This window comes from Mesorhizobium sp. P2_A12, from assembly GCF_056405075.1.
The window spans coordinates 1-57,215 of the sequence record NZ_JBFUCU010000017.1; the positions used below are offsets into that span (position 1 = coordinate 1).

At 63.2% G+C, this 57,215-nt stretch carries 48 protein-coding genes, 1 tRNA gene, 1 pseudogene and 1 riboswitch (1 of these 51 running past the window's edge); of the genes and pseudogenes, 30 read left to right on the plus strand and 20 right to left on the minus strand.

Features of this window, described 5'->3' with window-relative positions:
- Positions 1-139: pseudogene (locus AC1DZU_RS27750) on the plus strand (IS630 family transposase); the annotation flags it as partial.
- A 6-nt stretch (positions 140-145) separates the two neighbouring features.
- On the opposite strand, the gene AC1DZU_RS27755 reads toward AC1DZU_RS27750, so the two are convergent.
- Positions 146-967 carry a tetratricopeptide repeat protein gene (locus AC1DZU_RS27755; RefSeq protein ID WP_477289878.1) on the minus strand — a complete coding sequence of 274 codons (822 nt, stop codon included), beginning with the start codon at positions 965-967 and terminating at the stop codon, positions 146-148.
- A 124-nt stretch (positions 968-1,091) separates the two neighbouring features.
- On the opposite strand from AC1DZU_RS27755, the gene AC1DZU_RS27760 reads away from it, so the two are divergent.
- The 5 genes from AC1DZU_RS27760 to pdeM all read left to right on the plus strand — a co-directional run bounded on the left by AC1DZU_RS27760 (position 1,092) and on the right by pdeM (position 7,151).
- Positions 1,092-2,456 (plus strand): leucyl aminopeptidase family protein, encoded by a 1,365-nt coding sequence (locus AC1DZU_RS27760; RefSeq protein ID WP_477289816.1) that lies wholly within the window; start codon positions 1,092-1,094, stop codon positions 2,454-2,456.
- Positions 2,457-2,528: 72 nt separating this feature from the next.
- Positions 2,529-2,879, plus strand: a complete 351-nt coding sequence (locus AC1DZU_RS27765; RefSeq protein WP_056588405.1) for a MarR family winged helix-turn-helix transcriptional regulator — start codon at positions 2,529-2,531, stop codon at positions 2,877-2,879.
- A gap of 95 nt (positions 2,880-2,974) precedes the next feature.
- Positions 2,975-3,835 carry an NlpC/P60 family protein gene (locus AC1DZU_RS27770; protein ID WP_477289817.1) on the plus strand — a complete coding sequence of 287 codons (861 nt, stop codon included), beginning with the start codon at positions 2,975-2,977 and terminating at the stop codon, positions 3,833-3,835.
- A 66-nt stretch (positions 3,836-3,901) separates the two neighbouring features.
- Positions 3,902-6,421, plus strand: coding sequence for a ligase-associated DNA damage response DEXH box helicase (locus AC1DZU_RS27775; protein ID WP_477289818.1), 2,520 nt, complete (start codon positions 3,902-3,904; stop codon positions 6,419-6,421).
- A gap of 13 nt (positions 6,422-6,434) precedes the next feature.
- Positions 6,435-7,151 (plus strand): ligase-associated DNA damage response endonuclease PdeM, encoded by a 717-nt coding sequence (gene pdeM / locus AC1DZU_RS27780; protein ID WP_477289819.1) that lies wholly within the window; start codon positions 6,435-6,437, stop codon positions 7,149-7,151.
- Positions 7,152-7,174: 23 nt separating this feature from the next.
- Here pdeM and AC1DZU_RS27785 read toward each other — a convergent pair whose 3' ends face one another.
- The 3 genes from AC1DZU_RS27785 to AC1DZU_RS27795 are packed head-to-tail and all read right to left on the minus strand — an operon-like array spanning position 7,175 to position 11,777.
- A complete protein-coding gene (locus AC1DZU_RS27785; RefSeq protein WP_477289820.1) occupies positions 7,175-8,110 on the minus strand; it encodes a dimethyl sulfoxide reductase anchor subunit family protein in 936 nt (311 codons plus the stop codon).
- Between the two features lie 5 nt (positions 8,111-8,115).
- Positions 8,116-8,850, minus strand: coding sequence for a 4Fe-4S dicluster domain-containing protein (locus tag AC1DZU_RS27790; RefSeq protein ID WP_477289821.1), 735 nt, complete (start codon positions 8,848-8,850; stop codon positions 8,116-8,118).
- Complete coding sequence (locus tag AC1DZU_RS27795) at positions 8,847-11,777, minus strand: molybdopterin oxidoreductase family protein (protein WP_477289822.1); 2,931 nt, start codon at positions 11,775-11,777, stop codon at positions 8,847-8,849. Before AC1DZU_RS27795 ends, AC1DZU_RS27790 begins: the two co-directional genes overlap by 4 nt.
- Positions 11,778-12,055: 278 nt before the next feature.
- Between AC1DZU_RS27795 and AC1DZU_RS27800 the strand changes: the two genes are divergently transcribed.
- Positions 12,056-12,964 carry a LysR substrate-binding domain-containing protein gene (locus AC1DZU_RS27800; protein ID WP_477289823.1) on the plus strand — a complete coding sequence of 303 codons (909 nt, stop codon included), beginning with the start codon at positions 12,056-12,058 and terminating at the stop codon, positions 12,962-12,964.
- A gap of 10 nt (positions 12,965-12,974) precedes the next feature.
- On the opposite strand, the gene AC1DZU_RS27805 is transcribed toward AC1DZU_RS27800, so the two are convergent.
- The 4 genes from AC1DZU_RS27805 to AC1DZU_RS27820 form a co-directional block, all read right to left on the minus strand.
- On the minus strand, positions 12,975-14,231 hold the full coding sequence (locus AC1DZU_RS27805) for an Hsp70 family protein (protein WP_477289824.1): 1,257 nt from the start codon (positions 14,229-14,231) through the stop codon (positions 12,975-12,977).
- A 112-nt stretch (positions 14,232-14,343) separates the two neighbouring features.
- Complete coding sequence (locus AC1DZU_RS27810) at positions 14,344-15,135, minus strand: TIGR02186 family protein (RefSeq protein WP_477289825.1); 792 nt, start codon at positions 15,133-15,135, stop codon at positions 14,344-14,346.
- Positions 15,135-16,058 (minus strand): sulfite exporter TauE/SafE family protein, encoded by a 924-nt coding sequence (locus tag AC1DZU_RS27815; protein ID WP_095082339.1) that lies wholly within the window; start codon positions 16,056-16,058, stop codon positions 15,135-15,137. The genes AC1DZU_RS27810 and AC1DZU_RS27815 overlap by 1 nt, the downstream gene beginning before the upstream one ends.
- 192 nt (positions 16,059-16,250) lie before the next feature.
- Positions 16,251-20,222, minus strand: a complete 3,972-nt coding sequence (locus AC1DZU_RS27820; protein WP_477289826.1) for a peptidoglycan-binding protein — start codon at positions 20,220-20,222, stop codon at positions 16,251-16,253.
- Positions 20,223-20,675: 453 nt separating this feature from the next.
- On the opposite strand from AC1DZU_RS27820, the gene AC1DZU_RS27825 reads away from it, so the two are divergent.
- From AC1DZU_RS27825 to AC1DZU_RS27860, 8 genes are all read left to right on the plus strand, one after another.
- Positions 20,676-21,137, plus strand: coding sequence for a MerR family transcriptional regulator (locus AC1DZU_RS27825; RefSeq protein ID WP_095082335.1), 462 nt, complete (start codon positions 20,676-20,678; stop codon positions 21,135-21,137).
- A 276-nt stretch (positions 21,138-21,413) separates the two neighbouring features.
- Positions 21,414-23,204: an acyl-CoA dehydrogenase gene (locus AC1DZU_RS27830; RefSeq protein ID WP_477289827.1), complete on the plus strand. Its 1,791-nt coding sequence runs from the start codon at positions 21,414-21,416 to the stop codon at positions 23,202-23,204.
- Positions 23,205-23,254: 50 nt separating this feature from the next.
- On the plus strand, positions 23,255-24,427 hold the full coding sequence (locus AC1DZU_RS27835) for an acyl-CoA dehydrogenase family protein (protein WP_477289828.1): 1,173 nt from the start codon (positions 23,255-23,257) through the stop codon (positions 24,425-24,427).
- Between the two features lie 84 nt (positions 24,428-24,511).
- Positions 24,512-25,720, plus strand: coding sequence for an acetyl-CoA C-acetyltransferase (locus AC1DZU_RS27840; RefSeq protein ID WP_477289829.1), 1,209 nt, complete (start codon positions 24,512-24,514; stop codon positions 25,718-25,720).
- Positions 25,721-25,735: 15 nt separating this feature from the next.
- Positions 25,736-27,955 (plus strand): 3-hydroxyacyl-CoA dehydrogenase NAD-binding domain-containing protein, encoded by a 2,220-nt coding sequence (locus tag AC1DZU_RS27845; RefSeq protein ID WP_477289830.1) that lies wholly within the window; start codon positions 25,736-25,738, stop codon positions 27,953-27,955.
- Positions 27,956-28,154: 199 nt separating this feature from the next.
- Positions 28,155-28,460: a hypothetical protein gene (locus AC1DZU_RS27850; protein ID WP_477289831.1), complete on the plus strand. Its 306-nt coding sequence runs from the start codon at positions 28,155-28,157 to the stop codon at positions 28,458-28,460.
- Positions 28,461-28,619: 159 nt separating this feature from the next.
- Positions 28,620-29,261: a S24 family peptidase gene (locus AC1DZU_RS27855; RefSeq protein WP_477289832.1), complete on the plus strand. Its 642-nt coding sequence runs from the start codon at positions 28,620-28,622 to the stop codon at positions 29,259-29,261.
- A 9-nt stretch (positions 29,262-29,270) separates the two neighbouring features.
- Complete coding sequence (locus AC1DZU_RS27860; protein WP_477289833.1) at positions 29,271-30,122, plus strand: thermonuclease family protein; 852 nt, start codon at positions 29,271-29,273, stop codon at positions 30,120-30,122.
- Here the strand turns inward: AC1DZU_RS27860 and AC1DZU_RS27865 are convergent.
- A complete protein-coding gene (locus AC1DZU_RS27865) occupies positions 30,088-31,734 on the minus strand; it encodes a lysine--tRNA ligase (protein ID WP_477289834.1) in 1,647 nt (548 codons plus the stop codon). The genes AC1DZU_RS27860 and AC1DZU_RS27865 overlap by 35 nt on opposite strands.
- Positions 31,735-31,890: 156 nt before the next feature.
- Here AC1DZU_RS27865 and AC1DZU_RS27870 point away from each other — a divergent pair, with 156 nt between their 5' ends.
- Positions 31,891-32,304 carry a tellurite resistance TerB family protein gene (locus tag AC1DZU_RS27870; protein ID WP_477289835.1) on the plus strand — a complete coding sequence of 138 codons (414 nt, stop codon included), beginning with the start codon at positions 31,891-31,893 and terminating at the stop codon, positions 32,302-32,304.
- 19 nt (positions 32,305-32,323) lie between these two features.
- Here AC1DZU_RS27870 and AC1DZU_RS27875 read toward each other — a convergent pair whose 3' ends face one another.
- The gene (locus AC1DZU_RS27875) at positions 32,324-33,184 is read right to left on the minus strand and encodes a transporter substrate-binding domain-containing protein (RefSeq protein ID WP_477289836.1); all 861 of its coding nucleotides are present in this window, start codon (positions 33,182-33,184) and stop codon (positions 32,324-32,326) included.
- A gap of 258 nt (positions 33,185-33,442) precedes the next feature.
- Between AC1DZU_RS27875 and AC1DZU_RS27880 the strand changes: the two genes are divergently transcribed.
- From AC1DZU_RS27880 to AC1DZU_RS27890, 3 genes are all read left to right on the plus strand, one after another.
- Complete coding sequence (locus AC1DZU_RS27880; protein ID WP_477289837.1) at positions 33,443-34,174, plus strand: helix-turn-helix transcriptional regulator; 732 nt, start codon at positions 33,443-33,445, stop codon at positions 34,172-34,174.
- A 97-nt stretch (positions 34,175-34,271) separates the two neighbouring features.
- Entirely contained in the window at positions 34,272-34,910 is a 639-nt protein-coding gene (locus AC1DZU_RS27885; RefSeq protein WP_095082315.1) for an acyl-homoserine-lactone synthase, read from the plus strand.
- 14 nt (positions 34,911-34,924) lie between these two features.
- Complete coding sequence (locus AC1DZU_RS27890) at positions 34,925-35,674, plus strand: enoyl-CoA hydratase-related protein (RefSeq protein WP_477289838.1); 750 nt, start codon at positions 34,925-34,927, stop codon at positions 35,672-35,674.
- A gap of 67 nt (positions 35,675-35,741) precedes the next feature.
- Here the strand turns inward: AC1DZU_RS27890 and ppk2 are convergent, their stop codons facing one another.
- Complete coding sequence (ppk2, locus tag AC1DZU_RS27895) at positions 35,742-36,650, minus strand: polyphosphate kinase 2 (RefSeq protein WP_184877674.1); 909 nt, start codon at positions 36,648-36,650, stop codon at positions 35,742-35,744.
- A gap of 180 nt (positions 36,651-36,830) precedes the next feature.
- Between ppk2 and AC1DZU_RS27900 the strand changes: the two genes are divergently transcribed.
- The 3 genes from AC1DZU_RS27900 (at position 36,831) to AC1DZU_RS27910 (ending at position 40,039) form a co-directional block, all read left to right on the plus strand.
- Positions 36,831-38,096: an ATP-binding protein gene (locus tag AC1DZU_RS27900; protein WP_477289839.1), complete on the plus strand. Its 1,266-nt coding sequence runs from the start codon at positions 36,831-36,833 to the stop codon at positions 38,094-38,096.
- A gap of 115 nt (positions 38,097-38,211) precedes the next feature.
- Positions 38,212-38,937: a phosphate signaling complex protein PhoU gene (gene phoU / locus AC1DZU_RS27905; protein ID WP_184877678.1), complete on the plus strand. Its 726-nt coding sequence runs from the start codon at positions 38,212-38,214 to the stop codon at positions 38,935-38,937.
- 91 nt (positions 38,938-39,028) lie between these two features.
- Positions 39,029-40,039: a magnesium and cobalt transport protein CorA gene (locus tag AC1DZU_RS27910; protein WP_184877679.1), complete on the plus strand. Its 1,011-nt coding sequence runs from the start codon at positions 39,029-39,031 to the stop codon at positions 40,037-40,039.
- Between the two features lie 147 nt (positions 40,040-40,186).
- Here AC1DZU_RS27910 and AC1DZU_RS27915 read toward each other — a convergent pair whose 3' ends face one another.
- Positions 40,187-40,705: a GcrA family cell cycle regulator gene (locus AC1DZU_RS27915; protein WP_095082299.1), complete on the minus strand. Its 519-nt coding sequence runs from the start codon at positions 40,703-40,705 to the stop codon at positions 40,187-40,189.
- 356 nt (positions 40,706-41,061) lie between these two features.
- Here AC1DZU_RS27915 and AC1DZU_RS27920 point away from each other — a divergent pair, with 356 nt between their 5' ends.
- From AC1DZU_RS27920 to AC1DZU_RS27930, 3 genes are all read left to right on the plus strand, one after another.
- Entirely contained in the window at positions 41,062-42,261 is a 1,200-nt protein-coding gene (locus AC1DZU_RS27920; RefSeq protein WP_477289840.1) for an acetylornithine transaminase, read from the plus strand.
- A 17-nt stretch (positions 42,262-42,278) separates the two neighbouring features.
- Positions 42,279-43,190, plus strand: a complete 912-nt coding sequence (gene argF / locus AC1DZU_RS27925; protein WP_457152060.1) for an ornithine carbamoyltransferase — start codon at positions 42,279-42,281, stop codon at positions 43,188-43,190.
- A gap of 78 nt (positions 43,191-43,268) precedes the next feature.
- Positions 43,269-44,303, plus strand: coding sequence for an Hsp33 family molecular chaperone (locus tag AC1DZU_RS27930; protein WP_457152061.1), 1,035 nt, complete (start codon positions 43,269-43,271; stop codon positions 44,301-44,303).
- 42 nt (positions 44,304-44,345) lie between these two features.
- Here AC1DZU_RS27930 and apaG read toward each other — a convergent pair whose 3' ends face one another.
- A complete protein-coding gene (gene apaG, locus AC1DZU_RS27935; protein WP_095084266.1) occupies positions 44,346-44,738 on the minus strand; it encodes a Co2+/Mg2+ efflux protein ApaG in 393 nt (130 codons plus the stop codon).
- A 223-nt stretch (positions 44,739-44,961) separates the two neighbouring features.
- Between apaG and AC1DZU_RS27940 the strand changes: the two genes are divergently transcribed.
- Positions 44,962-46,113 (plus strand): ceramide glucosyltransferase, encoded by a 1,152-nt coding sequence (locus AC1DZU_RS27940; RefSeq protein WP_477289841.1) that lies wholly within the window; start codon positions 44,962-44,964, stop codon positions 46,111-46,113.
- Between the two features lie 14 nt (positions 46,114-46,127).
- On the opposite strand, the gene AC1DZU_RS27945 is transcribed toward AC1DZU_RS27940, so the two are convergent.
- Positions 46,128-47,318, minus strand: a complete 1,191-nt coding sequence (locus tag AC1DZU_RS27945; RefSeq protein WP_477289842.1) for an O-succinylhomoserine sulfhydrylase — start codon at positions 47,316-47,318, stop codon at positions 46,128-46,130.
- A 57-nt stretch (positions 47,319-47,375) separates the two neighbouring features.
- Positions 47,376-47,453, minus strand: a riboswitch (SAM riboswitch).
- Between the two features lie 78 nt (positions 47,454-47,531).
- On the opposite strand from AC1DZU_RS27945, the gene AC1DZU_RS27950 reads away from it, so the two are divergent.
- Entirely contained in the window at positions 47,532-48,626 is a 1,095-nt protein-coding gene (locus AC1DZU_RS27950) for a 2'-deoxycytidine 5'-triphosphate deaminase (RefSeq protein WP_477289843.1), read from the plus strand.
- A gap of 100 nt (positions 48,627-48,726) precedes the next feature.
- On the plus strand, positions 48,727-49,500 hold the full coding sequence (locus tag AC1DZU_RS27955; protein ID WP_095084265.1) for an ABC transporter substrate-binding protein: 774 nt from the start codon (positions 48,727-48,729) through the stop codon (positions 49,498-49,500).
- A 45-nt stretch (positions 49,501-49,545) separates the two neighbouring features.
- On the opposite strand, the gene araD1 is transcribed toward AC1DZU_RS27955, so the two are convergent.
- The 4 genes from araD1 to chvE form a co-directional block, all read right to left on the minus strand.
- Positions 49,546-50,538, minus strand: a complete 993-nt coding sequence (gene araD1, locus AC1DZU_RS27960; RefSeq protein ID WP_477289844.1) for an AraD1 family protein — start codon at positions 50,536-50,538, stop codon at positions 49,546-49,548.
- A gap of 193 nt (positions 50,539-50,731) precedes the next feature.
- The gene (gene mmsB, locus AC1DZU_RS27965; protein WP_095082262.1) at positions 50,732-52,024 is read right to left on the minus strand and encodes a multiple monosaccharide ABC transporter permease; all 1,293 of its coding nucleotides are present in this window, start codon (positions 52,022-52,024) and stop codon (positions 50,732-50,734) included.
- Positions 52,021-53,553 carry a multiple monosaccharide ABC transporter ATP-binding protein gene (mmsA, locus tag AC1DZU_RS27970; RefSeq protein ID WP_477289845.1) on the minus strand — a complete coding sequence of 511 codons (1,533 nt, stop codon included), beginning with the start codon at positions 53,551-53,553 and terminating at the stop codon, positions 52,021-52,023. The genes mmsB and mmsA overlap by 4 nt, the downstream gene beginning before the upstream one ends.
- 121 nt (positions 53,554-53,674) lie before the next feature.
- Positions 53,675-54,745, minus strand: coding sequence for a multiple monosaccharide ABC transporter substrate-binding protein (gene chvE, locus AC1DZU_RS27975; protein WP_184877702.1), 1,071 nt, complete (start codon positions 54,743-54,745; stop codon positions 53,675-53,677).
- A gap of 311 nt (positions 54,746-55,056) precedes the next feature.
- On the opposite strand from chvE, the gene AC1DZU_RS27980 reads away from it, so the two are divergent.
- The gene (locus AC1DZU_RS27980; protein ID WP_477225371.1) at positions 55,057-56,046 is read left to right on the plus strand and encodes a LysR family transcriptional regulator; all 990 of its coding nucleotides are present in this window, start codon (positions 55,057-55,059) and stop codon (positions 56,044-56,046) included.
- 143 nt (positions 56,047-56,189) lie between these two features.
- On the plus strand, positions 56,190-56,441 hold the full coding sequence (locus tag AC1DZU_RS27985) for a hypothetical protein (RefSeq protein ID WP_477289846.1): 252 nt from the start codon (positions 56,190-56,192) through the stop codon (positions 56,439-56,441).
- On the opposite strand, the gene AC1DZU_RS27990 is transcribed toward AC1DZU_RS27985, so the two are convergent.
- Both AC1DZU_RS27990 and AC1DZU_RS27995 read right to left on the minus strand, forming a co-directional pair.
- Positions 56,430-56,503 (minus strand) — tRNA-Gly (locus tag AC1DZU_RS27990). The two genes, AC1DZU_RS27985 and AC1DZU_RS27990, sit on opposite strands and share 12 nt — an antisense overlap.
- A 93-nt stretch (positions 56,504-56,596) precedes the next feature.
- Positions 56,597-57,215: the final stretch of an acyltransferase family protein gene (locus AC1DZU_RS27995; protein ID WP_477289847.1), read on the minus strand. It continues 1,271 nt past the right edge of the window; the window shows 619 of its 1,890 coding nt (coding positions 1,272-1,890); the start codon falls outside the window, past its right edge; the stop codon is at positions 56,597-56,599.

Below are 57,215 nucleotides of genomic sequence, written 5' to 3' on the forward strand. Positions count from 1 at the left end.
CAAACACTGGATGCGCCAGGCTCAGAAACGCACCGTCGAGGAAACTTGGCGCCACATCGGCCACCTCGTCGAAACGATCGAGGCAGCCGAATGCAAGAACTACTTCGTAAATGCCGGATACGCTTCCGTCAAAACGTGAAGGACTCTAGTTGGTCGCGGACTTTGGCTTGTCCTGATCCTTGAGTTGGCTCCAGGCATTCTGCTGGGCCAGCATCTGGCGCAGATAGGCTGCGTTTGCCTTTGCCTGTTCGGGCGAGAGTTCCTGCGAGGCGATCTTCTCGGCTTCGTCGAAACGGCCCTGCAGGCCGACGACCAGCGCCAGGTTCTGGCGCACCCGGCTGTCTGCGTTCGGCTGTTGCGCGGCGGAACGCATATAGGTTTCGGCGGTGCGCAGGTCACCTTCCAGCACATAGGACATGCCGAGATTGGAGAGCACCGAAGGCTCGTTCGGCTTCAGTTCGAGAGCCTTGCGATAAAGCTGGCGCGCGTCGTCCTTCTGGCCGATCTGGTCGAGAATGGCCGCTTCGGCCGACACCAGCCTCCAGTCGGGATATTCCGGTGTCTGGGCGCGGCGCACGGCGTCCAGGGCGGCCTCGAACTGGCCATTGGCAGCCAGAGCCTTGCCATAGGAGGCGAGCACGTCGCGATCCTTCGGCAGGGCGATCGCCAGCTTGCGCATCACGGCGAGCGACTGGTCGGCGTCGCCATCCATCTGCAGCGCCGCCGCATAATTGGTGGCGATACGCTTGTCGGTGGGGTTCCTGGCGTAGGATTGGCCAAGTGCCGCCGTTGCAGTGTGCAGTTCCCCGCCCGACATGGCCTCCAGCGGTTTGCCGCTGTTGCGTCCGATCGAACCGGTGGTGAACTTGTCGGTTGCGCAACCGGCGACACCGGCCGCGAGCGCCAGCACGAGGGCCGTGGTGATGAACCGTTTTCCCGTGGCATTGATCGTGCGGTTGGTCGGCATCGGCACCGGGCCTCCATTCATACGCGGCCATTGCGTGGCCATCTTCCCTCCCGAAGAAATATTCTGTTAACCCTAACGGACGGTTAAGAATGGCGACTCAAAGGCGCCGCACGGAGAACATCGAATGCCTGTCGAACTCGTCGAAAAGAAACTGCCGCGCGCGCTGCCGGTCCATCTGGTCGGCAGGGATGGGCTGGACGCAGCCGGTCTTGCGCCTGCCGCGGTCGCCTGGGCCAGGGCAAACGGCTTTTCCGGCGAGGCAGGCAGGACGCTAGTTTTGCCGGGCGAAAACGGAGCCCTCGGCGGCGCCTTGTTCGGTATCGGCGATGGCGAGGGCGCACTTGCTCTTGGTGCGTTGTCGAAAGCCTTGCCGGAAGGCGACTGGCATTTCGCCTCCGCGCCGGCCGAGCCGGAGCTGGTGGCAACCGCGCTGGTGCTCGGCGGCTATGTCTTTACCCGTTATGGCAAGAAATCCGGCAAGGCGCTGCGCTTCGACTTGCCGGCCGGCGTCGACGCCGCGCATGTTCGCCGCATTGCCGATGGGGTCTTCCTGACACGCGATCTGGTCAACACGCCGACCAGCGACATGGGTCCGGAAGAATTGGAGAAGGCGGTGCGGAGCCTGGCCGCGGCGCACAATGCCGAAATCTCGGTGGTAAAGGGCGACGATCTCCTCGACTGGAATTTCCCGATGATCCATGCCGTCGGTCGCGCGTCGACCGGCGCGCCGCGCCTGATCGACATGACATGGGGGCAGCAAGGCGCGCCGAAGGTGACGCTGGTCGGCAAGGGCGTCTGTTTCGACACGGGCGGTCTCGACATCAAGCCGTCGTCCGGCATGCTTTTGATGAAGAAGGACATGGGCGGCGCGGCCAATGTGCTTGGTCTCGCCTCGATGATCATGGCCGCCGGGCTGAACGTGCGTTTGCGCGTGCTCATTCCCGCGGTCGAGAATTCGATCGCCGGCAATGCCTTCCGGCCCGGCGACGTGCTGACGAGCCGCAAGGGCATCACCGTCGAGATCGGCAACACGGACGCCGAGGGGCGGCTGGTGCTGGCCGATGCGCTGGCCTTGGCCGACGAGGAGGAACCGCAGCTTCTGGTCGATATGGCGACGCTGACCGGGGCAGCCCGTGTCGCGCTCGGTCCCGACCTGCCGCCCTTCTATGCCGGCGACGAAGCGCTGGCGTCCGACCTGGCGGCGGCTTCCGTCGCGGCCGAGGATCCGCTGTGGCGCATGCCGTTGTGGCGGCCTTACGACGCAAAACTGTCATCGAAGATCGCCGACATCAACAACGTCACCACGGACGGTTTCGCCGGCTCGATCACAGCGGCACTGTTCCTCAAGCGCTTTGTCGAAAAGACCGCGGGCTGGGCCCATTTCGACATCTTCGCCTGGAACCCCGCCGACCGTCCGCATGGCCCCGCGGGCGGCGAGGCGCAAGGCATTCGCGCGCTGGAGCGGATCATCTCGAAACGCTTTGGTTGATAGCGACAAGCAAAGCCAGCAAATTGCAGAAACTGAAACGGAACCGAAACAATTTGCCGTCATGCTGCTCGGATGTCGATTGCCATGCGCCCGAGCCAGGCCTTGCGACTGTGGCAGCAAGTGATGCTGTCGCAGGTGCGCGACGACGCGCCCGACCTGACCATGCGCCAGACGGCGATCCTGTTCACCATCTATCTCGATCCGCCGCCCCACACGGTGCGCGGGCTCGCCGCCCGCCTCAATGTCACCAAGCCGGTGATCACCCGTGCGCTCGACACGATGGGCGCGTTGAAGCTGGTGTCGCGCCATCGCGACGAACTCGACAAGCGCAACGTTCTGATCAGGCGCACGGTCGAGGGCGCGCTCTTTGTCGAGCGCTTCGGCGATGGTATCATTGCCAAGGCCCACGAATTGCCCATCTAAAGCACGATCCCGAACCGCAGGTCAGCGCAGCAAAAAGCGGGAACCGGTTTTTCGGACAAGATTATGCGTCAACAAGATAAAACAGAGTTGCTGATTTGACCGCCAGGGATGCCCGCCTTCACGCTTTCCGTTCCGACCTAGCCGATGCACGGCTGAAGGGCGAGGTCGCCGCCGACAGCTTCGTCGCCGGCCGGCCGGCGCGGATCACCGCCTCGGTGGCCGATGTGCGCAAGGCGCCGCGGCCGGATGCCGGCGTCAACACGCAAGCCCTGTTCGGCGATGATGTCCTCGTCTTCGAGGTCGCCGAAGGCTGGGCCTGGATCCAGGCCGAGCGCGATGGTTATGTAGGTTATGTCGCCGACACCATGCTTGGCGGGCGGGACCATGCGGCGACCCATATCGTGTCGGTGCCGCGCACCTTCCTCTACCCCGGGGCGGATCTGCGGTTTCCGATCACAGGACAATTGTCGATGGGATCGACAGTTACGGTGACGGGTGCAGCCGAAACGCGCGGCACGCATTATGCCGTCCTGCCCTCCGGCGAGGCGATCATCGCCGGCCATCTGCGGCCTGTCGGTGAGACGGCCGCCGACTATGTTGCGGTGGCCGAGATGTTTCTCGGCACACCGTATCTGTGGGGCGGCGCTTCGGGTTTCGGCATCGACTGTTCGGGCCTTGTGCAACTGGCGATGCGCATGGCCGGCAGCGACGTACTTCGCGATTCCGACATGCAAGCGGCGAGCCTTGGCGAACCGCTCGATCCGGATCCGGATTATGGCGGCCTGAGACGCGGCGACCTCGTCTTCTGGAAAGGCCATGTCGCCATCATGACCGACGCCGATACTATGATCCATGCCAATGGCCACACCATGCTGGTGTCGCGCGAAGGGCTGAAGGAGGCGATCGCCCGCATCGGCTATCTCTATGGCGGCCCGACCGGTTTTCGGCGGCCTTAGGGGCTTCGATCCCCTTTTGTTCCGATTCTTCTTGGCGATTGCCCGCCTTCGCGCTACCTCTGGCGCGTGACAGAGCAGCCGCGCCTTGCCGAGCAGAATGCCACCGTGGCCCTGCCCGAACCATTCGTCAGGTGGTTCGGCGAGAAAGGCTGGTCGCCGCGAGCGCACCAGATCGAACTGCTGGCAAGGGCCCAAGGCGGGCAATCGGTGCTGCTGATTGCCCCGACCGGGGCAGGCAAGACGTTGGCCGGGTTTATGCCATCGCTGACCGAACTGGCCAACCGGCCAAGGCGAAAACCGGGGCAGGCGCATCGTGGCATCCATACCCTCTACATCTCGCCGCTGAAGGCGCTGGCGGTCGACATCGAGCGTAATCTCGGCAAGCCGGTTGAAGAGATCGGCCTGCCTGTAACCATCGAGACGCGCACCGGTGACACGCCGTCGCACAAGCGTCAGCGCCAGAAACTGGTGCCGCCCGACATTTTGCTCACCACGCCCGAGCAACTGGCGCTGCTGATCGCGGCGCCCGATGCCCGACGCTTCTTCGAGGATCTGCGCTATGTCGTGCTCGACGAGCTGCACTCGCTGGTGACGTCGAAGCGCGGGCATCTGCTGGCGCTTGGCCTGGCGCGGCTGCGCAGCTACGTGCCTGGCCTGCAGACGATAGGCTTGTCGGCGACGGTCGCCGAGCCCGACGAATTGCGGCGTTGGCTGGTCGCCCAGAATCCGCCAGGCGACATGGCCGGCCTGATCACCGTGGCGGGCGGAGCCAAGCCCGACATCTCCATTCTCGACTCCGAGCAGCATGTGCCGTGGTCCGGCCATTCGGCCCGGTATGCCATTCCTGAAATCTATGAGGCGATCAAGCGGCACCGGACGACGCTGCTGTTCGTCAACACCCGCAGCCAGGCCGAATTGCTGTTCCAGGAACTGTGGCGGGCCAATGAGGACTCGCTGCCGATTGCCTTGCATCACGGTTCGCTCGATGTCGGCCAGCGTCGGCGGGTCGAGAAGGCGATGGGCGAGAATGCGTTGCGCGCCATCGTCGCGACGTCGACGCTCGATCTCGGCATCGATTGGGGCGATGTCGATCTGGTCGTGCATGTCGGCGCGCCGAAGGGCGCGAGCCGCCTGGCGCAGCGCATCGGCCGCGCCAACCACCGCATGGACGAGCCGTCCAAGGCGATCCTCATTCCGGCCAACCGTTTCGAGGTGCTGGAATGCCGGGCCGCACTCGACGCCAACTATCTCGGCGCGCAGGACACGCCGCCGCTGATCACCGGCGCCCTCGACGTGCTGTCGCAGCACGTTCTGGGCGTCGCCTGCGGCGCGCCCTTCGATGCCGACCATTTGTTCGAAGAAGTGCGCGGCGCCGCGCCCTATGCCGGGCTCTCGCGCGAGACCTTCGACCGTGTCGTCGATTTCGTCGCCACCGGCGGCTACGCACTGAAGAACTACGAGCGCTACGCCCGCATTAGAAAGACGGTCGGCGGGCTGTGGCGCGTCTCGCATCCGCGTGTCGCCCAGCAATACCGGCTGAATGTCGGCACCATCGTCGAAATGCCTGAACTCAATGTCCGCTATGTCCGGCAGGGCCGTGGCATGGCTGGGCGCGGCGGGCCTGTGCTGGGCAAGATCGAGGAATATTTCGCCGAGACGTTGCGGCCCGGCGACAATTTCCTGTTTGCGGGCAAGGTGCTGCGTTTCGAGGGCATTCGCGAGAACGAATGCGTCGTCTCCAACGGCGCCGGCGCAAACATCATCGTCCCGTCCTATGCCGGCGGCAAGTTTCCGCTATCGACCTATCTCGCCGATCAGGTGCGCGGCATGCTGGCCGACAGCAACCGCTGGCAGGCGCTGCCCGAGCAAGTCGCCGACTGGCTGCGGCTGCAGAAGGAAAAGTCGGTGCTGCCGAAACGCGGCGACCTTCTGGTCGAGACCTTTCCGCGCGGCAACCGCCACTACATGGTCGCCTATCCCTTCGAGGGCAGGCTAGCGCACCAGACGCTCGGCATGCTGCTCACGCGGCGGCTGGAGCGCGCCAACGCTCGTCCGCTCGGCTTCGTCGCCACCGACTATTCGCTGGCCGTCTGGGCGCTGGACGACATGGCGGCGCTGTTCAAGGCCAAGAAGCCTTCCTTGGCCGCCTTGTTCGACGAGGACATGCTCGGCGACGACCTCGAGGCCTGGCTGAACGACAGCTGGATGCTGAAGCGGACGTTTCGCACCTGCGCGGTTATCGCCGGGCTGATTGAAAAGCGCTTTCCCGGCCAGGAGAAGAGCGGCCGGCAGGTGACCGTCTCGGCCGACCTGATCTACGACGTGTTGCGCAGCCACGAACCGGACCACATCCTGCTACAGGCAACGCGCACCGATGCATCGGCGGGACTGCTCGATGTCAGCAGACTTGCCGAGATGCTCTCGCGCGTTCGCGGTCGAATCATGCATAAGCATCTTGAGCAGATATCGCCGCTGGCCGTGCCGATCATGCTGGAGATCGGCAAGGAATCGGTGAATGGCGGCGCCAACGAGTCCTTGCTCATGGAAGCCGCCGACCTGGTCGAGGAGGCCATGGGCCAAAGATGAAACTGATTTCGAGATGAATTTTTCGCTGGCGCGCACATCGCTGATCACCGAGGCTGACCTTGTCGGCATCGCCGGCGAGCGTGCCGTCTGTGATCCGCGCGGCGTGCTTTATTTTCCGGATCTGCGGCTTCTGACCGTTTCCGACCTGCATCTCGAGAAGGGTTCGTCGCTGGCGCGGCGCGGCGCGCTGATCCCGCCTTACGACACCGGCGCGACCTTGCTGAGACTGCAGGCCGTGATCGCCGACTACCAGCCATCCATCGTCATCAGCCTGGGCGACAGCTTCCACGATGGCGGCGGCGCCGAGCGCATGCATGCGAGCTTCCGCGAACGGCTGGAAGCGCTGATATCAGGCCGCGACTGGTTCTGGGTTGCCGGCAATCACGATCCGGAAGCGCCTGCCGACCTGCCCGGCGAGACGGTGCGTGAGCTTGCCATAGGCTCGCTGCTGTTCCGGCATGAGCCGTCGAAGGAGCGTGTCGAAGGCGAAATAGCGGGCCATCTGCACCCGTGCGCGCGCATCGTGCAGCGCGGCCGTTCGGTGCGGCGGCGCTGCTTTGCCGGCGATGGCGGCCGCATGATCATGCCGGCCTTCGGCGCCTATACCGGCTCGCTCAACGTGCTCGACCGCGCCTATGCCGGGCTGTTCCGGCTGGACACGCTGATGGCTTACATGCTCGGCACTGACCGCATTTTTGCGATCTCCCGCTCGATGCTGCGGCCCGGCTGAAGCCGCCCTTTCGCCAAGAGTCCCTACCGCCCGTAATAGAGCGTTACCGTGTGCTTCGCCTCGGCGAAAAACAGCCATCTTTCGACAAGCATGCCGGCGAACTGAGCAATGGCGGCGAGGACCGACAGCAGCGCCGCGAAGGGCCACGGCAAGGCAAATGCGGCGGCCAGCAGCAGGACGGGCAGGGCGAAGGCCAGAACCTGCGCGATCTGGCGCAGGCGCGCGCTGTGCTTGCGCGCGATGCGGAACCCCATTTCCTTGAGCAGGTAGTTCTCTTCGGTATGCGGCCATTCCAGCGATCGTACCGTGCCGCCGGCCAGCCCGGTCGCGGTGTTGGCATTGGTCGGGATTTCCAGCCGGTCGTTGTAGCGCCAGGTCGCCAGCTTCCAGCCCCAGCCGAGCAAGGTCAGCAGTGCGGAAGTTGCCAGAAGCTTTTTCGAGCCGAGAGCAAATCCCTGTAGCAGCGCGTTCAACAGCACGCTGCCGGTCATCGCCGAAAAAAAGAGGTAACCGGGCAGCGTGAAGCGGCTGTGCCACTGGGCGATCGGCTTCAGCGAAGCATAGATCATGCCTGTGGTGCAGACGGTGACGACCGCGCCACAGGCTGCCAGCAATCCGGCCACAGTCACCCAGCCGCCGCTGCGGCCGAAAAACACCCAGCCGATGCCGAAAAGGCCTGCCGGAACGAAAGTGATGACAGAGGCAACGCCTTCGCGCGACAGCCATGAACTGCGCCATTGCGAGAACGCCCGCCAGGCGCGTTCGGGTCTGCCGAGATGACCTGTCGAGGACAACAGCCCGGCCACGATCAGGCCAAGCGCAAGGCCAATGCCGATGAGGCCAAGCCAGAAATCGGGTGGGATGATCTGGAGACCTCCGAGCACCCCAAGCAGCGCCAGCAACCCATAGCCGGCGCCGGTGGCGGTGGTGAAGAAGACGACGGAGAAGGCTGGATGCATGGATGTCAGTTCGAAAGCATGCGGTCGACCCAGCCGAGGAAGCCGCCTTCGGCCCGCACCGGTTCGAGTGCCGGCGCGGCCACCGATGCGGCGCGCTTGGTGTGGGCGCGCGGCGGCAGGTATTTGTTGGTCGGGTGATAGCCGAGTTCCGGCATCAGGTCGACGCCTTCACGCTCCGCCACCAACTGCGAGACGGCCGACGCGGGATCGCCGAGATCGCCGAAATGCCGGGCGCTGGTCGGGCAAGCGGCGACGCAGGCCGGCACGCGGTCTTCCTCGGCCAGATTGTCATTGTAGATGCGGTCGACGCACAGCGTGCACTTCTTCATCACGCCGACGTCGGTGTCGAATTCGCGCGCCCCATAAGGGCAGGCCCAACTGCACAATTTGCAGCCGATGCACTTGTCCTCGTCGATCAGCACGATGCCGTCCGAGGCCCGCTTATAGGAGGCGCCGGTCGGGCAGACCGTGACGCAGGCCGGCGTCTCGCAATGCAGGCAGGAGCGTGGGAAGTTCACGGTCCGCCCACCCATCTCGGTGGTGTGTTCGTAGCTGTGGACGCGGTTGAACCAGACGCCGTCGACATGGCCGCCATAGGGGTCGATGTCGGTCAGCGGCGCCATGTGGCCACCGGTGTTCCATTCTTTGCAGGCAGTGACGCAGGCCTGGCAGCCGACGCAGGTGTCGAGATCGATGACGAGGCCGAGCTTCTTGCCGCCTTGACTTGGCAGACAGGTCATTTTGCCGCCTCTCTTGCCCGGCGGAATTCAGCGCCGAAGGTCAGTTTGTCTGGCGAGGGTTCGAAATGCGGCGGTTGCTGGAAACGCTCGAATTGCGGCTCGGTGAAGCCGGCTTCTTCGGTCGCGCATTTGACAATGCGCACGCGCAGGTCGAACCATGCCGCCTGGCCGGTCACCGGGTCGGAATTCGAATAGCGCTTGCCGCTGCCGTCAGCCGAGGTCTGGTCGCCGATGATGTGGTTGAGCAGGAAGCCGCGGTTGGATTCGGCGGCGTCATCCTTCAGCCCCCAGCTGCCGCGCCGTTTGCCGATCGCATTCCAGGTCCAGACCGTGCTTTCGTTCACCCCGTCGACCAGCTTGATCTGCCCCTTGACCTTGCCGTTGATGCTTTCGATCCACACCCAGTCGTCATCGACGAGGCCGAGACCAGCGGCGGTCCGGTGATGCACGAACAGCCGGTTCTGGCTGGTGATCTGCCTCAGCCACGCGTTCTGCGAACCCCAGGAATGGTACATGTGCATCGGCCGCTGCGTCAGCGCATGCAGCGGATAGTTTTGCAAATCGACGGTCGCTTCCTCGAACGGCATGTACCAGAACGGCAGTGGGTCCATATAGGTCTCGATGCGCTGGCGGTCGCCTTCTGGCGGCACCACACGGCCGTGGCCGCGCGCGGCCAGCCTGAAGCGCTGCAGAGGTTCGGAGTAGAGCTGGAAGACGATCGGCTCCGCCTTGGGGATGAAGCCCATCTGCACCGCGAAGTCGAGATAGGAGCGGTTGGCCATCTTGTAGTAGCGCTGGTCTTCAGCGAAATCGTGGTGCCAGAAGCCGCCATTGTCGATGTAGCGCTGCAATTGGTCCGGATTGGCCTCGCCCGTGCCGAACGAGGCGCCATCCTTGCCGCGCCAGCCGGCAAGCGGGCCGATGCCGGGCGTCCGCTCATGGTTGACGATGTAATCGGCATAGTCGCGGTATCTGGCCGAGCCATCGTCATTGACGAAGCACGGCAGGCCAAGCCGCGCGCCGAGTTCGATCAGCACCGACTGGAATGGCCTGACATCGCGATCCGGCTCGACGACGGGATGGCGGATAGCGTCCCCTGGTCCGTCGGCATGGCTGATCGGCCGGTCGAGCAGGCTGATGCAATCATGGCGTTCGAGATAGGTTGTGTCCGGCAGCACGAGATCGGCGAACGGCACCGTCTCGGAATAGTAGGCGTCGGAATAGATGATGAAGGGGATCCTGTAATTGCCCGCTTCGTCCCTGTCGGTCAGCATCGCCATGGTCTCGACGGTGTTCATCGAGGAATTCCAAGCCATGTTCGACATGTACATCATCAACGTGTCGATCGGGTACGGGTCGCCGGCCCACGCATTGCGGATGACGGTGTGCATCAGGCCATGTGCCGCCAGCGGCGCATCCCAGGAATAGGCCTTGTCGATGCGAACGGGCGTACCGGCCTCGTCGACCAAAAGGTCGTCCGGCCCGCAGACGAAGCCGAGCGGCATGCCGTCGAGCGGCGTCATCGGCTTGACGGTCTTGCCTGAAGGCTTTGGGCCTGGCGGCGCCGATCTCGGGTAGGGCGGCTTAAAGCGGAAGCCGCCGGGGACATCCACGGTGCCGAGCAGCACCTGCAAGAGATGGATGGCGCGGCAGGTGTGAAAGCCGTTCGAATGGGCGGAGATGCCGCGCATGGCATGCATCGATACTGGCCGCCCCTTGATCGTCTCGTGCCGGCGCCCGGCCCAGTCGGTCCAGGCAACCGGCAATTCGATCGTCTGTTCGAAGGCGACATGGGCCAGTTCGGCGGCGATCCTGCGGGTCGTGTCGGCGGGAATGCCGCAGCGCTCCGCCACCGCATCGGGTGCGTAGCCCTCATCGAGGTAGCGGTCGGCGATAAGTTGGAACACCGGCACGCAGCGGCGGCCGTCGATGGCAAAACTGCCCGTCAGCGCAGGCTTGGCCTCGGTATCGGTGCCGCAGACGGGCGTCTTCGCAACCCTGTCCCAGGCCAGCGGATTGCCGCCGGGATCACGCATGAACAGCCCGTCATCCGCCGCGCCCGGCTCCTGGATGACGAGCAAATGCGCATTGGTATAGCGCAGGAGATAGTCGAGATCGACGCGCCCGGCCTTCAGCAATTCGTGGATGAGGGCGAACACGAACAGGCCATCGGTGCCGGGCCGGATGCCGATCCAGTCGTCGGCAATGGCGTTGTAGCCGGTGCGGCACGGATTGATCGACACCACCTTGGCGCCGCGCGCCTTGAGCTTGCCGAGGCCGATCTTGATCGGGTTGGAATCGTGATCCTCGGCGACGCCGAACAGCATGAAGTATCTGGTGTTGTCCCAGTCGGGCTCGCCGAACTCCCAGAACGAGCCGCCGATCGTATAGAGGCCTCCGGCCGCCATGTTGACCGAACAGAAGCCGCCATGCGCGGCGAAGTTCGGTGTGCCGTACTGGCTTGCCCACCAGCCGGTGAGCGACTGCGACTGGTCGCGGCCGGTGAAGAAGGCGAGTTTTTTCGGATCGGTCCGGCGGATGGCCGAAAGCCGTTCGGTCGCGATCGAGAAGGCTTCTTCCCACTCGATCTCGCGGAATTCTCCGGAGCCGCGCGGGCCTGTGCGCAGCAATGGTTTTTTCAGCCGGGCCGGGCTGTAGTGCTGCATGATGCCGGAACTGCCCTTGCCGCAGATCACGCCGCGATTGACCGGATGGTCCTTATTGCCGTTGATGTAGCGGACCTTGCCGCCCTTGATGTGCACGTCGATGCCGCAGCGGCAGGCGCACATGTAGCAGGTCGTCTTGGCGATGCTGTCGGAAATGTCCGGCGAGGTGTCGACGCCGTCGCCTTCATCGGGCGCGCGCGTGTCGGCCAGCGGGCGTTGAGATGGAGCCGAATTCGCGCCGCGCGGCGGTCGGTGCATCATGATCCGCTGCTGCCCGCACGGTCGGCGGACTTGGCTCGAGTCTTCGGCCCGGGGCCGCGCATATAGTGCTCTTCCGGGTGGTATCGGTCACCGGCCAGCCGCCGCCGGATGCCGCGGGTCCAATGGGCAAGCAGGGATCTGAACCGCCCGATCATTTTGTTCTCTGCGATTCGATGGCGAATTTTTTCTAACTTCACTCGAAAACGTAGAATAAAGCTATCGATCTGTCTAATCAGTTGTTCTTGTAAATTCGATCGATATTGGTTCTTAATGCAAGCATGACCCTGGACCAATTGCGGATTTTTGTCGCCGTTGCCGAGCGCGGCCACATGACCAAGGCGGCCGAGCTGCTGGGCATTTCCCAATCGGCCGCGTCGGCCGCTATTCGCGCGCTTGAAGAGCAGCACGGAGTCCATCTTTTCAACCGGGTCGGTCGCAACATCGAGCTCGCCCAGACCGGACACCGCTTCCTGCCGGAAGCCAAGGCCGTGCTGGAGCGGGCGGCTGCCGCGCGCAATGTGCTGGAGCATGTCTCGCAGACGGTCACCGGCAGCCTCTCGATCGCCGCCAGCCAGACCATCGCCAGCTATTGGCTGCCGCGCCGGCTGGCTTCCTTCCACGAGGCCTATCCCGCCGTCAGGTTGAGCGTCACCATCGGCAACACCAGGCAGGTCGAGGCCAATGTCCTCGATGGCGCGGCGGATCTCGGCCTGGTCGAGGGGCGCACGGAATCCGACATCCTGCGCCGCGCCAAGGTTGATGTCGACAGGCTGTTGCTGGTCGTCGCCAGTGCCCATCCGGAGATCGCCGAAGTCTCGCAGGGCCGGCCCGACATCAAGGGCCTGCGCTGGATCATCCGCGAGGGTGGTTCGGGCACGCGCGAGGTGTTGGAAGATCTGGCGCGCCGCGAAGGAATTTCGCTTGCCGACCTGCAGATATTCCTGGTGCTGCCGAGCAACGAGGCTATCCGCCAGGCGGTCGAGGCGGGGGCCGGCGCCACCATCATTTCCGAACTCGTCGTCGGCGGCGCGATTGCCGAAGGCAGTTTGCGCGCGGTGCCGATTGACCTGCCGAAGCGCGACTTCGCCATCATCACCCACCGCGACCGGCAGGCGAGCCTTGCCCAGATGGCGCTCAAGGCGCATCTCAGCGCCAGCGCCGATGAAGCAGTGCCCGCCCGCCCGTAAGTGGGCCGTGTCAGCCAAACTTTCGCTGGGCGTCGAGCGCCAGGCCAAGCCCGACCGAGCCGAACACGTCGCCTTCGATGACGGATGCCTGCGGCACCAAGGAGAGAATCTCTCGTCTTGCCAGCGGGATTGCGGTCGACCCGCCGGTCAGGAACACCGCGGTGATGTCGGATGGCTTGACCTGGGCGTCGCGGATGGTCTGCCCGACCGTTGCGGTGACCCGCTCGATGTCCCTGGCAATCGTGGCGTCCAACCCGGTGCGCGTGATTTCGGCGGCGAACGCCGCCCCCGGCAGCTTCACCGCCACCTGAGCCGATGATCTGTCGGTCAGCTCGATCTTGGCCTTTTCGACAAGGGCTGCCAGCGCATGTCCGTAGCGATGCTCGACGATGTGGATGAAGCGGTCGACCAGGTCGGCGCGCTCGGCCTCGTAGCGGATCTGGCGCAGATGCGTCATCGCCTTGGCGGTGTAGACCAGGTTGATGCGCTGCCATGTCGCGAGATCGATGAAGTAGCTGGCTGGGAGATTGCGCTTGCCGTCCTTGGTCGGGGTCAGATAGCCGAGCTGCGGCATCACATGGGCGATGCTCAACAACCGGTCGAAATCTGTGCCGCCGATATGGATGCCGCGGCTGGCCAGGATGTCGTCCTTGCGGTCGAGCGACCGCGAGCGCTGCGGTGAGACGCGCACGATCGAGAAGTCCGAGGTGCCGCCGCCCATGTCGACAATCAGCGCCAGTTCCTCGCGCGTGACCTTCTGCTCATAGTCGAGCGCCGCCGCGATCGGCTCGAACTGGAAAGCGATGTGTTTGAAGCCCTGGGCGCGCGCGGCCTTCTCAAGTTCGCCCTGGGCGTTTGCATCGGCCTCGGGATCGTCGTCGACGAACTGCACCGGGCGGCCGAGCACCACCGTCTCGACCACGCCGCCGGCATCTTCCTCGAGTTTTCTGCGGAGGTGGCCGAGGAACAGGCCGACGATCTCCATGAAGCCGATCGAGCGGGACTTGATGCGGGTCTTCTCGTGGGCAAGCGAACTGCCGAGCACGCTCTTCAGCGAGCGCATCAGCCGGCCTTCGATGCTGTCGGTGTAGTTGGCAATGGCGTGGCGTCCGAAACAGGTGCGGTTGTCCTCGAAGTTGAAGAACACGGTACTGGGCAGCGTGACCTGCCCATCTTCAAGTGCGACGAGGCGCGGCTGCCCGTTGCGGACCACGCCAACGGTGGAGTTTGAAGTGCCAAAGTCGATACCGCCGAATGCTGGTCGCATGGCAAGTTTCCTGATTTTGTCTTTGGGGAGCGGCAACTCGTGTCCGGTCGGGCCGGGGGCGTGCTCTAACGCATGACGCCGGAAAGGGAAACCCTTTTTGGAAATCCGGCGCCTAATCCTTTCGGAAGATCACCCTACCGAGCCAGCCCGTCAGCATGGCCAGCGATATCGCGAAGACGCCATAGAGGAAGGAATAATTGTGCGCGACACGGAAGATCGACTGCTCGAAACCGGATTTTCGGATTTCGAGCTGGGCTGAGCTTTCCTTGATGAACACGCCGCTCTTGAACAGGAAGGCGCGTGCCTTGTGGGTGCCGACCGGAACATTCGGTGCCAGCCTGACGGTGGCGCGGAACAGGTTCTGCGACAGGAATTGCACGCCGCCGACATTCTCGCTGTAGAGGCCGGTCGCTGTTTTGCGGCTGCGCAGCGCCGCGGTGAATTCCTCGATGGTCGCCGGGTTGTCGCCAGCGTCGGCCGGCTGCATGTAGAGGTTGGAGGCACCGAGCGACAGCTGCTTGTAGCTGTTCGGTTCGGTGATGTCCTGCAGCGGGCGCGTCGTCGCCACCGAATACGACATCGGCACATTCTCGAAGGTTTCGGACTCCAGGTTGACCCAGACGCCGAGCACCCGGTCCTTGCGGCGCACCACGACCGGGCGCGGCGGACCCTCGAGCACGACGATGACATCGTATCTGCCTTGACGGGCAACCAGCGGGTCGGGATTTTCCAGCGAACCGAAAATGGTCAGGTCGGCACCGGAAAAGCCGGCGGTGATCGAGACATTGTCGGTGGAGAGCCCGATCTGGATGCCTTCTACCGGTGGTGTCTGTGCCTTGACCGGAACGACGGCCGCAAGCAACGACAGGAGAATGGCGGTTGCGAACGCTTTCAGGCCCCTCATCAGTTGAGGCCCGTGGCGGTCAGCGAGTAGAGATTGGGCGGGGTGACGAAGAGGTCGATGGCGAGGCGGATCGCCACCGCCAGCACCAGCAGTGCCAGCAAGGCCCTGAGCTGCTCGCCGCGCAGCCTCTGGCCGGCCTTGGCGCCATATTGCGCCCCGGCAACGCCGCCCGCCATCAACAGGAAGGCCAGCACGACGTCGACCGTCTGGTTGGTGGTGGCATGGACCAGCGTCGTGTAGGCGGAGGTGAAGATGATCTGGAACAGCGAAGTGCCGATGACGACGTTGGTCGGCACTTTCAGCAGATAGATCAGCGCCGGCACCATGATGAAGCCGCCGCCGACGCCCATGATCGACGACAGGAAGCCGATGCCGGCGCCAAGACCCAGCACCGGGATGACGCTGACGAACAGTTTCGAGGCCCTGAACCGCATCTTCAGCGGCAAGCGGTGGATCCAGTTGTGCTGGCCGGATTTCTTCAGGACCGGTGCCGCACCGCTGCGCGTGGCTCGCAGCGCATTGACGCTTTCGACCAGCATCAGCCCGCCGACCGTGCCGAGCAGCACGACATAAAGCAGCGAGATGAACAGGTCGAGCTGGCCGAGCCTGCGCAGGAAGGCGAAGACGAAGATACCGCCGGTGGAGCCGACGATGCCCCCGGCCAGCAGCACGCCGCCGAGCTTGAAGTCGAGCGTACCTCGCTTCATGTGCGAAAGGACGCCGGAGAAGGAGGAGGCGATGACCTGGTTGGCGCCGGTGGCGACGGCGATCGCCGGGGGGATGTTGTAGAAGATCAGCAGCGGCGTGATGAGGAAGCCGCCGCCGACGCCAAACATGCCCGACAGGAAGCCCACTGCCGCACCCATGGCCAGCAGCACGAAGACGTTGACGGAAATTTCCGCGATCGGGAGATAGATGCCCACCCGTCAGTCTCGATCAGTTTTGCCTGTCGGTGAATGCAACCGTTGCGGGCATCTTGACCCGACAAGCCGATTTGTTCTTGCGCCGGAGGTGCTACGAAGTCAAACCGCGCAGCATTGCCGAAACAAAAAACATCTCAATCAGTTAACAGGCAAATGTGTGGCAAGGGCGTCGTGGAAGCGACGCATCTGCCGTTATTTGCGCGCCAGCAGCGCCTTGACCAGTTTTTCGTCGACCGTGCCGGTCGCCGGCAGCTTGTTATCGGTCTGGAAAGCCATGATCGCGGTCTTCGTCTTCTGGCCCATCCTGCCGTCGGCGTCGCCCGCATCGTATCCATTCTTGTTGAGAATGCGCTGGATGTTCTCGACGGCCTTCTTCATGTCGACGCTGGCGGTCGTCTGCGGCGTGCCGTTCTGCCAGGATTCGGGAATGTCGACCGAATTGGCTGCCGCATCCAGCGGCTTGGCCTTCCACAGTTCGGCTGCGGCGCGGGCGCGTTCGAGCTGCTCGGGCCGCATCGCATTGGCGATCTCGTCTCGCTTGGCCGACGCATCCTTGTCGCCGGTCTTGGCGACGAGCGCGAACCATTTGTAGGATTCCTCGAGGTTCTGCTTCATGCCGACGCCCTTGGCGGCGAGGATGCCGAGGTTGAACTGGCTGTCCTTGACGCCGACGTCTGCCGCCGCCTGGAACCAGTGCGCGGCCGACTCATTGTCGGTGACGCCATCCGCGGCCATGGCGAACAGCACGGCCAGGTTGTGCATGGCGCTGGCGTTGCCCTGCTCGGCGGCGAGCTGGTACCAGGTCTTCGCCTTCTTGATATCGCGCGCGACGCCAATGCCCTTCTCGAAGAAATTGCCGATGCGGTATTCAGCCGGCGCGAAGCCGAGTTCGGCCGACTTCTCGTACCATTTGGCCGCTGCCGCCATGTCTTCCTTGACGCCGCGCGACTCGGCGTAGCGCGAACCGACCTCGAACAACGCCTTGGCGTCGCCATTGCCGGCGGCATCGCGCAAGGCGAGTGGGCCAACGTCGGTGGGAATGTCGAACTTCGCCGTGGCCTCCGCCGGCGAAGCGTCCGCGGGTGGAACCGCGCCCGTCGTGTCCTTGGCAGTGTTCGGCTCGGCCGTCGTAGGCTGGGTGCCGGTATCGGCATCGGTCGCTTCCGGGACAGGAGCCGGACCAGCCGGGAGCGCTGCAGCCGAAGCTGTCATGTCGGGCGCTGCCGGGCTTGCGTCGGCAGGCGTCGCCGAAGCAACAGGCGCGGGAGCAGGCTCGGTTGTCGGTGCCGCATCCATCGAAGGCTCGATGCTTGGCGGCGTGGCCATCGTGCCTTGCGCGCCCATGTCATCCTTGGCAGCCGGTTCGGACGGCTCGGCCTGTCTGACGGCACGGGCCGGTCCGCTTTCCACGGCCTGCGGCTGAACGTCCGTCTTCGGCTGGCTAGCGGCATCGGCCGAGGCGGTTTGCACCGGTTGCGAGGCGACGATCGGCGCGGCGTCGTTGCTCGCCACCTGCGCGGGATCGGCGAAGAAGGCCTTGCCCAGCTGCAGGCCGGCGAGCGCCAGCATGATTGCGGCGGCCGCCATCAGGATCGGCTTGCGCCGCGCCTTGAGCAGGTCGCCGATCCGCAGTGCCTTCACCGGTCCGGTCATCGTCGATTGGCGCTTCAGCGCATCGGCCTCGGCGGCCGCCGCTTGCGCCGCGCGCCGCGCTGCGGCGATGAAATCCGATTTAGCTGCATCGGTGTCGCTTGGCTTGGCCGGCTGGCCGCGCTCGTCGCGCACGCGCTTCATGATGGCATTGAGGTCAGGTGCGCCGGAGCCGGGCTCCAGCGGCCGGTTGGCCAATTTCGGGTCGAGCGGTTCGTCGAGGTCGACGCTCGGTGTCGGGGCAATCGGCGCCGAGCCGGCCAGCGGCGGAATGTCGGCCTCCTTCTTGCCCCTGAATGCACGTGCCAATCCGCCGAACAACGATTTGCGGCCACCTGCCTGTTCGCTTTTCTCGGCGATGGTGTCGGAACTGAGGGCAGCCAGGGCTGCGGCAGCGGCGGCTTCGGCCGGTGAGCGCATGCCCGGATCATCGCGCAGGATAGCGGCGGCGCGGCCATCGAGATCGGCCATGTCCCCGGTCAGCGGCATCGGCTGATCGATATCCATTGACGGTGCCTCGACGGCCATCTTGGATCGGCGCGCACCGCGCCGGCTGTTCGGTTCGACCGCAGCTGCATCCAGGAGTTCGCTCACCGCCTCGACCGGTTCGCCGGGTTCCAGCGACCCCAGCCGGTCGACGATCTTGAGCAGCGTGTCATGGATGGCTTCGAATGTTCTCGAATTGCGCTCGTCCGAGCGCCGCGTCAGCGTTTCGAGTGTCTTCAGGTCCTGGGCGAGGCCGGAAACGGCCGTCGCGTTGGCACTCGACCCGGCCAGCGAACGCACCGCGTTCTCGGCCGCTTCGCGCGCCGCGCCGAGGATGGAATCGCGGGTTCCGGACAGCGACTTCTCGATCTCGTCGAGACGCGGGCTGATGTCCTCGAATTCCGGCAACGGCGTGCTGGGCCTTGAAAGGTGAGCGGACAGGCCGGCGACCTGCGCCTCCAGGCTGCGGATCAGCGCCGGATCGATGCCGGCCACCTGCGCGGCCGATGCGTCCAGCCGGCTTGAAATATCTTCGAGCCGGCTTTCCAGGCCGCGGATCGCGGCTTCGCCCGCGGGATCGGGAGCACGCGTTTCCAAGCGCTTGGCCAGCGCGGTGAAGCGGGCGTCGATGGCTTCCATGATGCCGGCGCTGTCGACGTGCGGCATGCGCTGGTCCAGCCTGTCGGCAACCTCGTCCAGCCGCCGTTCGAGATCTCGAAACAGCATGTTGCCCTGTTCGATGGCGTCACCCTGGCGACGTTCCATCATGCCAGACAGCACGTCAAAGCGTTGCTCCAGGCCATGGAAGATATAGTCGGCGTCGGGCATCGCAGGCGCCTGGTCGATCTTGTCGGCGATGAGCGCGATCTGCTTGGCCAGGCGCTCCATCGCCTGCTCGGGCAGGTTGGCGCGACCGGCGAGCTCGTCGACACGGCTCGACAGCGTGCTCAGCCGGTCCATGACCGCGTTGCCTGGGCGATCCTGCGCCACTTCCTCGATCTGTTGGGCAAGCGAGTCGATCCGCTTCTCGATGCGCTCGAATGCCTCGTGGTCGAATGTATTGGCTTGCGCGGCAACCGTCGAGGCGACGATGGCGCGGGAGATCTCGTCCAGCCGCTCGTCGATCATGCCAAGCGTGTCGCTGCCACGATTGTCCTGCTGGCTGGCGAAATGATCGACGGCGCCGGCAAGCGTGCGGACCTTTTCCTCGAGCGAGCGCAGCGACAGCGATTCCGGCAGGTTGTTGACGGCGTTGCTGATCTGCTCCAGCCGGTCGGTCAGCATTGATAGGCCGGGGTCGTCGGAGCGCTTGCGCTGGTCGGCGTCGACGCGATCCTCGAAGGCGGTCCAGCGGCGATCGAAATCGTCCCAGCGGCGGTCGACTTTCTGCACGCTCTCCTCGCGCGCCAGCGTGTCGAGCGCGGCCTTGACCTGTTCGAGTTCGAGCCGCAGCATGTTGACGCTTCTGTCGTCGCTCTTCTCGGCCAGTGTCTGGATGGCGCCGGAGAGTCGTTCGAATTCAAGGCCGAGTTCGGCGCTGCCCTTGGCCGAGGCGCCCGGCCTGGCGCCCGACTGGAAAGCCCGCTCGATGTCCTTGCGCAGCGCTTCGAATTCCCGCTGCAGCCCAGCCGTCATCTGGTGGCGCAGTTCCTCGCGCATGCCGCGCAACTCGCCGGCGATCTTGCCGACCATGGCAACGCCGTCCTCCTGGCCACGCACGCGATCGATGTCGCGGGCGATGGCCTGGTAATTCTGCCCGAAGGCGGCGGCGGGCTGCGCCGGGCTCGTCGGGCGCGGCGCCGGCTGCGGATCCTCGTACCAGCGCTGCTGGGCAGACGGTTGGGCGGCGGGATAGCGCGCATCGGCCCCGTATTGGCGGGGCTCGGGACGTGCCAGCGGGTCTTCGTGCGTACGCTCCAACCGCTGCTCCAGCGTTTCGAGGGAACGGTTCAACTGCTCGAGCGTGGTCTGCGGCCTGCGCTGCCTGCCGGCGTTGAGTGTATCGAGGTAGGACCGCTTGCTGTTCATCGGTGCGTCCGTCTTTCAGATTGGCTGGCTCGCGGCCAGTTCCCCCAAGTCCCTGTCGGAACGAGGCGACAGCGGCTATGCCGCGGTGGAAGACGAGCTTCCCGGGCTCTCACCCGCGCTCCGAAAAACCGTGAAAAATTCGATACAGGATAACCACGGGTAGCCGACGCGCCCACATTTCGCCCAACGTGGTAAACAACGCGTTAACCAAACTTAAGAAGTTGCAAGGATGTCGGATGCCGGCAGCACGGTGCGGCATAACGCTCGCAGCGCAGAACGCCCTTGCGTCATGAGGCGGCTATCGGTATAGAATTGACGTAAACGTAAAAGGCGCCCTGAGCGTGCTTTTGCGATTTGTTTGTTGAAACCACGACCGGAAGCAAGCCCCCGCTTCCAGTCAGGCGACGCACGGTCCAGGACCGCGACGCCACCAGACGGGGAAAGCCAGTGACCATGAAGCTTATCTCGGCCGGCGAGACCGCGGCCAATACCAACAATATGTCTGTCGAAACCGGCGAGGACCTTGTCCGCATCGGTGAGATGGCCAAGAAATATGGAGTGACGCTGCGCACGCTGCGTTTCTATGAAGACAAGGGCCTGCTCAACCCGCAGCGCGACGGTTCGACCCGTCTCTACACGCGCCGCGACAAGGCCCGGCTGAAGCTGATCCTGCTTGGCCGCAAGGTTGGGTTCTCGCTGCGCGACGTCAAGCAGATGATGGACCTCTACGATCCGACCGGCTCCAACACCAAGCAACTGCGGCTGGCGCTGGACAAGTCGGAAAAGCAGCTTGCCCGGCTGCAGAAGCAGCGGGCGCTGATCGATGACGCCATCAACGAGCTGAGCGGCTCGATGTCGGCGGTGCGCCAGATGCTGGCCGAGCGTTCGGCGCCGCAGGCGAGCGTCGCGGGCTAACTCATCCGCTGACTGTCTGACTATCAAAGCCGCGTGGCCCTGCCGCGCGGCTTTTCGTCGTCTTGGCCGCGGCCCAATGCAGCCTCTCGCCGCTAGCTTGTGCAACGGCTCGCCGCTACGTTCACCGCGCGGTGGGCGGGAAATCTTGTCGCATCGAAAAAATTGACGTTTACGCAAACGTCAATTTTTGATATCCCGCTCGCAACATGGGTCCGCATGCCACCCTTGGTAGACTTCGGGGGCATTCGGACAGGTCTGCAGGGGTGGAGGAAAAGCATGCCGACATACAGGGCTCCGGTCCAGGATACGCTGTTCGTGCTCAACGAGGTGCTGGGCTATCAGCGCTATTCGAACCTTCCCGGATTTGCCGACGCCACGCCCGATGTACTGGAGGCTATTCTCGCCGAAGGCGCCAAGCTTGCCGAAAACGTCATGCATCCGCTGAACCGTGTCGGCGACATCGAAGGCTGTGTCCGCCATGACGACGGTTCGGTGACAACGCCGAAAGGTTTCAAGGAGGCCTTCGACCAGTATCGCGAGGGCGGCTGGATGGGACTGGCCGCACCCGTCGAGTTCGGCGGCCAGGGGCTGCCCTACGCGGTGCACACCGCCGTTGCCGAATATATGGTGTCGGCCAACATGTCGCTGATGATGTATCCGGGCCTGACGCAGGGCGCGATCGCGGCGATCATCACCCACGGCACCGACGAGCAGAAATCCAAATGGCTGCCGAAGATGGTTGAGGGTGCCTGGACCGGCACCATGAACCTGACCGAGCCGCATTGCGGTACCGATCTTGGCCTGCTGCGCACCAAGGCGGTGCCGAATGGCGATGGCACCTACAAGATTTCAGGCCAGAAGATATTCATCTCGGCCGGCGAGCACGACATGTCGGACAACATCGTCCATCTGGTGCTGGCCCGCATCGAGGGCGCGCCGGAAGGCGTCAAGGGTATCTCGCTGTTCATCGTGCCGAAGCTCATGCTCGACGCATCGGGCAATCCGGGCAACAGGAACACCGTCTCGTGCGGCTCGATCGAGGAGAAGATGGGCATCCACGGCAATTCGACCTGCGTCATGAACTATGACGAGGCCGAAGGCACGCTGCTCGGCGAGGCCAATGGCGGCTTGAAGGCGATGTTCACGATGATGAACGAGGCGCGCCTCGGCGTTGGCCTGCAAGGGCTGTCGCTGTCGGAGATCGCCTACCAGAACGCCGCCGCTTACGCCAAGGACCGCTTGCAGGGCCGCTCGCTGTCGGGGCCGAAGGCGCCGGACAAGAAGGCCGACCCGATCATCGTTCATCCCGACATCCGCCGCAGCCTGATGACCATGAAGGCCTTCAACGAGGCCGGCCGCGCGCTGGCGCTGTGGACGGCGATCAAGTCCGACATCGCCCACCGCTCTGGCGACGACAAGGATCGCCAGGCCGCCGACGACTACACCGGCTTGATGACGCCGGTGGTCAAGGGCGTGCTCACCGACAAGGGGTTCGACCACGCCGTGATGGCGCAGCAGGTGTTCGGCGGTCACGGCTACATCGAAGAGCACGGCATGAGCCAGTTCGTGCGCGATGCCCGCATCGCCATGATCTATGAAGGCGCCAACGGCATCCAGGCGCTCGACCTTGTCGGCCGCAAGCTCGGCTTGAATGGCGGCCGCGCCGTGCAGGCCTTCTTCAAGGAGGTCGGCGAATTCTGCGAGGAAAACCGTTCCGACGAGAAGATGGCGCCTTTCACCAAGGCGCTGAAGAAGGGCCTCAACGACCTTCAGACCGCCACCATGTGGCTGCTGCAGAACGGCATGGCCAAGCCCGACAATGCTGGCGCTGCCTCCACCGATTTCATGCATCTCTTCGGCCTTGTGGCGCTGGGCTACATGTGGGCGCAGATGGCCAAGGCTGCGCTTGGCAAGACGGGGGCCAACGGTTCGCAGTCCTTCTACGACAACAAGGTTGTGACGGCGCGCTTCTTCATGGAGCGGATCATGCCGGAAACCGGCGCTCATCTCGCCCGGATTTCCAGCGGTGCCGACACGCTGATGGCTCTGCCGGCGGAAGCGTTCTAAGCTCGAACGCCGGCACCACCGGCCCTGTCTGTCGATACGCGGAGGAAATCGTGGCGACAAATCCCGCTGAAGTGCTCTCTTTGCCGACGCCCGCCTGGGCGGCGGACGAGGTCGGCATGCTCTACGACATGGCGCACCGCTTCATGTCGGAGGAAATCGCGCCGCGCTACGACGAATTCGAGAAGAACGAGATGGTCGATCGCGAGAGCTGGTTGAAGGCCGGCGCTGCCGGTCTGCTCTGCGCCTCGATGCCGGAGGAATATGGCGGCTCCGGCGGCACCTTCGCGCATGAGAGCGCCATCATCGAGGCCATTGGCCATGTCGGTGTCGATGGTTTCGGCATCGGCCTGCACAACTCGATCGTGGCGCCCTACATCCTCCACTACGGCTCTGAAGAGCAGAAGAAGAAGTGGCTGCCGAAGCTGGCGACCGGCGAGCTGATCGGCGCCATAGCCATGACCGAGCCGGGTGCCGGCTCCGACCTGCAGGGCGTCAAGACGCGCGCCGAGAAGGATGGCAACCAGTACAAGATCAACGGCTCCAAGACCTTCATCACCAATGGCCAGCTTGCCAACTTCGTCATCGTCGTCACCAAGACCGATCCGGAGAAGGGCGCCAAGGGCACCTCGCTGATCGTCGTCGAGACCGATGAGGTCGAAGGCTTCCAGCGCGGCCGCAACCTCGACAAGATCGGGTTGAAGGCCAACGACACCTCGGAGCTGTTCTTCAACGATATGCGCGTGCCGACTTCCAACCTGCTCGGCCATGAGGAAGGGCAGGGCTTTGTCCAGCTGATGCAGCAATTGCCGCAGGAGCGGCTGCAGATCGGCACCGGCGCCATTGCCATGATCGAGCGCGCCCTGGCGCTGACCATCGACTACGTCAAGGACCGCAAGGCGTTCGGCAAGGCGGTCATCGATTTCCAGAACACCCAGTTCAAGCTGGCCGAGTTGAAGACCGAAGCGACCATCGGCCGTGTCTTCTACAATGATTGTGTGACCCGCCACATCACCGGTGGCCTCGACCCGGTGACGGCGTCGATGGCCAAATACTGGCTCAGCGACCTGCAGGGAAAAGTCGTCGACGAATGCCTTCAATTGCATGGCGGCTATGGCTACATGAATGAATACCCGATCGCCCGCATGTTCCGCGACGCTCGCGTCCAGCGCATCTACGGCGGCACCAACGAGATCATGAAATTGCTGATCGGACGCTCGCTCTAATGCATGTCGCCCAAAAGTTTTCCCGGTTTTGGGAGATCGACATGCATCAGTCTAAAGCCGTTCGATAAACCCAAGGAGCAAAAGATGGCCGAAGCTTATGTCTATGACGCTGTGCGCACGCCGCGCGGCAAGGGCAAGAAGGACGGATCGCTGCACGAGGTGCCGGCGGTGCGGCTTGCCGCCAGGACGCTCGAAGCCTTGCGCGATCGCAACGGGCTCGACACCGGCAATGTCGACGACATCATCTTCGGCTGCGTCGATCCGGTAGGCGAGGCGGGCTCGGTCATTCCGCGCGCCGCCGCCTTCGAGGCCGGCTATGACACCAAGGCGCCTGGCATGCAGATCTCGCGCTTCTGCGCGTCGGGCCTTGACGCCATCAATCTCGGCGCTGCCAAGATCGCACAGGGCGCGGACGACATCGTCATCGCCGGCGGCGTCGAATCGATGTCGCGCGTCGGCATGGGCGCCTCCGGCGGCGCCTGGTTCATGGATCCTTCGGTTGGCCTGCCCGGCTGGTTCGTGCCGCAAGGCATCTCGGCCGACCTGATCGCCACCAAATACGGTTTCTCCCGCGACGACGTCGACGCCTATGCGGTCGAGAGCCAGAAGCGCGCGGCAAAGTCCTGGGCCGATGGCCGTTTCAAGAAGTCCGTCATCCCGATCAAGGACCAGAACGGCCTGACCATCCTCGACCATGACGAGCATATGCGCCCGTCGACCGACATGCAGTCGCTGGCCTCGCTCAACCCTTCCTTCGTCATGCCTGGCGAAATGGGGGGGTTCGATGCCGTCGCGGTGCAGAAGCATCCGGAGGTGGAAGAGGTCAACCACGTCCACCATGCCGGCAATTCGTCCGGCATCGTCGATGGCGCTGCCGCCGTGCTGCTCGGCTCGAAGAAGGCCGGCAAGGCGATGGGGCTGAAGCCGCGTGCTCGCATCCGTACCTTCGCCAACATCGGCTCCGAACCGGTGCTGATGCTGACCGGCCCGGTCGACGTCACCGAGAAGCTGTTGAAGCGTGCCAAGATGAAGCTGTCGGATATCGACCTGTTCGAGCTCAACGAGGCCTTCGCCTCGGTCGTGCTGCGCTACATGCAGGCCTTCGACATCGAGCACGACAAGATCAACGTCAATGGCGGCGCCATCGCCATGGGCCATCCGCTCGGCGCGACCGGCGCGATGATCTTCGGCACGGTGCTGGACGAACTCGAGCGCCGCGATCTCAACACCGCACTGATAACGCTGTGCATCGGTGCCGGCATGGGCACCGCAACGATCATCGAACGCGTCTGATAGGGGAGAGAAATCATGAGCTACACCAATTTCACCCTCGACATCGACGCCAACGGCATTGCGCTGGTCACCTGGGACATGCCGGGCCGCTCGATGAATGTCTTCACCGAAGAGGCGATGCTGGAACTGAACGCCATCGTCGACACGGTGGCGGGCGATGCCACCATCAAGGGGGCGGTGATCACCTCTGGCAAGGACAGCTTCTCCGGCGGCGCCGACATCACCATGCTGCAGAAGATGCTGACCAACTTCGCCACTGACAAGGACAAGGATGTCGAAAAGGCCACCAAGGCGCTGTTCGACAATGCAGGCACTATGACCGGCCTGTTCCGCAAGCTGGAAACGTCAGGCAAGCCCTGGGTGTCGGCGATCAATGGCACCTGCATGGGCGGCGCCTTCGAACTGTCGCTCGCTTGCCACGGCCGTGTCGCGGCCGATAGCGACAAGGTCAGGATGGCGCTTCCCGAAGTGAAGATAGGCATCTTCCCGGGCGCCGGCGGCACCCAGCGCGTACCGCGGTTGACCGATCAGCAGCAGGCGCTGCAGATGCTGACGTCCGGCCAGGCGTTGTCGCCGCAGAAGGCCAAGTCGATGGGCCTGATCCATGAGATCGCCGAACCGGCCAAGCTGGTCGAAACCGCGAAGGCGATGATCAGGAACGGCCTGAAGCCGGTGGCGCCGTGGGACGAGAAGGGTTTTAAGCTGCCCGGAGGCCAGATCTATTCGCCAGCCGGCTTCAATCTATGGCCGCCGGCCATCGCGATCCTGCGCCGCGAGACCTATGGCAATTATCCAGCTGCCGCCGCGATCCTGAAATGCGTCTATGAAGGCCTGCTGGTGCCGTTCGACACGGCCCTGCGCATCGAGCAGCGCTATTTCACCGAGATCATGCAGACCCAGGAAGCGGCGGCGATGATCCGATCGCTGTTCGTATCGCTGCAGGAACTGAACAAGGGCGCGCGTCGCCCGGCCGGCGTGCCGGAAACCAAGTTCAAGAAGATCGGCATTCTCGGCGCCGGCTTCATGGGCGCCGGCATCGCCTATGTCACCGCCAAGGCCGGCATTCCGGTGGTTCTGCTCGACCGCGACATGGAGTCGGCCGCCAAGGGTAAGGCGCATTCCGACAGCCTGGTCACGGATCAGGTGAAGAAGGGCCGCGCCAAGCCGGAGGAGAAGGACAAACTTCTGTCGCTGATCACGCCGACGGCCGACTATGCCGACCTTGCCGGTTGCGACCTGGTGGTCGAAGCGGTGTTCGAGGATTCCGCCGTCAAGAAGAGCGCCACCGAGCAGGCGGAAGCTGTGCTTAAAGCCTCGGCCATCTTCGCCTCCAACACCTCGACCATCCCGATCTCCTCGCTGGCCAAGAACTCGGCGCGGCCGAAGAACTTCATCGGCATCCATTTCTTCTCGCCGGTCGACAGGATGATGCTGGTCGAGATCATTTTGGGCAAGAAGACCGGCGACAAGGCGCTCGCGACAGCCATCGATTTCGTCCGCGCCATCAAGAAGACGCCGATCGTCGTCAACGACACCCGCGGCTTCTACGTCAATCGCTGCGTGCTGCGTTACATGTCGGAAGCCTACAAGATGCTGATCGAGGGCGTGCCCGCGCCAATGATCGAGAATGCGGCAAAGGCCGCCGGCATGCCGGTCGGCCCGCTGGCTCTGACCGACGAGACGGCCATCGACCTCGCGCAGAAAATCATGAAGCAGACCATGCGCGATCTCGGCGACACCGCCGTCGACCAGAAGCAAATGGCGCTGATCAACACCATGGTCGACGATCATGGCCGCTTCGGCCGTAAGAACGGCAAGGGTTTTTACGACTATCCCGCCAAGCCGGCCAAGAAGAAGCTGTGGCCGGGCCTCAAGGATCTCTTCCCTCAGCTTGCGGCGGAGAAGGTCGATTATGAAGAGCTGCAGCAGCGGCTGCTGGTCACCATCGCGCTGGAAGCGGCCCGGGTGATGGAAGAGGGCATCGTCACCGACCCACGCGAGGCCGATGTCGGCTCGATCCTGGCCTTCGGCTTCGCGCCTTACACCGGCGGCGCGCTGTCCTATATCGACGGTATCGGCGCCAAAGCATTCGTCAAGATCGCCAAGAAGCTGCAGAAGAAATACGGCGCCGAATTCAAGGCGCCAAAGCTGCTGCTCGACATGGCCGAAAAGGGCGAGACCTTCTACGAACGCTTCGATCCCTACGCCAAGGGTGACGTGAAGCAGGCGGCCTGACGCTGGTCGATCTATGTCTGGGTGCGACGGCAGCGCTGCGCGCGTCTTTCGGAGGCGCAAAGGACGCTTGTCGCCCTTTGATTTGCGCATGATGGCCACGGCACGTAGCCGTGGCCGGCGCGCTTCAGCTTTCCCATGCGGTCCGTCGGTGATAAATTAGCTTTTGCTAACCTAAAGTTGGCAGAAGGACGTAATCGTCATGCGTATGATGCTGAGAGTTTCCATCCCGGCCGAGGAAGGCAACAAGGCGATCAAGAACGGCAGCATGGCCAAGTTCATCGAGCACACCTTGTCCGACCTCGGCCCGGAGGCCGCCTATTTCACCGCCGACGGCGGCCGGCGGACGGCCTATCTCGTCGTGGAGGTAAAGGACAGTTCGGATATGCCCTATGTCGCCGAGCGGTTCTTCTTCGCCTTCAATGCCAGCGTCGAGATGATCCCGGTGATGAACGCCGAGGAACTCAGGAAGGGCTTGCCGAGGGCGATGGCGGCGATGGCCGGATAGGTTCATCGGCGATCATTGGTGTCCGATCACTGAACCGCGCGGCGTTGTCGCGGCGGCACACAGTTTTGTCGGCGATCCGCCGGCTGCGCCCGGTGGACATGGCGGCGGTTGCGCGTTAGACAGGAAGAGGCATTTTTTCCTGTTTCGAGGAGAGCGAGATTGCTCTCGCATGACCGTGTCTGGGCTGCCATCGATGCTCTCGCCGAGCGCTATTCGCTGTCGGCTTCGGGGCTGGCCCGGCGCGCGGGGCTCGATTCGACGGCTTTCAACAAGTCGAAACGTCTGTCGTCGGATGGCCGGCCGCGTTGGCCGTCGACCGAATCGCTGGCCAAGATCATCGAGGCGACAGGGGCTACGCTCGACGAATTCATCGGCCTGATCGAGGGCAGGACCGGATCCGCATCGGTCGCCCTCAGGCGCTCCGTGCCGTTGCTCGGCTTTGCCCAAGCCGGCGCCGGCGGCTTCTTCGACGATGCCGGCTTCCCGGCCGGGCAGGGCTGGGATCTGGTTGAACTGCCGGCGCAATCGACCGAGAACTCCTATGCGCTGCAGGTGCAAGGTGATTCCATGCTGCCGCTCTACCGCAATGGCGACGTCCTCATCGTCGAGCCTGGCGCAATCGCCCGCAAGGGCGATCGCGTCGTCGTCAAGACAACCGCCGGCGAAGTGATGGCCAAGGTGCTCGAGCGCCAGACCGTCAAGTCGATTGCACTGGTCTCGCTCAATCCCGATCATCCGGACCGCGACATTCCCATGCGCGATGTCGAATGGGTGGCGCGGATTGTCTGGGCAAGCCAGTAGGCCCGGCTGGTGCGGCTCCCTCATCTTGTCCTGGCGGTTCTGATGGTGCCGGCGATGGCCGCCATGGTCGTCGCCGGCGGTCGCACGCTGAAGGGAACTGAAGGCGTAGTAACGGTGGATCAGGTCGATCCGGGCGCCGACACGATCTCGCAGGAGGGCACCGAGACGGTGCCCGCAGAACCGGCGACATCCGCCATAACCGCTCCGCAGCCGCCAAAGCCGGCGCCACATTCGAGGGCGATCGATCCTGAAATTATCGTACCACCGGAACTGCCCGCCGAAGGGCTTGAGCGCGTCGAGCCGCGCGAGCCGTTGAGCAAGCTGGCGCTGGCCGTGCCGCCCAAGCCGAAAATGCCCGACGACTGGAACGGGACAAAGCTGTTCCAGCCGGTCGCGCAGGCCGCCGGCCTGATCGAGGCCAAAGGCTATTCGGTCGCGGTGTCGGGCATCGACATCGTCAGGCAGGACGAGACCTGCAGCGATGACGGCAAATCCTGGCCGTGCGGTATCCGCGCGCGAACGGCGTTCCGCGCCTTCTTGCGTGGCCGCGCGGTGGTCTGCACCGTGCCGCCGGAGGGTGGTCGCGACCTGATCGCCGCCGAATGCCGGATCGGTAAGCAGGATGTCGGTCAATGGCTGGTCGAAAACGGCTGGGCCCGCGCCGCCAAGGGTGGGCCCTATGTCGAGGCCGGCGACAAGGCGCGCACGGCCAGGAAGGGCATTTTCGGATCGGCGCCGAACCTTTCCGGCATGCCGGCGATGCCGGCCGCACCCAGCCCGGCGCCTCAGGCGCCGAGCTCGATCCTGGAAGAGGTCGACGGCGTGCTCAAGCCAGCTGACCAGCCAGCGCCCGCTCAATGAGCGCCCGCGTCTCGGCAATGCCATAGAGCGCGGCGAACGAGCCGAAGCGCGGGCCGCGCTCCTGGCCGATCAGCACCTGGTAGATCATCTGGAAGAAGGCGCCCGACACACCGGGGCCACCTTCCGGGCTCTGCTTGGAATGATCCTGATAGCGTTCGATCCTGCGTGCGACATTGAGCGAAGCGTTCTGGATCGCTTCGCCGTTGGCGTCCGCCGGCAGCGCGCCAAGCGCCGTGTCGAGGGCTGCCAGCGCCTCGCGCTCGACCTCGTCGGCCGGGCGGAAGGTTTTCGACGGCTTCACGAAATCGTCGAAATAGCGGATCGCATGGCCGACCAGCTGGTCGAGCTCGGGATGCGTCTTTGGCGTCACCCCCGCGGTATGACGCGAAATGAAGCCCCACAGCACATCCTTGTTCTGCGCGTTGGAAGCGCTGACCAGGTTGAGCAGCAGCGAGAACGGCACCGGCATGTCGATGGCCGGCGGGTTGCCGTCATGCATATGCCAGACCGGGTTGCCCAGCCGCTCCTTCCAGTCCTGCCGCGGGTAAGCGCCGAGGAAGGTGTAATACTCGTCCACTGCTCTCGGGATGACATCGAAATACAGCTTCTTGGCCTGCCGCGGCCGCTGGTACATATATAGCCCGAGGCTCTCGGTCGGCGCATAGGTCAGCCACTCGTCGATGGTGAGCCCGTTGCCCTTCGACTTCGAGATCTTCTGGCCGTTTTCGTCGAGGAACAGTTCATAGACGAAATGCTCCGGCGCGCGCCCGCCCAGGATGTTGCAGATGCGGTCATAGACCACCGCATTGGTCTGGTGGTCCTTGCCGAACATTTCGAAATCGACGCCGAGCGCTGCCCAGCGCATGCCGAAATCCGGCTTCCACTGCAACTTCACCCTGCCGCCGGTGATCGAAAGCGTGGTCTCGGTGCTTTCATCGTCGAAGGTGATGGTACCGGCCTTGGCGTCGACATGCTTCATCGGCACGTAAAGCACGCGGCCGCTCTTCGGCGAAATCGGCAGGAACGGACTGTAGGTGGCCTGCCGCTCGGAGCCGAGCGTCGGCAGCATCACCGCCATGATCTGGTCATAGCGTTCGGCGGCGCGCAGCAGCATCGCGTCGAAGCGGCCCGACTTGTAATATTGCGTCGCGCTGGCGAACTCGTAGTCGAAGCCGAACGTGTCCAGGAAGCGGCAAAGCATCGCGTTGTTGTGATCGGCAAAGCTCGGATAATCGTCGCCGAAAGGATTGGGCACCGACGACAGCGGCTTGTGCAAATGTGGTTCCAGCGCTGCACGATCCGGCACGTTGTCGGGGATCTTGCGCATGCCGTCCATGTCGTCGGAAAAGCACAGCAGCTTGGTCGCAACCTTGTCCTGCGTCAGGACGCGGAAGGCGTGCCGCACCATCGTTGTGCGCGCCACCTCGCCGAACGTGCCGATATGCGGCAGGCCCGACGGTCCGTAGCCGGTCTCGAACAGGATTGTTTCAGGAAAGTCGGTGCCTTTGTAGCGTTCGATGATCTTCTTGGCTTCCTCGAACGGCCATGCCTTGCTCTCGGTCGCGGCCGCCAGCAGCTCGGGATTGAGATCGATGGTGTTTGATCCCGCCATGTCACAGTTTTCCAAATAAATCGCCGGTGTTGCCCGGAACAGGGGTTTTCAACCGGTCTCTAGGCGTGCGTGGCCGGAGCGTCAACGCGTGCAGCGCTTTTTCCTTGCGGTGCAGATACCGCTTTCCTACCTTCGGAGCCATTCAAGGAGTACAGAATGCCGTTGCCGACGCCGCATGAAGCGCTGATCTACCTGATGGTCATCACCTCGGCTTCCGACCGCGACATGACCGATGTCGAGTTGGCCCGGATCGGCGACGTCGTCCGCTCGTGGCCGGTGTTCGAGGACTTCAATCGCGACCGGCTGGTCAGCGTCGCCCAGGCCTGCCAGAAGATGCTTAATGAAAAGGACGGGCTGGAAGGCGTTCTTGCGCGGGTTGCCCAGGCCCTGCCGGAGCGCTTGCGCGACACCGCCTATGCCGCCGCCTTCGAAGTGGCCGCCGTCGATCTCGAAATGCGCATGGAAGAAGTCCGAGTGCTGCAGCTCATCCGCCGCCAGCTCGATCTCGACACGCTGACGGTCGCCGCTATCGGTCGTGCCGCCAAGGCGAGGCTGCGCACCCTGACCTAGGGCGCTGCCTTTCGGTTGGCTAGAAAAAGCTGACCGGGAAATAGCGCAGGTAGAATTCGGCGAACGTGCCCTTCATCGAGATCTCCTGCAGCGCGTAGTCGAACGCGGCGGCCAGTGCGGGGTCGTCCGCCCTGGTGGCGATGGCCATGCCCGAACCCAGATATTCGGGCGCCAGATAGGGACCGCCGGCAAAGCGGCAGCAGCCGGCCGCATCCGAGCCGCCCAGCCAGAAGGCCAGCCGCATGCCGTCGCCGAAGGCGGCGTCGAGCTTGCCGGCCTTGAGATCGGCATAGAGATCTTCCGGCCTGTCGAAAGGGACGATCTGAACGGTGTTGAAATAGTCGCGCAACATGCGCTCATGCGCCGAGCCGGCGAGCACGCCGACACGCTTGCCGCGCAATTTGTCGAAGACCGGTTCGGTCAGATCCTTGCTCTTCTGCGTGACGAAGCGGGCCGGGAACTGCAGGTAGGAGCGCGAGAAGGCATAGGTCGAGCGCGATTCGGGCGTTGCGGCGATGCCGGCGATGATCGCTTCGCCCTCACCTTTCTGCAGCGCGCCTTCGAGCTCTGCCCAGGGCAGGGCCTGGATCTGGCATTTGTCGACAATACCAAGCTCGGCGCAGATGGCGCGTGCCAGATCGATATGGAAACCGGACAGTTTTCCCGAGCCGTCGAGGAAATTGAAGGGCGGAAAATCCGTGGTCGTCAGGAAGCGCAGCCGGGGCAGTGCCGAGAGGTCCGGTTTTGGCAGCCGCTCCTTGGCATCCCACAGCACCGGCACCTGCGGCACCTGCGGCTCGGCGGCGGGCGCGGCACCGGCGACCGACAGCGCTCCGATCAGCAGCGACGCAAGAGCCAAAAACCTCCACTGGAACGCCACGATAAGACTCCGCCGCAGTCGTGTTGGCAGGTTTTGGTACGAAAATGACAAAGGTACAATGCTTTTTGATTTCAACGCGTCGATTTCAGGATATGCTTTAGGGAGTTTGCAAATAGCAGTGGCTGCCTTGGTTGGGGGACCAGGGTTGAGAACCACGACCGGAAACATGCGGTTTGCAATCCGTGGTCGGTGGTGAAGTGCAAACGAAGCACGCATCATTGGTCGCAATGCATGAGGCAACATAGGGTTGATGTTGCGATGGGTCAGTTCGATCGCACGCTGGAATTCATAGACCAACTGCAGCACGCCGGAACGGCGGCGGCAGTCTGCGAAACGTTGCTGGGTGTAACGTCGGATTTCGGGCTCACCGCGCTGATGGCGGGAACCGTGCCGCAGCCGGGCACGCCAAGCGGCCAGCAAAAGCAGCATGTGCTTCTCTGCGACTGGCCTGTTGAATGGCTGGAGCGCTATGTAGCGCGCAACTATGTCGATCACGACCCGGTCGTCAGCCACATGAAACAGCTGCAGGCGCCGTTCCAGTGGCGCGAAGCCTCACAGGGCGCCCGCATCGACAAAAGCAGCGGCGAAGTGATGGGCGATGCCGGCGCGTTCAAGCTGCGCGACGGACTGGCCTTCCCGCTGATCACGCTCGACGGCCAGATCGTCATGGTGTCGCTGGGCGGCGAGGCAGTCGAATTGTCGGCGGCCGAGTTCGGCATGGTGTCGCTGGTGTCGACCTATGCGGTCGGCCGCGCCATGCAGCTCCATACGATGGCGAGCAACACCATCGATCACATCGTACTGACGCCGCGCGAACGCGAATGCCTGCAATGGGCCGCCGTCGGTAAGTCCGAGTGGGAGATTTCGCAAATCCTCGGCATCTCCGAACACACCTCGGAGAAACATCTTCTTAACGCCAAAAGCAAACTTGGTGCCGTCAACCGGGTTCAGGCGGTCGCGGAAGCGATAAGGCGGGGCTACATTAGTTAGGTCGGCCGTGCCGGCCTAGCAATTCTAGCCTACGCGATCACGCAATTTTCTCATCGAAGCACGGCCGTATCTTCCTCTGAAACCAGGAGATGACGGAATGCTTTTTTCTCTCACAACCCAAGAATTGATGGAACGCCCGGACCTTTGGGAGGCGGTCCATCGCTTGCGCTACAAGATATTCGTCGAGGAGATGGGATGGGAGGACCTCAGGCGCCCCGACGGGCTCGAATGCGATCAGTTCGATCATGACGAGGCCGTCCATCAAATCGTCATCAGGGGCAGTGAAGTCGCAGGCTACCAGCGGCTTTTGCCGACGACGCGGGGACATCTGCTGACCGAGGTGCTGACCGACCTCTTTGAAGGAACGCCGCCCTCCGGACCCAACATCTATGAGTTGACCCGCTATGCAGTCGCTCCAGGTTACCGCGATGGCCGTCGCGGCGTGTCAACCGTCGGCACCGAGCTGATCGCTGGCTTCGTCGAGTGGGGACTGAAGCGCAACGTCAACCAGGTGATCATCGAGTTCGAGCCGATGTGGGTGCTGCGCGCATTGCAGCTGCATTTCCTGGCGACCCCGCTGGGCTATCAGCGCACCTATGGCAACCAGCAGGTCGTAGCCACCTTGCTTACCTTCAACGAGCACACGCTCGATGTGGTGCGTTCGCGCCGCAATCATTTTGCTCCCGTGCTGACCAGGGGATACCCCGACATGCTCGGCCAAAGGCGTGCGTCGTGAAATCGGAGACAGTCATGAGCCCCCATCCGCAACCAGAACTCCGCAACCACACGCTAATGGTCACCGTATCGTCGAATGACGGCCGGCCGGTGCTGGACAGAGGAGCCTATGAAAGCCTGGCAAAGACCTTCCATGAAGCCGCCGACGATGAGGAGGTGCGCGTCGTCGTGCTGCGCGGCCTGTCAGGCTGCTTCTGTCTCGGCGGCGATTTCTCCGAATTCCTTGACGCCACCAAGCACCAGAAACTGATCGCCGCCGTCACCGATCTGTTTCGCACGCTGGCGACGTTTCCCAAGCCCATCCTAGCCTGCGTCGATGGCGATGCCGTCGGCGTCGGCTGCACGATCCTGTTCCATTGCGACATGGTGATCGCGTCCGATCAAAGCACGTTCCGGGTGCCGTTCGTCGATTTTGGCCTGGTCCCGGATGCCGCGACCAGCATCCTGGCGCCGCAGAAACTCGGCTATGCCGGTGCTTTCCGCTTCTTCTGCCTCGGCGACACGCTTCGCGCCGAGGATGCCAGGGCGCTCGGCCTCGTCGCCGAGATCGTGCCGGGCGGCAGCGTCGAGGACGCGGCACTCGGCCGGGCGAGGCAGCTTGTCAAGAAGCCGGTCGCGGCCTTGCTGCAAACGCGGGGTCTACTCAAAGGCAACACCAGCGCGCTGTGCGACCGTATCGATCAGGAGATTTCGCTTTTCCAGCAGGCGCTGCAGGATGACACCACGCTGCGGCGATTGCAGCGCATAGCCCGGCTGGTGGCTTGAACGGTCGACCGAAAGGCCTCGATGACGAAAGCGCCGCGCGGCCTCTGGCTGCGCGGCGCAGAAGACGTCAGTCTTGCTTTCCGAGAAACGACGGCCCTTCGCCAATGATCTTCCTGTCTTCCTTGCCGATGATGTCGAGATCGCGCCCGTCATAGGGCAGCGACAGGAGGATGCGCCGAATGACCGCCAGCCGCGCGCGCCGCTTGTCATTGGCCCGTATGATGATCCACGGCGCGAATTCCTTGTGGGTGCGCTCGAACATGGTGTCGCGGACCTTGGTGTAGTCGTCCCACTTGGTGATGCCGGCAACGTCGATCGGCGAAAACTTCCAGCTTTTCAGCGGGCTGAAGCGGCGATCGTGAAAGCGCTCGAGCTGTGTCTCCCGGCCGATGTTCAGCCAGAATTTGAAGAAGTGGATGCCGTCATTGGCGATCATCCGTTCGAAATGCGGTGTCTCGTCGAGAAACTGCTCGTGCTGCTGCGGCGTGCAAAAACCCATCACCGGCTCGACGCCGGCGCGGTTGTACCAGGAGCGATCGAAGGTGAGGAACTCACCCGATGTCGGAAAATGGTCGACATAGCGCTGGAAGTACCACTGCCCCTGCTCGGTCGGGGTTGGCTTGGTCAGCGCCACGTTGCGCGCGGTACGAGGGTTGAGGTACTGGCGCAGCACGAAGATCGTGCCGCCCTTGCCGGCGGCGTCGCGGCCCTCGAACAGCGCCATCACCCTTTTGCCGGTCGACTGCAGCCACGCCTGCGCCTTGACCAGCTCGATCTGCAATTTCTCGAGCGTCTCGTCATACTCGTCGCTTTTCATCTTCTTGTCGTAGGGGTAACCGCCGGCGGTCAGCTTTTTGTCTTCGACCCAGTCGGGAAGTACGGGATTTTCAATGTCGAATTCCCGCTCCTTGCCGTCGATCCTGATCTTCAGCGGGCCCGAAGTCGGCGCGGCGGGAGTTTCCTTGGCTTTTTTCATCGAGACGAACCCTTTTCTGCTTCCGGACTCATGCTATTGGGAGCCACTACAGCACTTTTGATTTTGCGCATGATCCTTTCAGAAAATCGATTCCGATTTTCTAGGTCATGCGTTAGACCGGTCCAGCGGAAGTTCCCGTCACCGGTCGGGTGCGAGGCAAGGGTGCGGGCGCGCGAGCGAATGGCTGACCTGGACGCAGAGCAGAGAGGCATGGCGCAAGGCCTGGCCATCCGACTGTGCAACAGCCGCTGGCTGCTGATTGCCGGCGTCGTCGCGATTCTCGCCGTCTATGCTTTGGCCGCGATATCCGGCTTTGTCGTCCTTGCGGCGCTGGCGCTGCTGCTTGCAGCGGCAATGCTACCGGTCACCGGCACGCGCCAATCGGCCGAGAGCGCCGCGGCAATCGAGGCAATCGGCCTGCAACGGCTCTCCGGCGAATATCTTGCCGCCGCCGTCGCCGACCCGCTGATCATCTTCGACCGGACCGCCACCATCGTCCACGCCAATGCCGCCGCTTTCGCCGCCTTCGGCGGGATTGCGCCCGGTCTGTCGCTGTCGCTGAAATTCCGGGCGCCGGAAATGCAGGCTTTGCTGGACGGCGTGTTGTCGGGCGATGTCGCCTCTGACGTCGTCGACTATACGGAGAAGCTGCCGGTCGAACGGGCTTACCGGGTGAGTGCCTCCTCGGTCGGCCACGGCACCGATCTCTATGTGCTGGTGTTCAAGGACCAGAGCGAAGCGCGCAGGATCGACCGCATGCGCGCCGATTTCATCGCCAATGCCAGCCACGAACTGCGCACGCCGCTCGCCTCGATCTCCGGCTTTATCGAAACGCTGCGCGGACCGGCCCGCAACGACCCGGCGGCGCGCGACCAGTTCCTGCAGATCATGCAGAGCCAGACCGGGCGCATGGCGCGCCTGATCGATGATTTGTTGTCGCTGTCGCGGCTCGAGATGAAGCCCTATCTGAAGCCGGGAACCGAGGTCGACCTGCGTGAGACGGTCGATAGCGTCATCGATTCGCTCGGACCGCTGGCCAGGGAAAACAGCGTTATCGTCGAACGGGATTACGACGACGGCCCGCTTGACGTGCCGGGGGATCGCGACGAGCTCTTCCAGGTTTTCGAGAACCTCCTGGAAAACGCCTGCAAATACGGGCAGTCGGGCGGCCGCGTCGTGGTGTCAATCGCGCGCGGCGATGCCGGCTCAGAGCCAGGCATCGACGTGACCATCAGGGACTTTGGCCCCGGCATTCCCGAGGAACACATTCCGCGCATCACCGAGCGCTTCTATCGCGTCGATGTCGAGACCAGCCGCACCCAGAAGGGAACCGGCCTCGGTCTGTCGATCGTCAAGCATATCCTGACCCGCCACAATGCACGGCTTTCGATCAAGTCCGAATTCGGCAAGGGCGCTGCCTTCTCGGTTCATTTGCCGACGCACTGATACTGCCCTAGTTTTGCACTGGATCGTTTCTTTTTTCTGTCATCCGGCTAGCGTATCAGCGGGGATTCGAGGAAACGACTCAAAAACAAGACACCCCGTGGGAAGGCATTTTGCCATGCAGTCCGTGCATATCATGAGCGCCTATGACGAGGAGCTGAAATATCTGTCGAAGCGCATCGCGGCGATGGGCGGCCATGCCGAGCGTATGGTCGAACAGGCGGTTGCCGCCCTCGTCAATGCCGACCCCGGCCTCGCCCAGAAGGTCATCCGAGACGATGCCGTGCTCGATGAAGGACAACGCGAAATCGACGACAAGGCGATCATCATCATCGCCAAGCGCCAGCCGATGGCGACGGACCTGCGCGAGATCGTCGGCGCCATCCGCATTTCCGCCGACCTCGAACGGGTCGGCGACCTCGGCAAGAACGTTGCCAAGCGTGTAGGCGCCGTCACAGACGGACGCCAGCCGACCAGCCTGTTCCGCGGCCTCGAGGCCTTGGCCAACCTGGCGCTGACCCAGCTCAAGGAAGTGCTCGATGTCTACGCATCGCGCTCGGTCGACAAGATCGGCTTCGTGCGCGACCGCGACGACCAGATCGACGCCATGTACACGTCGCTGTTTCGCGAATTGCTGACCTACATGATGGAAGATCCACGCAACATCACACCATGCACGCATCTGCTGTTTTGCGCCAAGAACATCGAGCGCATCGGCGATCACGCCACCAACATCGCCGAGACCATCTACTACATCGTCACCGGCGAGCAGATGCCGGCCGAGCGGCCGAAGGGCGACAAGACCGACAAGATCAGCCTTTCCGTAACGCCTCCGGTTAATTGAACGGTCGCGCTCTCGAACCATCGTCCGAATTGCGCTAGACTTTCCGGGCTTTCCTGTATCCTCGTCCGTGGATTGGCTTCGGGAGGTTGTGATGGAAAATGTTCGGAACCTGACTCCGGCGCCTGCGCCGACATCCGGCATTATCGCTTGCGGCGTCTACACGGCTGGGCGTCGCATTGCCGACATTCCCATCGAGGAAGCCGGCGAATGGGCGAAAAAAACCGGTCATGTCGTCTGGATTGGCCTGCTTGAGCCCGACCGCAACCTGCTGCTTCGCGTCCAGGCACAGTTCCACCTGCATGAACTGGCGATCGAGGATGCCGAGCACCCGCACCAGCGGCCGAAGATCGAGCAATACGGCGACGCCTTGTTCATCGTCGCCCGCACCGCGCAGCTGATCGACGGCCGGGTCACCTTCGGCGAGACCCATTTGTTCGTCGGCAGCGGCTACATCGTCAGCGTCAGGCATGGCCCGTCCACGTCCTATGCCGCCGTTCGTCAGCATTGGGAAAGCTGCCCGCATTCGCTGGCCAAGGGCGAGGATTTCGTCCTCTACGCCATTCTCGATTTCATCGTCGACAATTACATGCCCGTGCTCGAGCAGATCGAGGACGAGGTCGAGGTGATCGAGGACAGGGTCCTCTTGAAGCCGATGACAGGTCCCGACATCGAGCGGCTCTATATGCTGCGCCGCGATCTTTTGCGCTTGCGCAATGCGGCACTGCCGCTGGTTGAGGTTTGTCGCCGGCTGACCAGTGCCGACCTGCCGCAGATCCACACCGCCATGCATCCGCTGTTTCGTGACGTGACCGACCATATCCGCACCGTGCAGGAAAAGATCGACAGTCTGCGCGAGGTGCTGGCGTTTGCTTTCGAGGCCAGCCTTCTGGTCGGCCAGAGCCAGGAGACGGCGATCTCCAAGAAACTTGCCTCCTGGGCCGCCATCCTGGCGGTGCCGACGGCATTCGCCGGCATTTACGGCATGAATTTCAGCGACATGCCGGAACTGAAGATGGAATATGGCTACCCGGTGGTGCTGGCCACGATCGCGCTGATCTGTTCGTTTCTCTACTGGCGCTTTCGCAAGAATGGCTGGCTGTGAAAGAAGCGAATAGCGAACAGGGAGTGGCGAATAGGGGAAAAACTGGATTGCCTCCTCGCGGACGCTCAATCAGTTCCTATTCGCTATTCGCTATTCGCTATTCGCTATTCGCTATTCGCTATTCGCTATTCGCTATTCGCTATTCGCTCAGCGACTCCGCCGCCGCTCCGATGCCGGCTGGAACGCCACGCGGGCGTGGTACTTGCAGTAGGGGCCGGTTTCGGCGGCTTCGTTGCCGCAGAAATTGAAGTCCTCCGAAAGCGGATCGCCGTTCGGCCATTTGCAGGTCCGCTCGGTCAGCTCGACGAGCTGCAGATGCCGTGAGATCGGCACCACGACATTCTCGACCGGGCGGATATAGTGGCGCGCCACCGGTTCGGCGTCGAACTGGGTCTGCAACGCCGTGGCGCCGATCGACGTCGTGACATGGCGGACGGCGCTTGCGGCGCGCGACACCGATTTCTGAACGGTCGATCCTTGCGCCGCCTTCTTCTGGCGTGCCGGCGTGGCGGTCGACCGACCGCGGCCCGACAGTTTCAGCCGGTGCACCTTACCGATGACCGCATTGCGGCTGACCCCACCAAGCTGCGCAGCAATCTGGCTTGCGCTCAGACCCTCGGACCACAGTTTTCTGAGAAGTTCTACCCGCTCGTCAGTCCAGTTCATGAGACCGCTCCTGCTAAGCGTGCGGCAATCGGAATCCACTCCCGGCCCGGCAACATTTGCCGGGGCAGACACCACATATATCTGGTGATTAGGTCCGCCGCACGAAATCTAGTTATTTCTTGACTACAACTACTCTATGCGCTGACTCGGTGACAAGAGTCCCAAGTGCAACACGAATCGGTTTTTTAGGTTTTCCCCAACTTGCCCGGTCGCTCGTGAGCCGGCGTTGCGTCGGAGGGCTTGCCGCGGGGCACTACGCGACGTTTTCGTTGACTTCATGGCCGAAAAACACGATAAGCCGCACAGGCCGCCGCTTTGGCGGCTTTTTTGATTTTCCGGTACCGGAGACGCATATAATGAGCGGTTCGGCGCTTTACGAGACCTTTGCTCGCGCACCCCTGGCCTTCGACCATGGGGAAGGCACTTGGCTGGTTACCGACAAGGGCGAGCGATATCTCGATTTCGCCGGCGGCATCGCCGTCAATTCGCTGGGTCACAGCCATCCGCACCTGGTCTCAGCACTGACCGAGCAAGCCGCGAAGCTCTGGCATGTTTCCAATCTCTACGAGATTCCGGGGCAAAGCCGGCTCGGCGAGCGGCTGGTGGACGCCACCTTCGCCGACAAGGTGTTCTTCACCAATTCCGGCGCCGAGGCGCTGGAATGCGCGATCAAGACGGCGCGGCGCTACCATTTCGTCAAGGGACATCCCGAACGCTTCCGCATCATCACCTTCGAGGGCGCCTTCCACGGCCGCACGCTGGCGACCATCGCGGCCGGCGGTCAGTTCAAGTACCTTGAAGGATTTGGACCCAAGGTCGAGGGCTTCGACCAGGTCGGCTTCGATGACATCGATGCGGCCGAAAAGGCGATCACGCCGGAGACCGCGGCGATCCTGATCGAGCCTGTACAGGGCGAGGGGGGCATCCGCCCGGTGCCGACGCAATCGCTGAAGCGGCTCAGGCAGTTGTGCGAACAGCACGGCCTGCTGCTGATCTACGACGAGGTGCAGTGCGGCATCGGCCGGACCGGCAAGCTGTTCGCGCATGAATGGTCCGGCGTCACGCCCGACATCATGGCGATCGCCAAGGGCATTGGCGGCGGCTTCCCGATGGGCGCCTGCCTTGCCACGGATGAGGCGGCCATTGGCATGACGTCCGGTGTGCATGGCACCACTTTCGGCGGCAACCCGCTGGCCATGGCGGTCGGCAACGCGGTGCTCGACGTGGTGCTGGAAGACGGCTTTCTGGAAGATGTCCAGCGTAAGGCGTTGCTGATGAAGCAGGGGCTGGCGGCGGTCGCCGACGAGTTTCCCGAGGTCATCGAGGACATCAGGGGCACCGGGCTGATGCTCGGTCTCAAGTGCGCCATGCCCAACACCAAGGTGAACATGGCATTGCGCGACCAGCACCTGCTGGCGGTTCCGGCCGGCGACAACGTCATTCGCCTGTTGCCGCCGCTCACTGTCACTGATGCCGAGATCCACGACGCGCTCAACCGCATCCGCGCCGGCGCCAAGGGCCTGGCGGAGGCGATCGCCGCCGCCGCCGCGAAGTAATCCCGGAACCATTGCTGATGTCAGTTCGCCATTTCACCGATCTTTCCGCCGTTTCCGAAGGCGATCTGCGCTTCATGCTTGATGATGCGGTGGTGCGAAAGGCTCGCCTCAAGGCCGGCGAGCGGACCAGGCCGCTCGAAGGCAAGGTGCTGGCGATGATCTTCGACAAGCCCTCGACGCGCACCCGCGTGTCCTTCGACGTCGGCATGCGCCAGCTCGGCGGCGAAACCATCATGCTGACCGGCACCGAGATGCAGCTCGGCCGCTCCGAGACCATTGCCGACACCGCCAAGGTGCTGTCGCGCTACGTCGACGCGATCATGATCCGCACCACCTCGCATGAGCGGCTGCTCGAACTGACCGAGAATGCCACCGTTCCGGTCATCAATGGACTGACCGACGACACCCATCCCTGCCAGCTGATGGCCGATATCATGACCTTCGAGGAGCATCGCGGTCCGGTTGCCGGCAAGACCATCGCCTGGACCGGCGACGGCAACAATGTGTTGCATTCGCTGCTCGAGGCCTCGGCGCGGTTCCGCTTCAACCTCAACGTCGCCGTGCCCGAAGGCAGCGAGCCGGAACAGAAGCATATCGACTGGTCGCAGGCGCATGGTGGCAAGCTGCACTTCACCCGCTCGCCCGAGGAAGCCGTCGACCAGGCCGACTGCGTCGTCACCGATTGTTGGGTGTCGATGGGCCAGGAGCATCGCGCCCGCGGCCACAACGTGTTCTCGCCCTACCAGGTCAATGCCAAGCTGATGGCGAAGGCCAAGCCGGAGGCGCTGTTCATGCACTGCCTGCCGGCGCACCGCGGCGAGGAAGTGACCGACGAGGTCATTGACGGGCCGCATTCGGTGGTCTTCGACGAGGCCGAGAACCGGCTCCATGCCCAGAAGGCCGTGCTCGCCTGGTGTCTCGGCGCTTGATCTCTGGGGGTGTGATGCCTATCTGCGCCGCATCACGCAAATCAAGCGCGTTTCGAAGCATGCGCCCTCCAGGGCGGCATGGCCGCGCCCTGGAGCATTGTCATGTTGGAAACCTATCAAGTGACTGAACATCACCCCAAACTCGGCGAATTCGGCTACGCCGGCGACGATCACGTCGTACCCTTCGAGGTCGGCCCGCTCGATGTGCGCGGCCGCACCGTCCAGCTCGGGCCGATGCTCGACGCCATCCTCAGCCGTCACGACTATCCCGAGCCGGTCGCCCGCCTGCTGGCGGAAGCCTGCGTGCTGACGGTGCTGCTCGGCACCTCGCTCAAATTCGAAGGCAAGTTCATCCTGCAGACCCGCACCGACGGGCCGGTCGACATGCTGGTGGCGGATTTTTCCACGCCCTCGGCACTGCGGGCCTATGCCCGCTTCGATGCAGACAGGCTGGAGGCGCTGGTCGCGGCCGGCGAAACGTCTCAGCAGACGCTGCTCGGCAGCGGCGTGCTGGCGCTGACCATCGACCAGGGTGCTCACACGCAGCGCTATCAGGGTATCGTCCAGCTCGATGGCGAAACGCTGGAAGACGCGGCCCGCACCTATTTCCGCCAGTCGGAGCAGATTCCGACCGATATCAGGCTTTCGGTGGCCAAGCTGCTGACGCCTGGCGTCGGCGGCGCTCGCGAGCAGTGGCGTGCCGGTGGCATCCTGGCGCAGTTCCTGCCGCAGTCGCCCGAGCGCATGCGCGTTCCGGACCTGCCGGGCGGCGATGGCGATCCGCGCGAGGAGATCCACGATCCGGCCGACAATTCCTGGCAGGAGCTGCTGGCATTGCTCGGCACCATCGAGCCGACCGAACTGATCGACCCGACGATCGGCGCCGAGCGGCTGCTGTACCGGCTGTTCCACGAGCATGGCGTGCGCGTCTTCGGCGGCGTACCGGTTGCCGACCAGTGCTCATGCTCGAGGGACAAGATCCGTGGCATCCTCGAGGGATTCTCGGCGCAGGAGATCAAGGACAGCACCGAAGACGGCGGCATCCACGTCGCCTGCGAATTCTGCTCGAAGCAATATGACTTCGATCCGGCGGAATTTGCGGCGGCCCAGTAGAGAACGCGCCTCACCGGCTGCTTGGCGGCCGGTGAGGCGAAGCTAATTCACCGTCCGCCGCGTCCCCGGCAGATCAAGCGAGAAGGCGGGGATGGCGATGTCGAACGTCTCGCCCCGCTTGTTGCGCATCGTATAGTGCCCGACCATGATGCCGGACGGTGTCGAAAGCGGGCAACCGGACGTGTATTGATAGCTGTCGCCGGGATTGAGTTCGGGCTGGTCGCCGACGACGCCGGGACCGCGCACCTCCTCGACCCTTCCGGTGCCGTCGGTGATGTGCCAATAGCGCGACAACAGCTGCACGAACTCATCCGACTGGTTGTCGATCGTTATCTGATAGCCCCAGACATAGCGGTTCTCCGACGGGTCTGAGCGGTCCTCCAGATAGAACGGCCTGACCTGCACTTCGATGTTGCGCGTCACGGCGCGGTACATAAGCGGCTCCAAAACAATCCAGGTCGAACTGTCCTCGCTCCGGGCGAGCAGGTCAACGTGCGCGTCTTGTCGCGCCCGGCCTGAAAGGCAGGTGCCGACAAAGAATGTCATTTAAGTGACACATGACAATGGTGGTGTGCACGAAGCGGGCGACTCGGCGCTCTGTCGAACTGTTGAAAACGGCCATCACGCGCGCCGTCTTTTCTGGAGTGGCCAGGTCTCGATGGAACTCACCCTCATAGCCGCCTCGCTTTCGATCGCTCTCATCCTTTCAAACCTCGCCAGCATCCTGCTCGCCGCTTCGCGTCTGAAGCGGCGCAGCACCATCGCGCCGCCAGCCGGCAAGCCGCTGCCGGTGTCGATTATCGTGCCGTCGCGTGGCGTCGAGCCGTTCACGCAGGAGACGCTGGAGCGCGCCCTCTCGCTCGACTGGCCGCGCTACGAACTGGTCTTCTGCGTCGCCCATGCCGACGATCCGGTGGTCAGGCTGATCCGTGCCGCCATCGCCCGTTCTCCCAAGGTGCCGGCGCGGCTGCTGATCGGCGACGACCGCATCAGCGCCAACCCGAAACTCAACAATTGCGTCAAGGGTTGGGAGGCAGCGCGCCACGATTGGGTTGTCCTGGCCGATTCCAACGTGTTGATGCCGAGAGACTACGTGCAGCACCTGATGGCTGCATGGCGGCCCGACACCGGCCTTGTCTGCTCGACGCCGATAGGCTCGCGGCCCGCTGGCTTCTGGGCCGAGGTCGAATGCGCTTTCCTCAACACGCTGCAAGCGCGCTGGCAATATGCTGGCGAGGCGCTTGGCCTCGGCTTTGCCCAGGGCAAGAGCATGCTCTGGAACAAGCCGATGCTCGACGCCAGTGGTGGCATCCGTGCGCTCGCCGCCGAGATCGCCGAGGACGCTGCCGCGACCAAGCTGGTCAATGGCCTTGGCCTGCGCGTCAATCTCGTCGCCGCGCCCTTCGAGCAACCGCTCGGCCGGCGCACCTTTGACGAGATCTGGTCGCGTCAGGCCCGTTGGGCGCGCCTGCGCCGCGTCACCTTCCCATGGTTTTTCGCACCCGAAATCCTGACCGGGGCAGTTGTGCCGCTGGCACTCGCGCTGTTGGCGGCGGCAAGCGCCGGCGTCAGCATCTGGGCAATCGCCATTGCCGTGCTGGCGGCCTTCTACCTTCCGGAATGCGCCCTGGCCTGGTCCAAGGGCTGGTACCTGTCGCCGCGCATGGTCGCGGCGATCATGTTGCGCGACCTGATCCTGCCGGCGATGTGGGCGCGCGGCTGGCTGGGTGGCGCCGTCGACTGGCGCGGCAACGCGATGACCATCGGCACCAAGGCAGCCGAGCTGGAAGAGACGCCGTCCGGCGCCTGATGGCCAAAGGCCTTTTACTTTGCCGACTTCAGCGCCTGTTCGATGTCTTCCAGAAGATCGTCGGTATCCTCCAGGCCGACCGACAGCCTGAGCGTGCCCGGCCCGATGCCGAGTTCGGCACGCGCCTCGTCGCTCAGATTCTTGTGCGTCGTCGTCGCCGGATGGGTGATCAGGCTCTTGGCATCGCCGAGATTGTTGGAGATCAGCACGATGTCGAGCGCGTTCTGCAAGGCGAAGGCCGCCTGCTTGCCGCCCTTGACGTCCAGGCAGATCAGCGTCGAGCCGCCCGACATCTGCTTCTTGACGATGGCCGCCTGTGGGTGGTCGGCACGGCCGGGATAGATGACGCGGGCGATTTCGGGCCGCTCGGCCAAGAAATCCGCGATCCTGCCTGCGCTTTCCGTCTGCTGGCGCACGCGCAGCGGCAGCGTCTCCAGCCCCTTCAGCAGCGTCCAGGCATTGAACGGCGACAGGCTGGGGCCAGTGTGGCGGAAATAGTCGTGCAGGTTCTCGTCGATCCACTTCTTGTCCGACAGGATGACGCCGCCGAGACAGCGGCCCTGGCCGTCAATATGCTTGGTCGCCGAGTAGACGACGATGTGCGCACCGAGCTGCAGCGGCTTCTGCTGCAGGGGCGTGGCAAAGACATTGTCGACGATCAGCCGCGCACCGATCGAATTGGCAAGCGCGGCAACCGCGGCTATGTCGACCACTTCCAGCGTCGGGTTGGTCGGGCTTTCCAGGAAGAACAGCTTGGTGTTCGGCTTGACCGCCTTTTCCCAGTTGGCGATGTCGGTGCCGTCGACCAGCGTCGCCTCGATGCCATATTTCGGCGCCAGCGTCTCGACCACCCAGCGGCAGGAGCCGAACAGCGCGCGTGCTGCCACGATATGATCGCCGGCCTTGGCGCTGCACAACAGCGAGGCCGTCACCGCGGCCATGCCGGATGCGGTGGCGCGCGCGTCCTCGGCGCCTTCGAGCGCGCACATGCGCTTTTCGAACATGTCGACGGTCGGGTTGGCGTAGCGCGAGTAGATGAATCCCGGCTCCTCGCCCTTGAAGCGGGCTTCGGCGGCCTGCGCCGTTTCGTAGACATAGCCCTGGGTCAGGTACATCGCTTCGGAGGTTTCGCCGAAACCGGAACGCAGGGTCCCGCTATGCACGAGTGTCGTTTGAGGCTTCCAGTTACGCTTCTTGGTGCTCATCGCTTTTGTTCCAGACACAAAAAAACCGGCCGCGAAAGTCGCAACCGGTCCATACGGCCTTGCGGCCCGACGGTCCTTTAGCGACTTGTTTAACGTGGCTGCAAGCCGACCGGCCAAATCACCACGGGATAACGACCCTTTAGACCCGCGCCACGCTTGCGTCAATTGCCGGCTTGATTAAGAGGTTTGTACCAGCGGCACAGGAGCTGAGCCTTGCGGCAGACAGGCATTCTTCCCGATCAGGACATTTCGGCGCTGTTCCAGTCCGGCGCGCTGAAGTCGCGGCGCGCGTTCGATGCCGACCAGATCCAGCCGGCGAGCCTTGATCTCAGACTCGGCGACAAGGCCTGGCGGGTGCGGGCCTCGTTCCTGCCGGGCCCCAACCACAAGGTTTCCGAAAAGCTCGATCGGCTGCAGCTGCACGAGATCAATCTTGCCGAGGGCGCGGTGCTGGAGACCGGCTGCGTCTATATCGTGCCCTTGCTTGAAAGCCTGGCATTGCCGGCGGACATTTCGGCCTCGGCCAATCCGAAGAGTTCGACCGGGCGGCTCGACATCTTCACCCGCGTCATGACCGATCGCGGCCACGAGTTCGACAAGATCGCCGCCGGCTATCACGGCCCACTCTATCTCGAGGTCAGCCCGCGCACCTTTCCGATCGTCGTGCGTACCGGTTCGCGTCTGTCCCAGATCCGTTTCCGCACCGGCAATGCACTGCTCTCGGAAGCCGAGCTGCATGACCTGCATCGCGCCGAGATGCTGGTCGCAACCGAGCCGCCGAACATTTCCGGCGGCGGCATCGCACTGTCGATAGATCTCAACGGCGATCAGAACGGCCTGGTCGGCTATCGGGGCAAGCATCACACCGGTCTCGTCGATGTCGACAAGCGCGCAGCACAAGAGGTGGTCGACTTCTGGGAGCCGATCCACAAGAGCGGCGCCGGCGAACTGGTGCTCGATCCCGATGAATTCTACATCCTCGTCAGCCAGGAAGCGGTGCATGTGCCGCCGCTCTACGCCGCCGAGATGACCCCGTTCGATCCGCTGGTCGGCGAGTTCCGCGTCCACTATGCCGGCTTCTTCGATCCGGGTTTCGGCCATTCGGCGTCGGGCGGCACCGGCAGTCGCGCAGTGCTCGAAGTGCGCAGCCACGAAGTGCCGTTCATCCTCGACCATGGCCAGATCGTCGGCCGGCTGGTCTACGAGCATATGCTGAAGCGGCCGCAGGCGCTCTACGGCACCGATCTCGGCTCCAACTACCAGGCGCAAGGCCTGAAGCTGTCCAAGCATTTCCGCCCAGCGCGCTGAACCCAATTCCCGTCGGGCAATACACTTGCCTGCGATGGCTCGTCATGCTTGGCTGGCTTTCTGGTCGCCAAGCTGGCGGCGTTCAAGGGGAACCAAGAAAATGCGGATTTCAAAATGGATCATATCGGCAGCAGGTGCTGCCGTGTTGCTGATGGCGGCCGGCTCTCTGTCGGCGCAGGCTGCTGAGAAACTGAAGATCGGCACCGAGGGTGCCTATCCGCCGTTCAACACCATCACCCCGGACGGCAAGGTCGTCGGCTTCGATATCGACATCGCCAATGCGCTGTGCGCGCAGATGAAGGTCGAGTGCGAGATCGTCACCCAGGACTGGGACGGCATCATCCCCGCCCTGCAGGCCAAGAAATTCGATGCCATCATCGCCTCGATGAGCATCACCGAGGAACGCAAGAAGCAGGTCTCCTTCACCAACAAATACTATACGACTCCGCTCGCGCTGGTGGCGCCGAAGGATACCGAACTCACCTCGACCGAACCGGCGGCCCTTGCCGGCAAGACGGTCGGCGCCCAGGCCTCGACCACGCAGGCCGACTATGCCCAGAATGTCTATGGCAAGGCTGGCGCGGAGGCGAAACTCTACCCGACCCAGGAAGAGGCGATCACCGATCTGACGAACGGCCGTCTCGATGCCGTCATCTCTGACAAATTCGTGCTGGTGGACTGGTTGAAGAAGGCAAGCGACGGCTGCTGCAAGCTGGTCGGCGACGTCAAGGGCACGGAGACCCAGGCCGGCATTGCCGTTCGCCTAGAAGACACCGCGCTGCGCGACAAGCTCAATGCGGCAATAGACGCCATCGTCGCCGACGGCACCTACAAGAAGATCCAGGCCAAGTACTTCGACTTCGATATTTATTGAGCTTCGAACGGCCGATCTCCCCCACTCGTGGGGGAGGTCGTGCTGTCAAAGCGCCTTCACCGCCACCTTCACCGGCTGCTCGATCTCGAGTGGGTTGCGCAGCGGCAGGCCAAAATCCTTGGCCTCGATCTCGAACACATCGCCGGCCTCGGTCTTGATGCCGTCGGCAAAGGACAGCGTCGCCGTTCCGAACATGTGCACATGCACGTCGCCCGGCTGGCGGAAGGCCGCATATTTGAAGTGGTGGTGTTCGAGATTGGCTATGGTGTGCGACATGTTCGCTTCGCCTGACAGGAACGGCTTTTCCCACAGCACCTCGTTGTCACGATAGATGCGCGAGCTGCCGCGGATGTCGGCGGGCAGGTCGCCGATCAGGATTTCCGGCCCGAACGCCGCGTTGCGCAGCTTGGAGTGGGCCAGGAACAGATAGTTCACGCGCTCGGTGACGTGGTCGGAAAACTCGTTCGACAGCGTGAAGCCGACACGGAACGGTGCGCCATCGTCGCCGATGACATAGATGCCGGCCACTTCCGGCTCTTCGCCGGCGTCCTTGGCGAAAGCGGGTGACAGCAGTGCTGCGCCTGGCGCCACCGCCATCGTGCCGTTGCCCTTGTAGAACCATTCCGGCTGCACGCCGATCTGGCCTTTCGCCGGCTTGCCGCCCTCCAGCCCCATGCGGAACATCTTCATCGAATCGGTCAGTTCCTCCTGGCCGTCGGTGCTGAGCTTCTTGTGCATGGAATCACGCGTCGCGGCCGATCCGAGATGTGTCAGTCCGGTGCCGGTCAGATGCAGGTGCGCCGGGTCGGGGTGGTTGATCGGCGACAGCAGCCGCCCCTTCTTGTAGGCGGCATCGAGATCGATTGTCTCGCCAAGCCCCTTGCGTTCGATCAGCGCGACGAGGCCGACGCCGGTCCGGGCGGCCTCCATCGCCAGCGAATAGACGCTGCGGGCGCCATTGATGATCCGGGTCTTGCCGCCGTTGCGGGCAACGACGCGGATGGTCTCGGCGTCATCGAGAATTTGGGAGATCAGCATGATGAATCCTCTCTCATTTGCCTTGGCAGGGGCTGCCGGAAAGGCAAACCTTGCCCAGCGCGGCCAGGACCTCGTCCATGCCACGGGTGAAATTCTCCATTCGGATTGCGCTCGCGAGCCTGGTCCCTCAGGGGGACTTCTTTTCGTGCCGCCGGGCAGCGCCGCGATGTGACCCGTATGCCTTCCTGTTTCCTCAGCCCTTGTTCTTGTTGTAGACGTCGAACACCACCGCGCCGAGCAGCACCAGGCCTTTCACCACCTGCTGCCAATCGACATTGACGCCCATGATCGACATGCCGTTGTTCATCACGCCCATGATGAAGCCGCCGACCACAGCGCCGATGACCTGGCCGACACCACCCATCGCCGAGGCGCCGCCGATGAACACCGCGGCGATGACGTCGAGCTCGCTGCCGAGGCCTGCCGCCGGCACCGCCTGCCCAAGGCGCGCCGCGATGATCAGGCCGCCAAGCGCTGACAGCACGCCCATATTGACGAACACCATTAGGGTCAGTCGCTCGGTCTTGATGCCCGATAGCTGTGCAGCCTTGGCATTGCCGCCCATTGCGTAGATGCGCCGGCCGATCGTCATGCGTTTGGTGACGAACACGAACAGTGCGATCAGCACGCCCATCACCATGAGAACGATCGGCAAGCCCCTGTAGCTGGCGAACTGGTAGACCAGGAACAGCGCCAGCGCGCTGGTCACCAGGGTCTTGATGACGAACAGTGTGAAAGGCTCGGCTTCGTAGCCGTGCTGCTCGCGCGTGCGCCGTGCCTTGAGCCCGAAATACGCATAGGCGAGCACGGCGACGACGCCGATCAGGATCGTCGTCATGTGCAGTGTCAGGCCGCTGCCGATGATGGTCTTGCCGGCGGCGTTCACCGTCGGCGGGATCAGCGTCAAGGGGCCGATCACGTCCGGAATGAAGCCGGAACTGAGCGCCTTGAAGCCATCTGGAAGCGGCCCCACGGAAGACCCGCCACCCAGCAGCGCCTGGCAGATGCCACGGAAGATCAGCATCCCGGCCAGCGTCACGATGAAGCTCGGTATTCGGTGATAGGCAATCCAGTAGCCTTGGGCCGCGCCGATGCCGCCGCCGATGATGAGGCAGATGATCGACACAACCAGCGGATTGCTGAGGGGGCCAAGCGGCCAGATGACCATCATCATTGCCGCCAGCGCGCCGATGAAGCCGGCGACGGAGCCGACGCTGAGGTCGATATGGCCCGAAACGATCACCAGAAGCATACCCAGCGCCATCACGATGATGAAGCTGTTCTGCTGCACCAGATTGCTCAGGTTCACCGGCTTGAAGAGCGTGCCGGACGTGGTGAACTGGAAGAACACCATGATGGCGATCAGCGCCAGGATCAGGCCGTATTCCCGCAGATTCGTGATCAGCGCCGAGACGGCCACACGCGGCCCCTGCTGCACATCTTCGGCGACGCCGCTTTTCGGCGCGGGAGCGCTTTCGGTGGTCATGATGCTTTTCCTTCTCCCCGAACGATGGCGCGCATGATCTTTTCCTGGCTGGCGTCGCTCGCCGCCATTTCGCCGACGATGCGGCCTTCGTTCATGACGTAGATGCGGTCGGTGATGCCGAGCAGTTCTGGCATCTCCGACGAGATGACGATGATCGCCTTACCCTCGGAGGCGAGGCGGGCGATGATGGTGTAGATTTCATACTTGGCGCCGACGTCGATGCCACGCGTCGGCTCGTCGAGAATCAGCACTTCCGGATTGGCGAACAGCCATTTCGACAGCACCACCTTCTGTTGATTGCCGCCCGACAGATTGCCGGTCATCTGATAGACGCTGGACGAGCGGATGTTGGTCTTGGCCTTGTAATCATTGGCGACGGCAAGTTCGCGCAGGTCGTCGATCACGGCGTGGCGCGACACGCCGGGCAGGTTGGCCAGCGTGATGTTGTGCTTGATGTGATCGATGAGATTGAGACCGTAGGTCTTGCGGTCCTCGGTGACGTAGGCAATGCCGTGTTCCACCGCCTTGCTCACCGACGAGACATCGATCGGCTTGCCCTTGAGCAGCACCTCGCCAGTGATGCGGCGGCCATAGGAGCGGCCGAACAGGCTCATCGCGAATTCGGTGCGTCCGGCGCCCATCAGCCCGGCGATACCCACCACCTCGCCCTTGCGGACATTGATATCGATGCCCTTGATCACTTGCCGCTCGGCATGGATCGGGTGATAGACCGACCAGTTCTTCACCTGGAGCACGACCTCGCCGATTTTGGGCTCGCGCGGCGGATAACGGTCGTCGAGCGAACGGCCGACCATCGAGGTGATGATGCGGTCCTCCGAGATGTCTTGCTTGGCAAGTGTTTCGATGGTCCGTCCGTCGCGGATGATGGTGACCTTGTCGGCGACCCGGTTCACCTCGTTGAGCTTGTGCGAGATCAGGATCGAGGTGATGCCTTGCCGCTTGAATTCAAGCAGCAGGTCGAGCAGTGCCTGGCTGTCTTTTTCGGACAAGCTGGCCGTCGGCTCGTCGAGGATCAGCAGCTGCACTTCCTTGCTGAGCGCCTTGGCAATCTCGACCAACTGCTGCTTGCCGACGCCGATATTGGTGATCAGCGTCTTGGGGTCCTCCTTGAGGCCCACCTTCTTCAGCAAGGCGCTGGTCCGTGTCTCGTTGGCATTCCAGTCGATGATGCCAAATCTGGCGTGTTCGTTGCCAAGGAAAATGTTTTCGGCGATCGACAGCATCGGCACCAGCGCAAGCTCCTGGTGGATGATGACGATGCCCTTGTGCTCGCTGTCGTGAATGCCCTTGAAATGGCATTCCTCGCCACGGTAGACGATCGCGCCATCATAGGTGCCGGACGCGTAGACGCCCGAGAGCACCTTCATCAGCGTCGACTTGCCGGCGCCGTTCTCGCCGACCACGGCATGGATCTCGCCTTCCTCGACGCTGAGGTTGACGTTCGACAGCGCCTTCACGCCGGGGAACGTCTTGGTGATGTCGCGCATCTCCAAAATCGTCGAGGCCATTGGGACTACCGCTCCCTGAGAGGTCGGCAAACACTGCCGGCGAGGTCGGTAACAATACCGGGCCCGCTGGTGAACGAAAAGGGGCCCTGCGTTGCGCAGGACCCCTGGATTTGCAACCGGATTACTTCAGCTCGTCGGCCTTGATGTAGCCGGAGTCGACCACCAGCGCCTGGTAGTTCGACTTGTCGACTTCATGCGGCGTCAAGAGGATCGAGGGAACGACCTTGACGTCGTTGTTGTAGGTCTTGGTGTCGAGGGCATCCGGCTTGCCACCCGAGAGCACCTTGTCGACGAGCTCAACGGTCGACTTGGCCAGTTCGCGGGTGTCCTTGAACACGGTCGAGTACTGTTCGCCCGAGATGATCAGCTTGACCGAGGCGGTCTCGGCGTCCTGACCGGTCACGATCGGCCAGGGCTGAGCGTCCGTGCCGTAGCCGACAGCGCGCAGCGATGCGGTGATACCACGCGACAGGCCGTCATAGGGCGACAGAACGCCATCGACGCGGCTGCCGTCCGAGTAGTTGGCCGAGAGCAGATTGTCCATGCGGGCCTGAGCGGTTGCCGCCAGCCAGCGCAGCGTGCCGACCTTGTCCATGCCGGTCTGGCCGGACTTGATCTTGATCGAGCCGTCGTCGATCAGTGGCTGCAGGACGGAAATCGCGCCATTGTAGAAGAAAAAGGCGTTGTTGTCGTCGGGCGAGCCGCCGAACAGTTCGACGTTCCACGGCTTGGTGTTCGGGAAACGCTCCTTGAGACCCTTGACCAGCGAATTCGCCTGGATGACGCCGACGCCGAAATTGTCGAAGGTCGTGTAGTAGTCGACATTGGCGGTCTTTTTGATCAGGCGGTCATAGGCGACGACGACGACGCCGGCGTCAGCGGCCTTCTGCAGCGCATCCGACAGGGTGGTGCCGTCGATCGAGGCGATGATCAGCGCCTTCGGGCCCTTGGTGATTTCATTTTCCAGCTGGCTGAGCTGGTTTGGAATGTCGTCCTGCGCATATTGCAGGTCGACGGTGTAGCCCAGAGCCTCGAGCTGGGACTTGACGGCGTCGCCGTCATTGATCCAGCGCTGCGAGGTCTTGGTGGGCATCAGCACGCCGACGAGGCCTTTGTCGGCTGCGTAGGCGGTGGCCGACATGGCCGCGATGCTGACCGCCAAGGCGGCAACTAACGTCTTGATGATTTTCACTTAACTCTCCCTGGTTGATGGACGCGGCACCCCGGGGGTCGCGGGCCGCGCAATCGTGCAGAAGCGCCAAGGCACTGCTGCCGTCATATCGATCTCCGGTATCCTCCCATGGCCCCGAGGCGCTGATTTCAATCGATACGATTTTTCTCGTCTGCGACCGTCACGTCTCGGAACGCGCGAAGGTTGTGATCCTTTGCCATAACTGTCAAATGCGATCTTTGATGATTGCTATATCAATATTGGTATATGCTATCGAGGCGAGACGGCTGGCGCGACCGCTGGCAGCCTGCGAGCAGAAGCAAGGAGAGGCTATGGCGGCGCTAAGGAATCCGACTGCGATTTCAAATGGTTACAGAGAGATGCCGGGCGACGGCGAAACCTTGCTTCGCAGTGGCCTCAGCTTGCGCCACATGCGTATGATCGTCGCGCTCGACGACCATGGCCGGGTGAGCGCGGCAGCCCAGGTTATGAACATTTCTCAGCCGGCGGCTTCGCGCATGATCAGCGAAATGGAGGCCGTGCTCGAGGTCAAGCTGTGCGAAAGGCTGCCGCGCGGCATCACCTTGACGCCTTTCGGCAAGGCATTATCCAGGCGCGCGCGCTCGATCCTCCTGGAAATGCGCGAGGTCGACCGCGAAATTTCCGAACTCAAGGCGGGCAAAGGCGGCTCGGTGTTCCTCGGCGCTGTGACGGCACCGGCAATCGAGCTGGCGGTGCCGGCGATTCGCGAAATCCGCCGCATCTATCCGCGCATCGAGATCACCATGCAGGTCGAGACCTCCAACGTGCTGGCACGCGAATTGATCGCCACGCGCCATGATTTCATCATCGCGCGCATCCCTGACGATCTCAATCCGCGACTGTTCGAGTCGCGCGTCATCGGCGTCGAGAAGGCCTGCCTGATCGTGCGCCGGGGCCATCCGCTCACCAAGGGCGAGGCGGTGCGGCTGGAGGACACCGCCGCCTACGACTGGGTTTTCCAGTCGGGCGGGTCGCCTTTGCGCCAGGCGATGGAGAGCAATTTCCTCAACCGCAACATCGCGTTGCCGGACCGGATCCTCAACACCAGCTCGCTGCTCTTGACCTTGGTCATGGTCGCGCATTCCGATGCGATTGCACCGGTATCGGTCCAGGTGGCGAAATTCATCCAGAATCCCGATGGGCTGGCCGGCGCCATCGACGTCGTCCAGACCGAATTCGACATCGAGGTCAGACCCTACAGCCTGATCACGGTGAAGAACCGTGTGCTGTCGCCGGCCGCCAAGATGCTGCACGACTTCATCCTGCGAGAGGTGGGATGACGGCTCGGCCAGGCTTCGGGTTCGATCGGGCGCGTAAAGCACCTGAAAGAGCCGCCAGGGCTGTCGAACAGTCAGGCCGGGAACATTATTTCCGGCCGATGCGTTCATACCCTGCAAGGGACAATTTGTTCAGGAGCCCGAACATGCGCAGCTTCGAAATGATCGACCTGCTTTGCGTGGTAGAGGCCTGCAAGCACGAACGATCTGTCGGGAATTTCGTGTCGATGGCTGAAGGCGTGGAAGAATTGCGGGTGTTGACCGGCGATTTCGTCTCATCGGACGACGTAGTGGCAAATGCGCTAGCAACGGTAGCGCTTGCACGAGGCTGCTCTGTTTTGTTCGACGAACAGGCAGGCGCTGAAATTGTTTCTGGCGCCATGGGCTGGAGCGGGTAGAGGGAATCGAACCCTCGCGTTCAGCTTGGGAAGCTGACAAGCTACCATTACATCATACCCGCGCGAGCCCTCGTTACCACGCGGGTTGGCCTTCGGGCAATCGCAAAGCGGCGTTTACACCGCAGGCTGCGGCGATGCGTGTCGACCTGCGATCGCTATCTTGCCCTGGCGAGCTTGTTGCCGGCGGCAAAGCTTGGCCAGTACTTCGAGATGGCTAATGTCGCACCGGCGGAAGAGAAGTGGCCATAATCGAAGTAGAGAAATTGCCTGCTGTCCGCATCGGCGTACGAACAGCCAGCCGCATCGCACAGATATGCCAGCGGATCTATGAACGTCGCCCCTTTGGCGAACGGCAGCACCCGCTTGTTGATACCCGGATCCATGGCCGTCGGCCAGGACGTGTTCTCGACATGCTCCCGTCTTGCGAAGAAAGCGATCTTCTGGACGTCGGCGATGAATTCCGGCGACTGGCCGATGACATAGACCTTGACGCCCATGTCGCGAAGCCGATCGATCGTTTTTTGCAGGCCATCGAAGCCTCTGACCTGGTAGTCGGTCCATCGGCCGCTCAGGATCACCGCCCGGATGTTGGCGTCGCGGATAATCGACAGGGCCCGTTCGTTGAAAAGGGTACAGCTTGGCCGGGCATAGGAGAAATAGGTGAGGTCGGGCGGGCAGCCAGCATAGGTGTACTGGATGACATTGGCCTGGATTTTCTGGGCGTTGGCGTCGAGTCCCGAAACATAGTGCGCGGCGAAGGAATCGCCCCACAAA

What these genes read in the sequence shown, in the direction of transcription:
- AC1DZU_RS27755 (WP_477289878.1), bottom strand. Translation starts at nt 967, where the DNA reads ATGCCGACCAACCGCACGATCAATGCCACGGGAAAACGGTTCATCACC.
- AC1DZU_RS27760 (WP_477289816.1), top strand. Translation starts at nt 1,092, where the DNA reads ATGCCTGTCGAACTCGTCGAAAAGAAACTGCCGCGCGCGCTGCCGGTC.
- AC1DZU_RS27765 (WP_056588405.1), top strand. Translation starts at nt 2,529, where the DNA reads ATGTCGATTGCCATGCGCCCGAGCCAGGCCTTGCGACTGTGGCAGCAA.
- pdeM (WP_477289819.1), top strand. Translation starts at nt 6,435, where the DNA reads ATGAATTTTTCGCTGGCGCGCACATCGCTGATCACCGAGGCTGACCTT.
- AC1DZU_RS27785 (WP_477289820.1), bottom strand. Translation starts at nt 8,110, where the DNA reads ATGCATCCAGCCTTCTCCGTCGTCTTCTTCACCACCGCCACCGGCGCC.
- AC1DZU_RS27790 (WP_477289821.1), bottom strand. Translation starts at nt 8,850, where the DNA reads ATGACCTGTCTGCCAAGTCAAGGCGGCAAGAAGCTCGGCCTCGTCATC.
- AC1DZU_RS27795 (WP_477289822.1), bottom strand. Translation starts at nt 11,777, where the DNA reads ATGATGCACCGACCGCCGCGCGGCGCGAATTCGGCTCCATCTCAACGC.
- AC1DZU_RS27800 (WP_477289823.1), top strand. Translation starts at nt 12,056, where the DNA reads ATGACCCTGGACCAATTGCGGATTTTTGTCGCCGTTGCCGAGCGCGGC.
- AC1DZU_RS27805 (WP_477289824.1), bottom strand. Translation starts at nt 14,231, where the DNA reads ATGCGACCAGCATTCGGCGGTATCGACTTTGGCACTTCAAACTCCACC.
- AC1DZU_RS27810 (WP_477289825.1), bottom strand. Translation starts at nt 15,135, where the DNA reads ATGAGGGGCCTGAAAGCGTTCGCAACCGCCATTCTCCTGTCGTTGCTT.
- AC1DZU_RS27820 (WP_477289826.1), bottom strand. Translation starts at nt 20,222, where the DNA reads ATGAACAGCAAGCGGTCCTACCTCGATACACTCAACGCCGGCAGGCAG.
- AC1DZU_RS27825 (WP_095082335.1), top strand. Translation starts at nt 20,676, where the DNA reads ATGAAGCTTATCTCGGCCGGCGAGACCGCGGCCAATACCAACAATATG.
- AC1DZU_RS27830 (WP_477289827.1), top strand. Translation starts at nt 21,414, where the DNA reads ATGCCGACATACAGGGCTCCGGTCCAGGATACGCTGTTCGTGCTCAAC.
- AC1DZU_RS27840 (WP_477289829.1), top strand. Translation starts at nt 24,512, where the DNA reads ATGGCCGAAGCTTATGTCTATGACGCTGTGCGCACGCCGCGCGGCAAG.
- AC1DZU_RS27845 (WP_477289830.1), top strand. Translation starts at nt 25,736, where the DNA reads ATGAGCTACACCAATTTCACCCTCGACATCGACGCCAACGGCATTGCG.
- AC1DZU_RS27850 (WP_477289831.1), top strand. Translation starts at nt 28,155, where the DNA reads ATGCGTATGATGCTGAGAGTTTCCATCCCGGCCGAGGAAGGCAACAAG.
- AC1DZU_RS27865 (WP_477289834.1), bottom strand. Translation starts at nt 31,734, where the DNA reads ATGGCGGGATCAAACACCATCGATCTCAATCCCGAGCTGCTGGCGGCC.
- AC1DZU_RS27870 (WP_477289835.1), top strand. Translation starts at nt 31,891, where the DNA reads ATGCCGTTGCCGACGCCGCATGAAGCGCTGATCTACCTGATGGTCATC.
- AC1DZU_RS27880 (WP_477289837.1), top strand. Translation starts at nt 33,443, where the DNA reads ATGGGTCAGTTCGATCGCACGCTGGAATTCATAGACCAACTGCAGCAC.
- AC1DZU_RS27885 (WP_095082315.1), top strand. Translation starts at nt 34,272, where the DNA reads ATGCTTTTTTCTCTCACAACCCAAGAATTGATGGAACGCCCGGACCTT.
- AC1DZU_RS27890 (WP_477289838.1), top strand. Translation starts at nt 34,925, where the DNA reads ATGAGCCCCCATCCGCAACCAGAACTCCGCAACCACACGCTAATGGTC.
- ppk2 (WP_184877674.1), bottom strand. Translation starts at nt 36,650, where the DNA reads ATGAAAAAAGCCAAGGAAACTCCCGCCGCGCCGACTTCGGGCCCGCTG.
- AC1DZU_RS27900 (WP_477289839.1), top strand. Translation starts at nt 36,831, where the DNA reads ATGGCTGACCTGGACGCAGAGCAGAGAGGCATGGCGCAAGGCCTGGCC.
- phoU (WP_184877678.1), top strand. Translation starts at nt 38,212, where the DNA reads ATGCAGTCCGTGCATATCATGAGCGCCTATGACGAGGAGCTGAAATAT.
- AC1DZU_RS27910 (WP_184877679.1), top strand. Translation starts at nt 39,029, where the DNA reads ATGGAAAATGTTCGGAACCTGACTCCGGCGCCTGCGCCGACATCCGGC.
- AC1DZU_RS27915 (WP_095082299.1), bottom strand. Translation starts at nt 40,705, where the DNA reads ATGAACTGGACTGACGAGCGGGTAGAACTTCTCAGAAAACTGTGGTCC.
- AC1DZU_RS27920 (WP_477289840.1), top strand. Translation starts at nt 41,062, where the DNA reads ATGAGCGGTTCGGCGCTTTACGAGACCTTTGCTCGCGCACCCCTGGCC.
- argF (WP_457152060.1), top strand. Translation starts at nt 42,279, where the DNA reads ATGTCAGTTCGCCATTTCACCGATCTTTCCGCCGTTTCCGAAGGCGAT.
- AC1DZU_RS27930 (WP_457152061.1), top strand. Translation starts at nt 43,269, where the DNA reads ATGGCCGCGCCCTGGAGCATTGTCATGTTGGAAACCTATCAAGTGACT.
- apaG (WP_095084266.1), bottom strand. Translation starts at nt 44,738, where the DNA reads ATGTACCGCGCCGTGACGCGCAACATCGAAGTGCAGGTCAGGCCGTTC.
- AC1DZU_RS27940 (WP_477289841.1), top strand. Translation starts at nt 44,962, where the DNA reads ATGGAACTCACCCTCATAGCCGCCTCGCTTTCGATCGCTCTCATCCTT.
- AC1DZU_RS27945 (WP_477289842.1), bottom strand. Translation starts at nt 47,318, where the DNA reads ATGAGCACCAAGAAGCGTAACTGGAAGCCTCAAACGACACTCGTGCAT.
- AC1DZU_RS27955 (WP_095084265.1), top strand. Translation starts at nt 48,727, where the DNA reads ATGCGGATTTCAAAATGGATCATATCGGCAGCAGGTGCTGCCGTGTTG.
- araD1 (WP_477289844.1), bottom strand. Translation starts at nt 50,538, where the DNA reads ATGCTGATCTCCCAAATTCTCGATGACGCCGAGACCATCCGCGTCGTT.
- mmsB (WP_095082262.1), bottom strand. Translation starts at nt 52,024, where the DNA reads ATGACCACCGAAAGCGCTCCCGCGCCGAAAAGCGGCGTCGCCGAAGAT.
- mmsA (WP_477289845.1), bottom strand. Translation starts at nt 53,553, where the DNA reads ATGGCCTCGACGATTTTGGAGATGCGCGACATCACCAAGACGTTCCCC.
- AC1DZU_RS27980 (WP_477225371.1), top strand. Translation starts at nt 55,057, where the DNA reads ATGGCGGCGCTAAGGAATCCGACTGCGATTTCAAATGGTTACAGAGAG.
- AC1DZU_RS27985 (WP_477289846.1), top strand. Translation starts at nt 56,190, where the DNA reads ATGCGCAGCTTCGAAATGATCGACCTGCTTTGCGTGGTAGAGGCCTGC.